Origin of the sequence: Hymenobacter cyanobacteriorum (genome assembly GCF_022631375.1) — a bacterium.
Classification (GTDB): domain Bacteria; phylum Bacteroidota; class Bacteroidia; order Cytophagales; family Hymenobacteraceae; genus Hymenobacter; species Hymenobacter cyanobacteriorum.
This window is the reverse complement of record NZ_JALBGC010000001.1, coordinates 1,207,670-1,248,444: the sequence shown is the minus strand read 5'-3', so window position 1 is coordinate 1,248,444 and position 40,775 is coordinate 1,207,670. Positions and strand designations below refer to the sequence as shown.

Genomic DNA, 40,775 nt, shown 5'->3' with positions numbered 1-40,775 from the left:
TCGCGCCCGCGGCCCCCGCTCGTACCTTCCCGGCCCGGCAACAGCGGCGCCAAGCGCGCCCATTGTGCGTCGGTGAGCATTGTTTCCATTACCCAAGCTAACAATCACTGTTAACACTTCCTAGTTGCCTGTCATCCTGAGCGCAGCGAAGGACCTTATCACGGTTGAGCAATTCGTTCAATCGTGATAAGGTCCTTCGCTGCGCTCAGGATGACAGACGATTATTGAGAACCGTCACTTTAAGCGTGAAAATTCAGCCCGTGGATGGTGGCCACTACCACGCCGGTTCGCACCACGAAGTCACCGAAACCCTCGCCGAGTTGGCGCTTGGCGGCGTAGGCGGCCAACAGCGGGGCGAGCTCACGCAGGATGCCATCCTCGTCCAGCATTTTGCGGTAGAGCTTGTTGAGGCGCTCGCCGGCGTGGTTGGCTCCGAGGTAGAGGTTGTAGCGGCCGGGAGCCTTGCCTACCAGCGCGATTTCGCCCAGGTAGGGCCGGGCGCAGCCATTAGGGCAGCCCGTCATCCGAATCAGAATACCCGCCTCGGCCAGCCCGTAGGCGCGAATCACGGCATCGAGCTTATCGAGCAGCTGGGGCAGGTACCGCTCGGCTTCGGCGAAGGCCTGCGAGCAGGTGGGCAGGGCCACGCAGGCCAGCGCGTTGCGGCGCAGGGCGGTGAACTGCTCGGCTTGCGGGGCCGCGCCGTAGCTTTCGAGGATGGCCTGAATGCGGACGCGGTGCGCCGGCTCGATGTTGGCCAGAATCAGGTTCTGGTTGCCGGTGAGGCGGAATTCGCCGGTGTGGAAGGCGCTGATTTCGCGTAGCGCGGTTTTGAGGCGGTAGCCGGGCCGGTCGAGGACGCGGCCGCCTTCCACGAACAAAACCAAGTGGGCCAGACCGTTGGAGGCAATGCTCCAGCCAAAGGCGTCGCTGGAGCTGTGGAACTGGTAGGGACGGGTTTCGGCCAGCTCGTAGCCCAGGCGCTGGTGCAGCTCGGCCACGAAGGCAGGTAAGCCAGCGCGGTCGATGGTGTACTTGAGGCGCGAGAGCTTGCGGTTTTCGCGGTTGCCCCAGTCGCGCTGGATGGTCACGATTTTCTCGCACACGTCCACCACGTTTTCGGTGGGTACGAAGCCGATGAGGTCGGCGAGGCGAGGGTAGGTCTCGGGCAGGCCGAAAGTCATGCCCAGGCCGCCGCCCACGGCTACGTTGAAGCCCAGCAACTGGCCGTTTTCCTCGATGGCGATGAGGCCGATGTCGTTCGAGAAAATGTCCGAATCGTTGTAGGGCGGCAGCGCCAGGGCGATTTTGAACTTGCGCGGTAGGTAGGTTTTGCCGTAGACGGGCTCTGCGTCGTCGGTGGCTTCGGTGGTGTTTTGCAACTCACCGTCGAGCCAGATTTCGTGGTAGGCCGTGGTGCGCGGTGTGAGGTGGGCGCTGATATTGGCGGCTACGGCCTGCACCTCGCTGTGCACCACCGACTCGTGCGGGTTCACATTGCACATCACGTTGCGGTTCACGTCGCCGCAGCCCGCGATGCTGTCCAGCAGGGCATCGTTGAAGCCCTGGATGGTGGGGCGCAGGTCGCGCTTCAGCACGCCGTGGAGCTGGAAGGTCTGGCGGGTGGTGAGCTTGAGCGTGCCGTTGCCGTAGGCGTCGGCCAAGGCATCCATGCGCTGCCATTGGGCGGCGCTGGCCACGCCGCCCGGCACCCGCACCCGAATCATGAAGGAAAACAGCGGTTCCAGCTTCTGCCGCTTGCGCTCAGAATCGAGGTCGCGGTCGGTTTGCTGGTAGGAGCCGTGGAACTTGATGAGGTGGGTGTCGTCGTGGTTCAGCGCGCCAGTGAGGCGGTTGTTGAGACTTTCGACAATGGTGCCGCGTAGGTAGCGGCTGGCGGTTTTGACGTGCTCAACTTCGGAGAGGTTGGGAGTTTGGGACATTGTTCTGGCGTTGGGCCTCACCCCCGGCCCCTCTCCGGTGGAGAGGGGATCCACGGCGGCGTGGACGTTACTTGTAGCACATGCTTTAGCTTGTGCGGCGTTGGGTTTGATTTCTTGAAATCAGGTAGCTGTCTTAGTGCTTGCACCGGCTGAGGCATGCACTATAATTAGATTGGCTCCCCTCTCCACCGGAGAGGGGCCGGGGGTGAGGCGAACGTTAATGCAGCACCGTGGCGTCGAAAACCACGCTCACGTAGTACAGCGCCCCAATCGTGGGGCCGGCGGCGTATTGGAAGTAGCGCTTATTCAGAATGTCCGTGCCGCCGAGCTTAATGGTGGATTTCAGCGTGGGCACGCGCAGGTTCACCTGGGCATCCAAAGTAGAATAGGCGGGCACCTGGCCGTTGGCTAGCGGGCTTTCCCAATAGAATGTGTCCTGCCAGCGCCAGTTCACGTTAAAACCGAAGTTTTTCACGATTTCGCGGTTGCCGACGGACACGTTGGTGGCCCATTTCGGGGTGTTGAAGCCGGTCACGAATACATCGGCTTGGTCATTCTTGGACAGGGCGTTGTAGTTCACGTTGCCAGCCACGGTGAACTTCTGGTAGAAGTTGTAGGTGAGGCCCAGCGTGGAGCCGTAGCTGTGGTAGTCCTGACGCGAGTTGGTGTAGACGCGGTAGCGGTCCTGGCGGGCGTCGCGGTTGGCGCGCAAGGCGGCCAGGGCGGCGGCATCGGAGCCCACAGACACCTGCTGGCCGTTGGCGTCCTTGGGCACGCTCACTTCCACCTGCCCCAGGAAGCCGGAGTAGACGTTGTAATAAGCGTCGGCGTCGATGGCCAGACGGTTATCGAAGAGCACGCTGCGGTAGCCCACTTCGTAGGCGTTGATTTGCTCGGGCTGCTCGGTAGGCAGGTTGGCGACTTTCAGTAGGTCGCGGTTTTGGGGCAGCACGGCGGCCTGGGCGGCGGTGCTGCCGGCGTTGGCGGCCACGTAGGCATTCACAGCCGCATTGAACTGGTCGATGCTGGTTCGGGTGTAGGAGTTCTGCAGGTAGTTCAAGCCCTCGTTCACGCGGGCGAGGCCGCCCACGCGGCGCACGTTGCCGTTGTTTACGAAGGACAGAGCCTCAAACAGCGAGGGGAAACGCCAGCCGTTTTGGTACGAAGCGCGGAAGTTGTGCTTCTCGGCCACGGTGTACACGGCAGCTAGGCGCGGGTTCACCTTGGCGGTAAATTCGGGGTTGTAGTCAACGCGCAAAGAGCCAGTGAGCTTCAGTTTTTCATTAAACAAGAGCTTAGTGGCTTGGCCGAAAGCGCCGTATTTCTTGTAGTACACGAAGTCGCCGCCGGCCTGATTCCGCTCGGCCAGGGGCAGGCTGAAATCCACGAAATTGTTGCCGTCAGGGATAATCTGGTACACGCGGGCATCGGCGCCGACCAGCAAATCCACGAATTTCACGCGCGGGCCCAGATTCCAGACGCCTTCGGTGTGGTAGGTTCGGCTATGCTGCGAAAGCGCCGCGCCGCCGGGCGTGGGTGCGCCGGCCACGTTCACGCCGCTGTCCCAGTTGTTGGTGGCTACAATTTGCGCTTTCAGCGCATCGAAAGCGAGCGTGCCGGGCTCGGCGCGGCCGGCATCGGCGGCGGCGCGAGCGGCAGCCATGGCGGGCGCGAGGGCGGTGCCGGCGGCCAACTGGTTCTGCAGCGCGGTTTTGAATTTGTTGCCCCACACGGTATTCGAGCCGTTTTGCAGGTCCAGATTCAGGGCCAGGGGGTTGAGGTTGTAGGAGTCGCCGGTGTTTTCGAGCAGAGTGTAGGCGCGCACCACGAAGTCCGCGCCTTTCAGCTCCAGCTTGTGGTTCTGCACGGTCACGCCATCGAGCTGAATCTTGTTGCCGCGCTGAAACACGCCGTCCATCAGCCCGAAGCGGTAGCCGTAGCTCAGCTCCAGCTTCTCGGTCAGCTTGTAGTGCAGGCTGGCATCGGCCTTGATGTTGCGCACGATGGGGTTCACCAAATCCTTCTCGTAGTAGCCGGTGCGCGTGACAGTAAACGCCTGGTTTTTGCCCTGGTAGGGGATGGTTACGGTCAGCGAGGAGTTGGTGTCATCGCCATAGCGGTTCCAGCGGTCGGCGGCCGGGTTGGCCGCGCCGGCCAGCTCGGGGAAGGCGGGGTTGGACGTACTAAGGCCCTGGGGGTTCTGGTCGGTCTGGTTGTTGGCCAGCCAGTCGGTGCCGCGCAGGTAGTCTACGTTCACCTTGTAGGCCCAGCGGCTGCCCAGTGCCTGGGCGTAGCGGATGGCGGTTTCGGTGAGGGCGCTGGTATTGCGGTCGGCGGCGCTGCCCACGTGGTTCACGCCCACTTTCTGGTACACGCTCAGGCCCTGGTAGGTGAAGGGGCTTTTGGTGGTGAGGTTGGCCATGCCGTTGATGGCGTTCATGCCGTAGAGGGCCGAGGCCGCGCCGGGCGTTACCTCCACGCTGGCAATGTCGAGCTCGGTGGGCCCAATGGCGTTGCCGAGCGGCACGCCCAGCGTGGCCGCCTGCATGTCGACGCCATCCACCAGCTGCATGAAACGGAAGTTGTTGGGGATGTTAAAGCCCCTCGTATTCGGCACCTTGAAGGTGAGGCTGCTGGTGAGCATCTGCACGCCTTTCACGTTTTCCAGCGCGTCGTAGAAGCTGGGTGCGGGCGTCTCCTTGATGGCGCGGATATCGAGCTTTTCAATGGCCACCGGCGATTTCAACCGGCTTTCCTCCACCCGCGAGGCCGATACCACGACCTCATTGGTAAGCACGCCCTTGGCTTCGAGCGTTACATTCAGCGGCTGGCTGCTGCTCAGGATTTCCAGCTCCACCGCTTCGTGGCCCAGCGCGTTGAACACGAGCGTAAACGGATAAGTCAGCTTGGCCTTGAGGGCGAATTTGCCGTCGCCGTCGCTCTGGGTGCCGGTGCTGGCGCCTTTCACGCTAATGCTCACGCCGGGCAGCGCTTCGTTGGTGCCCTTCTCGTGCACCACGCCGCTGATGGCGATAAGTTGCGTTTGGGCAAAAGCGGCGCTGAGGCTAGCCAGAAACAGGAGGAGGAAAAGGAGAAACGAGGGGTAATAGGATTTCATGAATCGGGGAGGTTGAAGTCAAAAATGAGTAGCTCGTAAGCGGGCGCATTCGACAACAACAGGGGGAACTAGTGGTGGAAGAGGTTTTCATAGATGGTTGGGGTGAGGGAAAAAAGGCGTCATGCTGAGCGTAGTCGAAGCATCTCGCGTGTGATAGTAATCCAATCGTCTGGGATTAGTGGTGGCACGCGAGATACTTCACTGCGCTCTGCATGACGGGCTTTTAGATTTTTGGCAGCGTTCTAATACACATCCTCCAAGTAGCGGCGCTGCTTGCGCAGGTGCTTCACGTAAGCCACCGCGTCCTCAGCCGACAGCCTGGCTTCCTGCTGCACCACCTGCGTGAGGGCTGCCTGCACCGCACTACCCAGGCGGTTTTTATCGCCGCACACGTAGAATTGCGCGCCATTCTCCAGCCAGCTGAACACCTCACGGCTATTCTCCAGCAGCCGGTCCTGCACGTAGATTTTCTCGGCTTGGTCGCGGGAGAAAGCCACATCAAGCTTCGCTAAGCCACCTTTTTTCAGGTGCTGCTGCCACTCGGCTTGGTACAGGAAATCGGTGGTGAAGTGCGGGTTGCCGAACAGCAGCCAGTTGCGGCCCGTAGCGCCCAGCTCCACCCGCTCTTCCACGAAGGCGCGGAAGGGCGCGATGCCGGTGCCCGCGCCCACCATGATGATGTCGGTAGCCGAATTTTGCGGCAGCTTGAAGTATTCGTTGGGCTCCACAAACACGCGCGCCTCGTCGCCCACGGCCACGCGGTCGGCCAGGAACGACGAGCACACGCCGTGCTTGCGGCGGCCGTGGGCCTCGTAGCGCACGGCACCCACGGTGAGGTGCACTTCGTCGGGGTGAGCCAGTAAGCTGCTGGCGATGGAATAGGCACGGCTGGGCAGCGGGCGCAGCGTGTCGGCCAGCAGCTGGGCAGTGAGCTGGTCGGTGGGAAAATCGGTGAGCAAGTCGGCCACATCGCGGCCGTAGAGGTAGGGCTGGAGGCGCGTGGTGTCGGCCAGCAGGCCATGCAGTTCGGCGTGCGGGGCCAAGGCGGCGTAGCGTTCCAGCACGTCGCGGGTGAGCACGGTAAGCTCGCGACGGCTGGCCAGGGCGGCGGCCAGCGGCAGGCTTTCGGCTCCCAGCTGCACCGGCGCGGAGTCGGAAAGACGGGCGGCGCGCAACACTTCTTCCACCAGCGGGTCGTGGTTGCGGGGGCGCACGGCCAGCGCATCGCCGGGCGCAAAGCGCAGGCCCGAGCCGGCCAAATCCAACTCTAGGTGGTACGTCTCCTTATCCGAGCCGCGCCCGTTCAGCTGGATGCTTTCCAGCACCCGCGCCGGCCAGGGGTTTTCGCGGGTGAACTGGTGGATGGCTGAATGGGTGGATGGCTGGATTATTGGATTGGTGGATGAGGCGGCGGAAACAGCCACAGTATCTACAGCAGCTACAGTGCCTGCAGATGCAACGACTGTGGCTGTTGCTCCCGCAATTTTCCCCAGAGCCGCCTCAATCCACTGGTCAGCGGCAACCTGGTAATCCACGTCCGCATCCACGCGGTTGAGCAGCCGAGTACCACCCAAGTCAGCCAAGCGCTGGTCGAAATCCTTGCCCGTCTGACAGAAGTGCAGGTAGCTGGTATCGCCCAGCGCCAGCACGGCGAAGCGCAGGTTCGGCAGCTTGGGCGCGCGCGGGCCGTGCAGGAACTGGTGCAATTCCTCGGCTGAAATCGGCGGCTCGCCTTCGCCGTGCGTGCTCACGATGACGAGCATATTTTGCTCCTGCGCCAGCTGCCGGGTAGGGTAGTCGTTCATGTCGCGCACCTCGGCGGTGAGGCCGCGCTGCCGCGCTGCCTCGGCGGCTTGCTGGGCCACTTTCTTGCCATTGCCGGTGTGCGAGCCGTAGAGGATAGTCAGCTTTTCGGCCGGGGCCGCCGCCACGGTGGGGACAGGCGCGACAGCTGCAACTGCCGCGCCGCCGCTGGTGGCTTGGCCGTAGAAATAGCCACTCAGCCACACCAGCTGCTGCGCCGATAAACCGGTACTAAGCTGCTGAAGCTGCGCCTCGTCGAGGTAAGGTGGAAGAATGGGGAGCGTGGACATAATCAGTTCAGATACAATCAGGTGGAGGCGACAGGTGGAAAGACTTATGCTCTAAGCCACTTTCGCGTAAGTCAGCAATTCTGGTAGCAGCTCAGTGCCTCTGGCATCTACTGCGGCGGACTGCTTCATCAGCCGCACCACGTCGCCCAACACAATCACGGCCGGCGCGCCCAGCCCGGCGCTGCTAGCCCGCGTGGCAATGTCGGCCACGGTGCCGGCCACCACGCGGGCAGTGGGTAGCGTGCCATTCTGGATGATGGCGGCCGGAACGTCGGCCCCGCCGTAGCGGGCAAACAGCGCCGCGATTTCCGCCAGCCGGCTCATACCCATCAGGATAATCGTGGTCACGCCGGGCGTCTGGGCCGCTTCGAGTAGCGCTGTCGAAAGCTGCTCATCGGCCGTGGTGGCCGTCAGCACCCGAAAGCCTTCACTCAAGCCCCGGTGCGTGGCCGGAATGCCCACGCTGCCCGCCGCCGCCACCGCGCTGCTGATGCCTGGCACGTAGTCGGTAGCCAGCCCGTGGGCTTCGGCGTACAGCATTTCCTCGCGCCCCCGCCCAAACACGAACGGGTCGCCGCCCTTCAGCCGCACCACGTGGCCGTGGCGGTAGGCCTGCTGCACAATCAGGTCGTTGATACCCTCCTGGGTGTAAGCCTTAAAGCCACTGCGCTTGCCCACGAAAATCAGCGGCACGCCGGGCCGGACGTGCGCCAGCAGCGCATCATTGGCCAGCGCATCGTAAAGCACCACATCGGCGGCGGCCAGGGCTTTGGCACCTTTCAGCGTCAGCAAATCAGGGTCGCCGGGGCCCGCGCCCACCACCGTCAGGCGGGGCAAAAAGAGTGGGGAATCAGCCATGATATTCAACAAATACTAGATGGAAAACACCGCTTCGGCGGGCACTTCCTCGGTGAAATACTCGGGGTCGGTGGCAGCGATAAGGCCAGCGGCCAGCGTGGCCCCGGTTTGCTCATCCACCAGGATGAAGGCGCCGGTCACGCGGTTCTGGCGGTACTCATCGGCCACCAGCGGCAGGGCAGTTTTCAGGCGCACCCGCACGATGTCGTTGAGCCGGGCCTCGTCGGTGCCCTGGCTTTCGAAAGTTTCGATGTTGGTTTTTTGGAGGATGGTGGTCACCGCCGCTTTCACCGTGGCAGCGTGGTGCTGCACCAGTAGCTTGCGGCCGGCACGCAAGGGCCGCTCGTCCATCCAGCACAGGGTGGCTTCCAACTCGCGCACCACGGCCGGGTGGGCGCTCACGGGCACAATGGTTGCGCCCCGGCTCACGTCCACATCATCGCGCAGCCGCAGCACCACACCCTGCGGGGCACTGGCCGCTGCCACTTCCAATTGGTTGACCTCAATGGCCTCAATCACCGTTTCCAGACCCGAGGGCCAGATGCGCACCCGGTCGCCCGGGCGGTAGGTGCCGCTCTGAATCCGGCCGGCGTAGCCCCGGTAGTCGGGCAGTTCCTCCGTCTGCGGCCGAATCACATACTGCACCTGGAAGCGCGGCTCATTCGGGTTGGCATCAATGGTAGCCGGCACGCTTTCAAGGTGCTCCAGCAGGCTGGGGCCGTGGTACCAGGGCAGGAAAGTAGAACGGCGCACCACGTTGTCGCCATTGAGCGCGCTGAGCGGAATGGCCACCACGCTCGGCAGCTTCAACTGCTCGGCAATGGCCGCGTAATCGGCCACTATTTTCTGGAAAATCACTTCCTCGTGGCCCACCAAATCCATCTTGTTCACGGCCAGCACAAAGTGCTGAATGCCCAGCAGCGAGGCCAGCAGCGTATGCCGCCGCGTCTGCTCAATTACGCCCTGGCGGGCATCTACGAGCACAATGGCGAGGTCGGCGTTGCTCGTGCCGGTCACCATGTTGCGGGTGTATTGCACGTGGCCCGGCGCATCGGTGATGATGAATTTGCGGCGCGGCGTGGTGAAGTATTTGTGCGCCACGTCGATGGTAATGCCTTGCTCGCGCTCGGCCTTCAGGCCATCGGTGAGCAGGGCCAAATCGACGTCGCCGCCGGTGGTGGCGCGGCGCTTTTCCAGCGTCGCCAGCACATCGAGCGACACCGAGTCGCTGTCGTACAGCAGGCGGCCGATGAGCGTGCTCTTGCCGTCGTCAACGCTGCCGCAGGTGATAAATCGGAGAAGGTCCATGTATTGGGGACTTGGGGACTTAGGGTCTTGGGGGCTTGGTTTTTGTTCTTGCAGGCTATGGAGTACCTCGGGTAATTAATTGATAAGCAGGTAGGGTTTTAGATGGCTGGGTGGTGTTAAAACCAAGGCCCGAAGTCTCTAGACCCCAAGTCCCCATCTAAAAATACCCGTTGCGCTTCCGGTCTTCCATCCCCGTTTCCGAGAGGTTATCATCCAGGCGCGTAGCCCCGCGCTCACTCACTTTGGCCAGCAGCAGGTCTTGGATAATATCATGGACCGAAGCGGCGTCGCTTTCCACGGCGGCCGTGCAGGTCGAGTCGCCCACGGTGCGGAAGCGCACGCGGCGATTCACAATTTCGTCGGTGTCGTCCAGGTTCAGGTGTTCGCTGAAGCCCAGGAGCTGGCCGCTGGGCAGTACCACGCACTGGCGCTCGTGCGAGAAGTAAATACCTGGCAGCTTGATGTTTTCGCGCTGGATGTAATTCCACACATCCAGCTCCGTCCAGTTCGAGATGGGAAACACGCGCACGTTTTCCCCTTTCTGAATACGGCCGTTGTAGATGTTCCACAGTTCAGGGCGCTGGCGCTTGGGGTCCCACTGGCCAAAGTCGTCGCGCACCGAGAAGATGCGCTCTTTGGCCCGGGCCTTCTCCTCATCGCGCCGCGCCCCACCGATGCAGGCGTCAAACTCAAACTCCTCAATCACATCGAGCAGCGTGTAGGTTTGGAGCGGGTTGCGGCTGGGGTATTTGCCGCCCGGCTCGTGCAGGCCGCGCTCCCGAATGGTGTCTTCCACGCGGCGCACAATCAGCTTTTCGCCCAAATGCGCCGCTAGCTCGTCGCGGTAATTGATGATTTCCTCGAAGTTGTGGCCCGTATCGATGTGCACCAGCGGAAACGGAAACTTGCCCGGCCGGAAGGCTTTTTCGGCTAGTCGGGTCAGGGCAATCGAGTCTTTACCGCCGGAAAACAAAAGCGCGGGTCGCTCGAACTGGCCGGCCACTTCACGTAGGATATGAATAGCTTCGGCCTCCAAACGGTCGAGGTAATCGAGATAAGCAGCGGTTGGCATTGGCGTAGGAAGTCATGGCCCGAAAAAATCGGGCGAAATGGAAAAACCGGAAGAGGGAGGGTGGGATAAGGCCCGCACGCGGTGCCTTTGGGGAAGAAAGTAGCGCCAGCGGCCCGGCCGCCAGCGCAGCGGTTTGGGCCTAGCCCGGCATTCGCTCCACCACCGGGTCGAGGCCCTGGTGGGCGGTGGTGGTGTGCAGGCCGCACTCCTTGGCCGCCGCATCTTCCCACCACCAGCGGCCGGCGCGGAAATCCTCACCCGGCGCAATGGCCCGGGTGCACGGCGCGCAGCCGATACTCACGAAACCCTTCTGGTGCAACGGATTAACGGGGATGCCGTTGGCCTGCGCAAAGGCTTCGCACTCGGCCCAGGTCCAGTCGAAGAGCGGGTGCACTTTGATGAGATTGTGGCCCGCATCCCACTCGGCCGGGTGCATGGTCTGGCGGTTCGCCGACTGCTCGGCGCGGATGCCCGTCACCCACACCTGCTGGTCGGCCAGCGCCCGGGAAAGCGGCTCCACCTTGCGGATGTTGCAGCATTCCTTTCGATTTTCGATGCTCTCGTAGAAGCTGTTGGGCCCTTTTTGGCGGGTCAGCTCCTCGATGGCTGCGCTGTGGGGGGCGAATACTTCGATGGGCTTTTCGTAGCGCAGCAGGGTCTTGTTCCAGGTCGAATAGGTTTCCTGAAAATTGCGGCCCGTATCGAGGGTGAAAACCCGGATGGGCAGTTCGTTTTCGAAGATAAAATGCGTGATAATCTGGTCTTCGAGGCCGAAGGAAGTGGAGAAGGAGACGCGGCCGGGGAAATGGTCGGCCAGCAGGGCCAGGGTTTCCGGTACCGAGCACTCGGGCAGGTAGCGGCGCAGGGCAGCGACCTGGCTTTCAAGGGGTAATGCCATGATGGGAAGGGGAGTTTTTCTCCGCAGAAAAAACCAGAATGGGCCACGAAGGCCGCAAAAACCCGCTACGCGTCGCGCAATGAATCAATCACCACAAAAGGGAAGCGGGGTGGCCGTCGCAACAGCCGCCGGAAGAGAAGCCCTAGTTCAACAACCAGCAATCGTCCCCAGCATAGCGGCCAGGGAGCAGGGCATGCAACAACACATCCGGCGCGAAGCGGCGAGGGCGGTGGGTTGCAGGCGGAGATTGATGGAGTTGCGCACGGCGGTTTTTATATCTCAGGACTTGGCACCGTTCCAACTAGTGGGGGTTGCCGGCGTTTCGTCGAGCCTGTCTCTCCGCGCCTCTGTATAAAAAGTAATAGCGCCTCTAAACGAGGGTTGCTGGGGGCAAATGTAAAGGACGAAAATGCGAAATGCCAAAATTTTATTTCGCTGCCATGAAACTGCCTGCCCCGCCGAAGGTTTGGCGGCCGTGTTTTTGCCGCGTAATTTGCCGTGCAACCCCTGAACCCAACGCGTGGTCTATGGGTTGCTTAAGCACTTTTAAGACCTCGTTTTCTGCATGGAAGCCCAGTCCATTTCCGCCTACGTCGACATCAATGCCCCGCTCGTGGAGCGCTGCCGTCTCAACGACCGCCAGGCCCAGGCCGAGATTTACCGCCGCTATTCCAAGGCCATGTTTAACGCGGCCCTGCGCATCACCGGCGACTACGCTGAGGCCGAAGATGTGCTCCAAGAGTCGTTTCTGAGCGCCTTTCGGGAGCTGAGCGGCTACAAGGGCGACTCCTCGTTCGGGGCCTGGCTGAAGCGGATTGTGGTGAACAAAAGCATCAATTGCCTGCGGCAGCGGCGGCTGGCGCTGGTGCCGCTGGGCGAGCAGCACCACGACGAGCCGGCTGAGTCGGCGTCGTACTCAGCCGAAGACGAAGCCGATACCCACTACCGCGCCGACGTGCTGCGCCGCTGCATTCAGGAGCTGCCCGACGGCTACCGCGTGGTGCTGAGCCTGTACCTGCTCGAAGGCTACGACCACCTCGAAATTGCCGGTATCATGGGCATTTCCGAATCTACTTCCAAGTCGCAGTACAGCCGGGCCCGGGTGCGACTGCGCGAACTGGCCGCCCAGCGCGGCCTGAGCTAAAGTTTATCCGCTATAAATCATTATCTAACCGTTCAACTACCCTTCATCCTTTTTCGCCCGACTGCGGTTTTCGTATAGCCCCGCAGCCCGCCCTGAACCTGGACGAATCGTGCGTCTGCTACTCATTCATGGATACCCCAAAAACGAATTCTCTCGAAAACTTTGTCGAGCGGCACCGCGCCGATTTCGACACTCACGAGCCGCGCCCCGACCTGTGGGCCGCCCTGGAGCAGCAGCTAAATGCCACCGCGCCAGCCATGCGCCTGAGCGACGAGCCTGCCGAAGCTGCTGCCCCGGCAGTGGTTAAGGAATGGGCTGCCCCGGTGGCTGCCCCGGCTGCTTCGGCAACGACTGCGGAAGCTGGCCGTGCCAATTGGTTTCAGCGCTACGGCGTGGCGGCGGCGCTGGCGCTGCTGGTGTTTGCGGCCGGCGCCAGCGAAGTCTGGAAGGCCCGCGTGGCCGGGGGCGAAGTTGCGAAGGTGGTCGTGCCCGCCGCTACGCTGGGCAGTGTAGCCAGCGGTGCCGACGATGCCTTGTACCAGGGCGGCAACCCCACATCGCTGACGGCGGCCGAGCACACCACCGGGGCCGACAGCCAGCTGGTACGCGCCGTGCGCGGCATGGAAGCCTACTACACCAACCAGCTGGCCCGCCGCCAAGCGGAGCTGAGCCAGCTAAGCGGCCCCGGCATGGTGGCCATGAATGCCGACTGGCAGCACGAGCTGGCCTCGCTCGATTCGAGCTACCGCGTGCTGAAGCAGCAACTGCTGCAACACCCGCAGCCCGACGCCGTGCTCACGGCCATGAACCGCAACCTGCAGGTGCGCCTCGATATTCTCGACCGCCAGCTGAACCTGAGCAACACGCCCGCCGAAGCCGACCCCAACGCCGGGGCCTACGTGCTGGCCGATAGCCGCCGCGCCGAATGAGCCAATACACGGTTTTTCGCAAGGTGTGCGGGCTGAGCCTGGCCGGCTTGCTGGCTGGCTTCCTGGCCCAACCCGCTGCTCAAGCCCAGGCGCTGGCCGATGCTGCGCCCGCGGGCCGCTGGGTGGCCGTGGGGCCGGGCGTGGCCGTGCACATCATGTCGCCGGAAGCCCGCCGCGCCGCTGAGGCGTTGTTTGGCAGCACCGCGCCTGCCGAGCAGCAACCCGCCAGCCAGCAGGAGGGACCACAAAACCCCGCCACCGACCAGCCCGACGGCCCCGAAACTGCCGCCCAACTGCAGGTGGAGCAGCGCCGCCGCATCAGCCGCTCGTTTGCGGTGCCGAAGCAGGGGCGGGCTTTCTCGCTCGATACCCGCTACGGCCGGGTGCAGGTGAACACCTGGGGCAAATCCGAAATTAAAGTAGATGCCGAGCTGGTGGCCCGCGCCGAAACCGATGCCGGCGCCAAGCAGGTGCTGGAATCGCTGGGCGTGCAGTGGCTCGACTACGATGCCCGCACCGGCGGCGTGGCCGTGAGCACGCAGTTTGGTCCCGCCCTGCGCGGCCGGGCCGGGGGCTGCCGCTACCAGGTGAACTACACCGTGTGGCTGCCCCGCACCACCGCCCTGCGCCTCTACGACAGCTTTGGCGATGTGACGCTGAACAACGACCTGCGCGGCAACACCGAACTGGCCGTAGAATACGGCACTCTGCGCACGGCCCGCCTCGAAGGCCCGCGCAACCTCATTCGCATTGGCAACGGCGACTGCCGCATTGCCTTCGCCGGCCGCGCCAGCATCGATGCCAGTTACGCCCAGCTGCGCCTCGATGAAGGCACCACGGTGGACCTGCGCAACAACTATTCCGACGTGGACATCGGCACGGTGCAGGACCTGACGGTGCACAGCAAGTACGGCGACGTGGCCCTGGGCACGGTGCGCAACCTGCGCGGCTCGTCGGGCTACTCGCGCTTCACCATCGATAAGCTGAGCGAGGGCCTGGACATGGCCGTGCGCTACTGCCCCGATTTTGTAGTGCGCGACATGGGCGCCAACTTCCGCCAAATCAACCTCGACGGCGGTTTCAGCACCATTCGCCTGGGCTTTGCCGATGCGCCAGCCTTCCGCTTCGACGTGAGCACCGAGCAGGGCCAGCTGCTGGTTGATAAAAACCTGGTGCGCGTGCTTTCGCAGGAAAATGGCCCCCAGACCAGCGACGTGCTGGGGGTGTTCGGGTCGGTGCTGCCGGCCCAGCGGGCGGGCAACGTCAACATCAAAGTGCGTTACGGCACGGTGCGGTTCAGCAAGTAGTCGACGTATTGACGGTTTGGATACGCCTGTCATCCTGAGCGCAGCGAAGGACCTTATCACGTTCGAATTAATTGTTCAAGCGTAATAAGGTCCTTCGCTGCGCTCAGCGCTCAGCGCTCAGGATGACAGGCGTATGACGTTCTTTGGGTCAATGACTACCCGTCTCGCATTCTCGTTATTTCTGCTGGCTGCGCCCGCGCTGGCCCAAACCCCAGCTGCCGTGCCCGCTGCCCAATCCTCCACTCTGAAAACCTACGCCCTGCGCCTGAAGCCGGGCGATGACCTGCGCCAGCAGCTCACCGCCTTTGTGCAGCAACATCACATTGCGGCCGGCACCATGCTCACCTGCGTGGGCAGCCTCACGGTGGCCACGTTGCGGCTGGCCAATCAGGAGGGGCCCACGGTTTATAAAGGGCATTTCGAGATTGTGTCGCTGGTGGGCACGCTTTCCGTCAACGGCTCGCACCTGCACCTGGCGATTTCCGACAGCACCGGGCGCACCATTGGCGGCCACCTGCTCGATGGCTGCCGGGTGTACACCACGGCCGAAATCGTGCTGGGTGAGCTGCCGCAGCTGGATTTCCGGCGCGAAACCGATGCCACATTTGGCTACCAGGAGCTGGTAGTGCGGCCGGCGGCGAAACCGATTGCTGCCCCGCCGGCCGCGCCGAAACGGAAAAAATAGCCGTTGGTCAGGAAAAGATGAGCAGCGGGCGAAATCAATCGTTTCGGCTGCTTATCATTGTGGTAACGTGGGTGCCATTCCGCCGGCCCGAAGCCGGGAAACTGCCTGCTCTGCCTCCTGATTTTTTGTTTTATGTCGACTGCGATTTGTGGCGCTGCGCTGGCGCTGCTGGCGGGCCCGCGCCTGGGTGCGGCCCAACAAGCCCCCATTGCGTGGCTCCGGCCCGGCCAACTGGTGAAAGCGGGTATAGCTCTGCACAGACGGGAATCTTATTTCAAGGTCATTGCCAAGCACTAGGCCGGTCTGCCCGACGGTCTGCCGTATGCTAGCGCCTGGTGGAACGAACTGACCGTGTTGTGAAAGTGTGATGGAAAGTGCGCCGAAGCAACTGCCGCCGCACGCCGCGCCCTGACGCTGCAGCTCACCGATGGGTATTGCATAGGGGACAATAATGGGTAGCTGGAGGGACGTTGAGCAAATATTGAGCACATGGAAAAACGTGATGCAGAACGCCGCGAAACATCTTTACTACGTCACTCAGCCCCTCCGAATAAATGCGATAGTGACGGGCTGCATGCTTCGTTGGGCTTTGCATTCCGGTCATGGTGGCAACTAATCGCAGCCAGTACCAAATACCGCGACTATCCCCTAACTTTAAGTCGATTACGCTATACTCTTTCCTTATTTCATGAGCAAATACTCTCTACTACTCCCCGCGCTGCTACTGGCTGGTGGGGCCCGCGCCCAGGCGCCGGCCAGCCAGCTCCTCACGCAGATGCGCCAGCAATACCCCGGCGAAAAAGCCGTGTACCTGGAAATGCGCCAGGACCTGACCGTGGAAATCCGCAACGACTCGGTGCAGGTCGTTGACCGCCACCATGCCGACATGCTGCACCTGGCCGAACAGTCGGCCATGTACGCCAACGACCGGGTGTATAGCTCGCACTTCAACCGGTTGCAAAAGCTGGAGGCCCGCACGCTGGTGCCCAACGGCGAGAAGTTCAAAACGGTGAAAGTGACGGATTTCAAGGACAAGTTTGAAATTCAGTCGGGAGTATTTTTTGACGACACGCGCTCCGTTTCGTTCACGTTTCCGGCCGTGTCGCCGGGCGCGCGCACCGAAACCGATTACACCGTGCGCCACGTCGATGCCCGGTTTGTGATGCCGTTTTTCGTAGGCTCCTACGTGCCCGTGCGCCACGCCGAGCTCACCATCACGGCCCCAAAGGGCGTAATGATTGGCTACAAAACTTTCCACGCCGAAAACACGCCCATCAAGTACTCCAAAGAGGAAAAGGGCAGCCAGGTGGTGTACCGCTGGACAGCCGACAACCTGCCCAGCCCGCCCCGCGAGGAAGACAGCCCGGAAAGCAGCTACTACCTGCCGCACATCGTGTTTTTCGTGCAGGAGGCACCCGTGAACGGTCAGAGTCGCAAGCTGTTGTCGGGCGTGCCGGAGCTGTATAACATGTACGCCGACTTCGTGCGCCGCATCGACCGGCAGCCCAGCCCGGCATTGCAGCACCGCGTCGATTCGCTGGTGGCTGGCGCTGCGACCGAAGAGGAGAAAGTGCGCCGCGTGTACTACTGGGTGCAGGACAACGTGAAGTACATCGCCTTCGAGCAGGGATTGCGGGGCTTCATTCCGCACGATGCCGGGCTGGTGTACGCCCGCCGCTACGGCGACTGCAAGGACATGGCCAACCTCACCAACGAAATGCTGCACCTGGCCGGTGTGAAAACCGCTTACCTGACCTGGGTGGGCACCCGCGACCTGCCCTACAAATACGGCGAGCTGGCCACGCCCGGCGTTGATAACCACATGATTGCCACCTACGAGCCCACGCCGGGCAAGTATGTGTTTCTCGATGCCACCAGCAAGCACACGCCCTACGGCATGCCCTCGGCCATGATTCAGGGCAAGGAAGGCCTGCTGGGCCTCGACCCCAAAAACAGCCGCGTGGTGGACATTCCGGCCATGGATAAGGGCCGCAGCGGCGTCGACGATGCGTCGGTGCTGACCCTGGACGGCACCATGCTGCGCGGTACCGGCAAGCTGAGCCTAGCCGGCTATTCTAAAGTAAACCAGAGCTACGGCCTCGATGGGCTGGACCGCACCGATGAGCCCAAGTACATCAAGGCGCTGCTGGAGCGCGGCAACAACAAGTTCTTCGTCGACAAATACAGCATTGCCAACCTCGACACCCGCGACCAGCCGTTGAGCATCAGCTACGACTACCGCCTGCAGGACTACGTGCAGCAGGTGGATGACGAAGTATACATCAACCTGAGCCTGGAGCGGCCGTACGCCACCGACCGCATCGACTCGACCACTCGCAAGCTGCCGCGCTACAACGAATTCGCCCACACCGACCACACCCGCACCGAGCTGGTGGTGCCGGCCGGCTACGAGGTGAGCTACCTGCCGCCCACGGTGCAGGCGCAGGGCGATGCCCTCGGCTTCAAGGTGAGCTACGAGCAAATGGGCAACAAAATCGTCCAGGACCGCGAGGTGTACGTGAACTACCTGCTGCTTCAGCCCAAGCAGTTTGGCAACTGGAATTCGGTGGTGAGCAAACTCGGCAGTGCCTACCGCGAAGTGGTGATTTTGAAGAAAAAGAAAATTTAACGGTCATTCCGAACCTTCTCTGTCATCCTGAGCGCAGCGAAGGACCTTATCACGCTTGAACAATTAATTCGAACGTGATAAGGTCCTTCGCTGCGCTCAGGATGACAGGAGATAAACTACCTCCCCAACTCATGCGCCTTCCTTTCCTCGCCGTTTTCCTGCTGACTTCGGCCTCGCTTTCGGCCCAAACCCTGCCGCCCGACCTCATTCACGCCGGCTACAACTGGGACACCAAGCGCCATCAGCGCCTGCCCGTTTCGGCGGCCGAAGCAGAGCTGCCGGCCGTTGTGCTCCGCGATTTCACCAGCCTAGAGTATTACTACGATAAGGCTGCCAAAGACGTGCGCCTGTTCGCCACCGAGCACCGCATTGTGCGCGTGAACTCGTCCGACGGCATCGAGAACTACAACAAGATTGTGGTGCCTGTGCTGGCCTCGGGCGCGCCCGTCGACATCAAGGCCCGCACCATTGGCCCGCGCGGCGAGGTGCACGAGGTAAAGGCTGCCGACATGAAGGAGCTGAAGGACCAGGAAGGCGGCCGCGGTTTCCGCGTGTTTGCCGTGGATGGCGTAGAGAAGGGCTCCGAAATCGAATATTTCTACACCCGCGAGCGCCGCGTAAACCACTTCGGCAGCGAGATTTTGCAGAGCGACACGCCGGCCCACGACGTAACCTTCGAGTTGATTTCGCCCAAATCCCTCACCTTCGAAGCGCGGGTATACCACGGCCCGGCCATGACGCCCGACACCACCATGGCCGAACGTCGGGCCTTGCACCTGCACCTCGACAACGTATCCGGCCTGCGCGACGAGGCTTTTGCCAACGTGAAGGCCCAGCGCATGCGCGCCGAGTACAAACTGGCTTACATGGCCAGCAAGGGCCAGGTGCGTCAGTTCACTTGGGCCGATGCCAGCCAGTACGTGTACCGCAGCGTGAACAGCCTGACCAAGGACGAGGCCAAAGCCGTCACCAAAGTGCTGGAAGCAAGCAAGCTGGTCACAATACCCGTGCGCGTATTGCCGCTGCCCGACCGCATCCGGGCCGTGGAAAATTACGTGAAGCTGAATTTTAACCTCGAAGAAGGAGCCAGCGGCAACCTTGAGCAGATAGTAGCAACCCATAACGCGCCCGAAACCGGCTTCAGCCACCTAATGGCCGCCATTTACCGCGCCATGGGCATCGACTTCGAGGTGGTAGTGACCAGCAGCCGCGAAGCTGTGCCTTTTGATGGCACGTTCGATACCTGGAACTACCTCGACCACTTTGCTTTCTATTTTCCGGCCACCGGCGAGTACCTGGCTCCGAGCCGGCCCGACTACCGCTACGGCATGCTGCCAGCCGACTGGACGGGCGGCACCGGTCTGTTTATCAAGGGCGTGAAGCTGGGCAATGTGGAGTCGGCCGTGGGCAAGGTGAAGGATATTCCGGCCCTCGGAGCTGACCAAAGCTCGCAGGACATCGACGCCACCGTGACCTTCGCGCCCGACCTGAGCAACAGCACCATTCGCCTGCGCCAGACGCTGGGCGGCTACCCGGCGGCCGAAATCCAACCCTTCTGGACGATGATTCCGGAAGCCAAGCGCACCGAGATTCTGCAGGGCCTGCAGAAGTCGGTGGTGCCCGACGCGAGCAACTTCCAGATGCTGGAGGTGCGCAACACGGAGCGCGACATCAGCCCGCTCGACAAGCCCTTTATCGTGGAAGGCCAGATGGAATCGGCGGCGCTGCTCGACAAAGCCGGGCCGCGCTACCTGTTCAAAATCGGCACGCTGCTGGGCCCGCAAACCGAGTTGTACCAGAAGGAGGAGCGGCAGTTCGACGTGGAAAATGACAACAACCACCGCTACCTGCGCACCATCCGCTTCGACGTGCCGGCCGGCTACGCTGTGCGCAACCTCAACGACCTGAACGTGGACGTAAAAGCCGGCTCCGATGCCGCCAAGCCCGATTTCGACTTCCGCTCATCCTACGTGCAGAATGGCCAGACCATCACCGTCACCGTGGCCGAAAACTACCGCCAGCTCCGCTGGCCCAAAGCCGATTTCGAAGCCTTCCGCGCCGTGGTGAATGCCGCCGCGAACTGGAACAAGGTGGTGCTGGTGCTGGATAAGAAGAGCTAGTTGCGGCTACTTTAAAGACGAAAAAGAACGTCATGCTGAGCGCAGCCGAAGCATCTCTACTGCAGCAGTAATCCTGTTGATTGGATTGCGTTGCGCGGTAGAGATGCTTCGGCAAGCTCAGCATGACGTTCTTTACGGGTGCTTTATAGCAGCATTTCCAAATTGCCAGCCATGACCCCGACCACCACCGACACCCCGCAAGCCGCCGCCTTCCGCCGTCAGGTGCTGAACCCGCTGAAGCTGCGACTTTTCATGCTGCAAAAGCTGCCGATGGCCTGGCTGGCGGGCCTGCGCCTCACCCAGCTCACGCCGGAAATGGCAGCGGTGACCATTCGCTACAAATACCTCACGCAAAACCCGTTTCGCAGCCTCTACTTCGCCTGCCTGGCCATGGCGGCCGAGCTGGCTAGTGGCATTCAGGCCATGATGCACGTGCAGACGGGCGGGCCGGTTTCGATGCTGGTAACCGGCATTCAGGGCGACTTCACGAAAAAAGCCGTGGGCCTCATCACCTTCACCTGCCCCGATGGCGCGGCCATTGCCCGGGCCGTGGCCGAGAGCCGCGCTACCGGCGAGGGCCGCACTGTGGTATGCACCAGCACCGGCGTGGATGAAGCGGGCGACGTAGTGGCAGTGTTTCGGCTCACATGGTCGTTTCGGGCGAAACGGTAGGTGAATAGCACGCCGGGTTATCTGGTCAGAAAATAGAGCAGAGTAGCCAGCGCCAGCAAGCCGGCCAGCCCGATAATTCCCTTCAGGGTATCGAGGTGGCGCAAACGACGGCGGTGGGCCTTGGCGTCGGCTACCGGCAGGAAGTACCCGCGCCACGCATTATCGGGCGGCGAGAGGGCCCAGACTTCGGTGCAGGCTGCACAGCGATAGGCAACGTCCGGCTCGTAGAAATCGGCTGCGGTGGCGGGCTGCACCGCCACGCGGTGCAACTGCTGCCACGACAGTTTCTGGTGCAGCTCAGCTTCAAAAGCCTCGAATTTCCGATAGGATGGGAAGTTCGTGAATCCTGAAGAAAAGCAGTTCGGACACATAAAGAGCAGGGGGTTTTATTCCCGCACCGAAGTCAACACGTCCACCATGCCGTCTTCGCTCACCACCACGGCCAGGCAGGGGTAGGCCGAGCTTTCGATGTAGCGCAGGGCCGAGTTGTAGCGGGCCCCGCGGGTGCCATCGCCCCGGCCCGAGGCGCGACCGTCCAGAATCACGCCGATGGAGTAGCAGTAACCGTCGGGGTCGAGCAGCACGGCCCCGTCGATGCTGGTGACGAGGCGGGTGATGAGCGGCGTGAGCGGTACCGGCTCGATGAGCGTGCACTGCAGCTTGAGGCGGTCGGCTTCGGCCAGTGCTTCGGTGGTGATGACGAGGAGCGTGCCGTGCTTCTGGCGGCTGGCTTCGAGCACCACGTCCCAGAGGCGCTCCACTTTGGGCGCGTCGGCGAGCGAGAAGGTGCGCTTAAGGGCTTTGCGGAAGGCGGTGCGACTCAGGCGCGGGCGCGGCAGGCCGGGCAGGCCGTAGTGCGAGCGCATCAGCACGTGGCTGGCGTGCTGCAGCTCCCAGGCGTAGTGCGTCACGAAGTTGATGACGAACAAATCTTCGCGCACGGCATCGTAGTGGCCCACCTGGCGGCCCAGGGCGTACACGTTTTCACCATCCGAGAGCAGGTGCACGTCGGGCGTGGCCATTTCCAGCAGCTTGCGCACAGCGCGGTAGTCGGTGAGCTCGGTGGGGCAGGTGAGGGCGAAAATTTCCTCGATGTTGGGGTGGCCGCGGCGGGCCAGCAGCAGCTTGCCCACACCCTCGGCCCCTTCGTAGCGTAGGCTGCTGATGGTGTTGCAGGTGGCAAACAGCTTGGTGGTGGCCGGGTCGAGCCCCAGCGCCTGGGCGGGCGTATCGAGGAAGGTTTTGCCGGCGGCGCGCAGCAGTTCTTCGCTCTCGCGGGGCCGCACGAAAATGCTGGCCCCCGGCTCGGGCTCGCTCAGCGCTTTTACGCCTTCCTCGTTGAAGCGGTACATGGCGGCCAGCAGCAGCGACGGGGCCAGCGGCTTGCCATCGGTGTAGTAGCGGGCGGGCTGCAGCGAAGGGTAGGCCTTCAGCGGCTTGCGCAGCAGGCGCAGCACCGTCACCACAAAGTAGCCGTTGATTTCGACCGGCCAGCCGGCAAAGTGCACGTAGTTGCCCTGCTGCTCGTCCAGCGCATCGAGGGTTTCCTGCACGGCATCGCGAATGCCAATGCCCTGGTGCTTGCGCCGGATGGCGGCGGCGGGCACGTCGTCGCGGTCGCGGAAGGGCCAGGGCGTGGTCAGCTGCTTCACGCGGCCCCGGGCCACGGCGTCGGAGAAGGCTGCGCCGGGGAGGCTGGTATCGGTGGGCTCGATGCAGCGGGCGGGGTGCGAGTCGTCGGCGGGCAGGGCCAGCAGCAGCACGAAGGGCTTCAGGTCGTCGTCAAGCGCATCGAACAAATCCACCGCCAGGGCCTGTGCACCTTCTCGGTAGCGCGTCTGGTGAGGCCAGATTTGGGCGGGCGGAGAAAGGGTGACAGCGGACTTTTTGGGGGCAACGATGGAGCAGGCGGAGAGCATGGGCGGGGTGGGAGTGGAGGGGCGAAGAAACTACCCTCCTTACCAAGGAGGGGTTGTTCGAGCCGCAGGCTCGGACGGGGGTGGTGGCACCGCAGGGTGGCATTGAACGACTGGCGCGTATAATGTTTGGAGGGCATGCAGCCGCTGTTTTGCAACGCCTACAACCACCCCAATTTCAGCTGCGCTGAAATGTCCCCTCCTTGGTAAGGAGGGGAGTGTCGTTCTACAATTGAAACAGAACCGGCAACACCATCTTTTGCTTTATCGGCTTGCCCTGAAACATGGCCGGCTCCCACTTGGGCGCGGCTTTGATGAGGCGCAGGGCTTCTTCATCGAGGCCCGAGCCCAGGCGTTTTACGATGCGCGCATCGGTGAGGCTGCCGTCGGCCTGCACCACAAATTCCATGATGACTTTGCCCTGAATCTTGCGCTGGCGGGCCAGCAGGGGGTATTTCTGGTTCTTCTCAATCCAGTCGAAGAAAGCCTGGTTGCCGCCCACGGGCTGGGTGGGGCGGTCGGGGGCCACCACGGCGGGCCGGTTGGGGTTGGCCGAAGCCGCAATGTCGGCGGCCGGGGTGGTAATGGGCTGGTCCTTGCCGGCGCGCATTACCACCGTCGAGCCCGGCGACATCACGAACGACACGGGCACCACCACGCGCTGGCGCACCACCTGGCCGTGGTTTTTGGCCGGCGTCCACTTCGGGCCGCTCTTGATGAGGCGAATGGCCTCGGCGTCAAGCTCCGGCGCAACGGGGCTTTCCACCTTCACCTCGTTCACGGTGCCGGTTTTTTCTACCACGAAGCTCACCTTCACGGTGCCCTGCGCGCCGCGCTGCATGGCGGCGGCCGGATACTTCTGGTGGTCGGCCAGGAACTGGGCGTATTTCTCGGTGCCGCCCAGCGGCACGGCTGGCTGACCCACCGAGTCGTACACCTCGGTAGCCGAGGGCTTAGGGGGCATCTTGCGTTTCTGGGCCTGGGCCGAAAAGCTGACGCTGAAGAAACTAAGGCCGCCGAGCAGCAGGAGGGACGAGGATTTCATGGGGGTGTAGAAGGGGAGGTGGAGTGAGGGGGAGGACGTGATGGTGATAGAACGTCATGCAGAGCGCAGCATCTTGCCCGCAGTCACTAATCAATAATGATTGAATTGCATTGCGCGGGCAAGATGCTTCGCTGCGCTCTGCATGACTGTTCTGTAGTTTGTTCATTAAACGAAAACCAAGCCCGGCCTGGCCAAAACAATGCCGCGCCGGCCTGCAAATAACGACACCCCGCCGGCCCGATAAATTCACCTCTCGCCGGGATGACGTTATTTGACGCCGAATACTGTAAGCTCAACCCTAAAAAACACCGCCATGACCACCGAAAGCCGCGCCCCCGAGCCCGTTGGGGCCTACCCGTATACCCGCCGCGCGGGCAACCTGCTGTTCCTGTCGGGCGTGGGGCCGCGCCAGCGCGGGCAGCCGGCCATTCCCGGTGTGGAGCTCGATGCCGACGGCGGCGTGGTGCGCTACGACTTCGAAAGCCAGTGCCGGGCCGTGTTCCAGAACGTGCGCTACATTTTGGAGGAAGCCGGCGCGGAGTGGGACGACCTGGTCGACGTCACCGTATTCCTCACCAACATGAAGGACGACTTCCCGACCTATAATCGCCTCTACGCCGAGCATTTTGCCACGGCCCAGCCCTGCCGTACCACGCTCGAAATCAACTGCCTGCCCACGCCCATCGCCATCGAGCTCAAGTGCATTGCCGTGCTGAAAAGCTGAGGGCAGCCGGGGGTAATTAACGTCGTTTTAATGGCCGCGGCGCAACTCACGAGTGCCGCGACCGGTTTCAGGCACCTATGTACGTTCGTAAAAACCTGCGCTGGGGCGTGGTGTGGCGCCTCACGCGCCGCAGCCTCCTCGTTTTCCTTATCTATAACACGTTGGTGTGCCTGCTCTACGGGCCGCTCAACGTGCACGTGCTCGATATTCCGTGGCAGCCGGTGGCGCTGCTCGGTACGGCCGTGGCTTTTTATATCGGCTTCAAAAGCAACGGCTCCTACGACCGGTTTTGGGAAGGCCGGCAGCTATGGGGCAGCATCGTAAACACCAGCCGCGTGTGGGCCATCCGGGCTTTCGATTTTGTGCAGATGCCGACGGGCACCGCCGGGCTGGGACCGGTCGAGCTGGCCGAAACGCACCGTCGCTTATTGTATCGCCAGGTGGCCTGGTGCAATGCCTTACGCCTGCACCTGCGCCGCCAGACGGCCGAGCTCTGGGATACCGAAGTGGCGCCGTTCCTGCCCGCTGCCGAAGCCGCCGAGGCCAAGTTCCTCAGCAACCCGCCCACCCACCTGCTGCGCCGCCAGAGCGTGGAGCTGCGCGAGCTGGAACAGCGCGGCCAGATTACCGAGTTTCGGCAGGTGGCCATGATGCAGACGATTCAGGATTTGCTGAACGCGCAGGGCGGCTGCGAGCGCATCAAAAACACGCCGTTTCCGCGGCAGTTCGCGTTTTTTAGCTTCGTGTTTGTGTGGGTGTTTGCCGCCATTCTGCCGCTGGGCCTGGTAGAGGAGTTCGACAGCCGCGCCGCCCTGGGCCAGTACCATGTGTGGCTGATGGTGCCGTTTTCGGTACTGGTGTCGTGGGTGTTCAACGTGATTGAAATCGTGGGCCACACCAGCGAAAATCCCTTCGAAAACGACATCTACGACGTGCCGATGACGTCCATCTGCCGCAACATCGAAATCGACATCCGCGAGCTGCTGCAGGAAACCGAGTTGCCGCCCAAGGTGGAGGCAGTGCACGATATTATGTATTAGCGCGAGCGGATGGAATAAAACAAGTAGAACATCATGCAGAGCGCAGCGAAGCATCTTGCCAGCCACCGGTAAACTTACCGATTGAATTGCGTTGAGCAGGCCAGATGCTTCGCTGCGCTCTGCATGACGCTCGGAACTGCCCGTGCGGTTCTCCGTAGTTTTGGGACGATGAAACCTTCCTCACTTGCCCGGATAAGCCGCCTGAGCCTGCTGGCCGCTGCCCTAGTGGTGGTCCTGCCCGCGTGCCAGCCCGGGCAGGCGCGCCTCGCGCAGCTCGAAGCCGCCCAGCAGCAGCAGGCCCGTGAAATTGCGGCCCTGAAGCAGCAGCTAGCCGAAAGGGAGGAGGAAGTAGCCCAGCTCGAAACTTGCGTTGATGACCTGGAAAACACCGTGTATGAAGATGAGGATTCGGTGGCGTATGACGAGGAGCGGCCCGCCGGCCCGGTGGCTTTGTAGCCGCGTGGCCCAACCCCGCCGGGCCTTTCATGCGTTAACCAGGCCGTTACCCATCTTCGTTGCATGAACCAGCACTCGCGTCAGCTCCGCTACTTTTTCTCCGGCCAGAATTTCACCGATGGCGTGCGCATCACGGTGTCGATTCTGCTGCCGGCGGTGCTGCTGGGGCAGTGGGGGCACTTCGCCGAGGGCCTTACCATCTCGACCGGGGCCGTGTGCGTGAGCGTGACCGACACGCCCGGCCCGGCCGCCCACCGCCGCAACGGCATGCTGGCCGCGCTGGCCGTGGTGGCCCTCACGGCCGTGCTCACCAGCGTGGCCGCCCTCAATATCTGGACGCTGGCGCTGGAAATCGGAGCCCTGGCTTTCGCCCTCACCATGCTATTGGTGTGGGGCGCGCGCGCCGGGGCCGTGGGCACCGCCGGCCTGCTGAACGTGGTGCTGCTGCTGGCCCACCCGCCCACCCTGGCCGCTGCGCCGCTGCACGCGGGCCTGCTGCTGCTGGGCGGCCTCTGGTATGCGGGGCTGGCGCTGGTGGCCTACCAGGTGCGGCCCTACCGCCCGGCTCAGCAGGCGCTGGGCGAGAGCATTCATGCCCTGGCCCGCTTTCTGGAGCTGAAAGCCCGTTTCTACGAACCCCGCACCGACCTCGACGACGACTACCGCCAGCTCGTAGCCCAGCAGGTGGTGGTGAACGAGAAGCAGGAAGCCGCCCGCGACTTCCTCTTTCGCACCCGCCAGATTGTGAACGAAACCACCAGCACCGGCCGCCGCTTGGTGCTCACGTTCGTCGAAACCGTCGATTTGTACGAGCGCATCACCGTGGGTTACTACGACTACTCGGCGGTGCGCGAGGAGTTTGCCCGCACCGGCGTGCTGGCCGACGTGGCCCGCCTCATCCGGCACGTGGCCACCGAGCTCGACCACCTTGGCGTGGCCATTCAGGCCAACCACGCCTACCACGGCACCGGGCCCGAGCTCACCGCCGAGTGGGAGCGCCTGCAGGCCCGCATCAGCACGTTGGAAGCCGGGGCCGAACTGGGCACCAATACCCGGGTGCTCAAAAAAATTCTGGTGAACCTGCGCGACATCATCCGGCGCGTGGGCAACATTCGCCGCTACTTCGATGAGGCCCTGACGGCCGCTGCGCCCGCCGCCAGCCGCGCCGCTGAGCACCACCGCTTCGTGGCCCACCAGGAAATCGAGCTGCGCACCTTCGCCCAGAACCTGACCATGAGTTCGGCGGTATTTCGCCACGCCGTGCGGATGACGATGGCCTGCCTCGTGGCCTTCATCGTGGCCGAAACCCTCTGGCACGGCCAGCACAACTACTGGATTCTGATGACCGTGACCATCATGCTCAAGCCCGGCTTCAGCCTCACGCGTCAGCGCAACACCGAGCGCATCGTGGGCACGCTGGCGGGCGGCGCGCTGGGTGGGGCCGTGCTGTGGGCCGTGCCCTGGCCCGATGCGCGCTTCGCCATTCTGGTGGTGTTTATGATAGTGGCCTACAGCTTCCAGCGTACCAAATGCCTGGTTACGGTGGTGTTTCTCACGGCCTACCTGCTCATTATGTTTCGGTTTCTGGGGCTGGGCTTTCTGGGCGTGGCGCAGGAGCGCATCGTGGATACGCTGGTGGGCTGCGGCATTGCCTTCGGGGCGGGCTACCTGCTCTTTCCGAGTTGGGAATCGGAGCAGCTGACCGACTACATGGCCGCCGCCCTGCGCGCCAACCTGGCCTACCTGCGCCAGCTCGCCGACCGCCTCGCGGGCCGCCCCCTGCCGCCCCACGAGTACCGCCTGCTGCGCAAAAACGTGTACGTGAGCGGCGCCAACCTCGCGGCGGCCTTCCAGCGCATGCTGACGGAGCCCAAAAGCAAGCAGCACCACCCCGAAGAAACCCACGAATTCGTGGTGCTCAACCACATTCTGTCCTCCAACATTGCCGCCCTCACCGGCACCCTGCGCGAGGCCGCGCCCGCCGTACCACCCTTCCCGCCCGAAAGCCGCCGCGCCCTTACCAGCGCCGTGGCGGCGCTGGGCAAAAGCCTGGGCCGCATCGCGCCCGCCCCCGAGCCGCTGCCCGAGCTCGGCCCCGCCGAACTCAACGTGCCCGTGCTTACCGACGACAAGTCGTTGCTGGAGCAACTCACGTTTTTGCAGAAAGTCAGCACCGACATTGGCAAGGTGACGGAAGTGCTGGCGCGCTAACGTATAACCCGAGCCTACAGCAAATAGTCACGGGCGAACTGCGTGAGGGCCGCCACATTATGCAGCTCCAGCTTGTGCAGAATGTTGCGCCGGTGCGTGCCCACCGTGAACTCCGACAGCGAGAGCTGCGCGGCCATGTCGCGGGTGGTGAGGCCCTCGCAAATCAGGCCAATGATTTCCCGCTCGCGAGGCGACAGGCGCTGCACCCGGAGCAGGGCTTCCGAGTCGGGGCTGGGCGTGGGCGCGGCGCTGGGCAGCCGGCGCGGGAAGGTTTTCTCGCCCCGGCACACTGCCCGAATGGCCGCCAGCAACTGCCCGGCGTCGGCCGACTTGGGCACAAAGCCCCAGGCCCCGGCGGCTTCCACGCGGGCCAGCACCTCGGGCGTGGCCAGGGTGCTGAACACCACCACGCGCAGGCCGGGCCACTGCTGGCGAAGCAGCGGCAGCAGGGCGAACCCATCGGGCGGCGGCAGGTGCAGGTCGAGCAGCAGCACGTCGGCCGGAGCTGCGGTGGGCGGGGTGGGCAGCCAGGCTAAAAGCGCTGCACCCGAAGCCAGCTGGCCCACCACGCGCAGGTCGGCCTCGGTAGCCAGCAGGGCGGCCAGGCTCTGGGTCAGCATCTGGTGGTCGTCAACAATCAGCAGGCGGCATTGGGAAGGCATAAGGATGCGGAAAAGCAGCGAATGGGAAGGATAGGGCGCCGGCAGCGCTAGCAGGGCAGATGCACCACCACGCTGGTGCCCCGGGGCGAGGTATCGACGTGCATCTGGCCGTGCAGGTAATCGGCGCGGGCCTGCACGCCGCGCAGGCCAATGCCGTTGCGGGGCTCGTGAGGACCGTCGAAACCCCGGCCGTTGTCTTCAACCATGATTTCGAGGCTGCCGGGGCGGTGCAGTACCTGCACCCGCACCTCGGTGGCGTGGGCGTGGCGCACGGCATTGTTGAGCAGTTCGGCTGCGATGCGGTAGGTGGTTTGCTGCAGCGCGGTGGGCAGCTGGTCGATGCCTGGGTCGCAATCCGTTGTCACGACGGGATTTCCGTACAAATTGATGAGCTGGCCCAGTGCCTGAATGGACTCGCTGAGCGCCCCCAGGCCCGGCTCGGCCGGCAGCAGGGCGTGGCTGAAGGTGCGCACCTCGTCGCGCAGGTGGCGCAGCAGCAGCTCGGCCTGCTGGCCGGCGGCGGCGGCTTCGGGCGAGGTAGCCAGGGCCTTGCGCACGGCCGGCCCCTGCCAGGCCAGGTGCAGCGCCATCAGGTTGGGCCCCAGGGCATCGTGCAGCTCACGGGCCAGCTGCTCGCGCTCATCTTCCTGCGCCGCGATGAGGCGGGCGCTCTGCCGGTTGCGCAGGTTCAGCTGCCGCACGCGGAGCTGCGCATTCTGGCGCAGGGTGTTGCGGAAGCGGCCCGTGAGCAGCGCGCTCAGCACCAGCAGCTCCAAAAACAGGCCCCAGGCCAGCGTGTTGGGGTAAATGGGGGTGAAAGTCGTCAGGCCCAGGTGATTGAGCCAGAACGTGATGTAGCCCACAAAAAAGAAAAAGTACGTGAGAGCATAGTAGGCCGTGAAGCGCCGCCGCCGCCGCGTGAGCAGGCCCAGCAGCAGCACCACCCAGCCGTACACAAAAGTGCCCAGCATCAGCACCTCGCGCCCGGCGTTGAGGGCGTGCACCAGCGCCAGGCTATGCTGCACGGCCCACGGAAACAGCCCCGCATACACTACCACGAACCCCACCGACCCGCCCGCCAGCCAGTTGCCGGCCCGGTACAGCCCGCGCCGCCCGCTGCGCAGCCGCAAAAACAGCTGCATAATGCGAATGCCCACGGCCGTGGCCAGCAGCACGAAGTTGAACTGCCCCACCGTCCAGATAGCCCGATACAACCCCGCCGGCAGCACCCACGCATCCAGCCCGTCCTCCATCATCAAAAACAGCGTGACGCACACCACATAGGCCAGGTACCAGAGGTGAATGCGGTCGCGCAAGTAGAAATACAGCACCAGGTTAAATAAAGCACTGCTCAGGTAAAAACCCAGCAGCCACACCCAGTACCGCTCAAACGGAAAGCCCATTTCCCAAGCCAGGAAATGCTCGGTTGTTTCAATATAGGTGGGCAGGTAGATGCCGCCCGAGTGCAGGTCGATGCGCAGCAGCAGCACCGCTCCCTCGCCGGGGGCGAGGGCAAAGGGAAAGCTGAGCGAGCGGGCCGGGTAGGGGCGGTCATCGGCGGGCACCCACGAGGTGGCAGCTCCCAGCCGCGTAAACGTGGTTTCGCCCCGGCGGCGGCAGTACAGCGCCGCACTGTCGGTGAAGTTGAAGATGCTCCAGAAAAAGCGCAGCCGCAGCGAGTCGGCGTTGCGCACGGGCAGGCGTATCCACACGCGCTGGTGCATCAGGCCCAGGTTCAGGGTTCTGTGCCAGGGGCCGGGCCGGAAGCGGCCGGCGCGCCACTGCGCTTCTACCTGCTCAGGGTCGGCGGCTACGCCAAACGGCTCGGTGTAGTAGCGGTAGGCTTCGGAAATGTGCGGCCCTTTGGGGTCTTTCAGCGGCAGCGTATCGCGCAGTACGTGTGGGGCGGGGGCCAGCGTTTGCGCGGCCGCGCTCACGCACCAGCCCAGCAGGCACAGCACAAACAGACAAAACCGCATAAGCAAGTAGATGAATATTGCTGAAGCGGCAAATAACTATTAATTCACTGAATGTTCATCTGTGCGGGGAAAATAATTGGACTGGTTTGGTGGCTAGCCCGTCGGTTTGCTAGGCCCTGGCCCGCGCCGTTTGCAGCGTTTGCGATAGCCGCTGCAGCTTCTCTTCCAGCTCGGCGGCAGCCAGCTCGCACACGGCTTCAATCTTCAGAAACAGGCGGTGCACTTCGGCCAGGTTGTCGGCAGTAGCGCCGGTTTCATCCGCAATCAGGATGCCCGCCAGCGCCTGCAGGGCCTTGGCGTTGTCCTCAAACCGCGGGTTGATGCCCATGGTGGCAAACGTAGGAATGATGGAGTGCGTGGCCGATTTCAGCGCGTTCCACTCGTTTTCGGCAATGGCCTTTTTCATGGTTTGCACCAGCGGCGGAATCTCCTGCAGGTACAGGTAAATCATCTCGGCCATGCGCGCGTCGCTCTTCGTGATGCGGCGCAGGTAGTCGAAATTGACGCAGGTGAGCGGCGCGGCCGGCTCGTCCTCCACTACTTCGGCGGCCGTTTCCTTCTCGTAGCCCGAGCTTTTCAGGTACTTGATGATTTTACTGTAGAGCAGCTTGTCGTCGATGGGTTTCGAGATGTAGTCGTTCATGCCCACGGCCTTGCATTTCTCCACGTCCACGGTCGTCACGTCGGCCGTGAGGGCAATGATGGGCACGTTGGAATGCAGCTGCGTGCGGATGTACTCGGTGGCTTCGAATCCGTTCATCACCGGCATCTGCAGGTCCATCAGCACGATGTCGAAGTGCGTGGTGGCCATTTTTTCGATGGCAATCTGGCCGTTGCCGGCCACTTCCATCACGAAGCCAAAGTCCTCCAGCAGGGTCTTCATCAGCAGTTGGTTGAGAGCAATGTCCTCCACCACCAGAATTTTCACGTCCTGGAAACCGGTTTCGAGCTCCACGTTCAGGTTGATGTCGGCCCCGGCTTTTTCCAGGGTTTTGGCAAAGCTCAGCACGAAGCTGAACGTGGAGCCCGCGCCCACCCGGCTTTTCACATGAATGGCGCCGCCCTGCGGTTCCACCAGGTTTTTCACGATGGCCAGACCCAGGCCGGTGCCGCCATACAGCCGGCTGGTGCCGCTGGTGGCCTGCTGGAAGTTGTCGAACACCGAGCCCAGCTTGGCCTGCTCGATGCCGATGCCGGTATCCGTCACGGCAAATTCCAGAATGACCTTTTCCGCGTCCTGCACCAGCAGCCGCACGCCCACCGTAATGCTGCCTTCGCTGGTGAATTTCACGGCGTTGCTCACCAGGTTCAGGATAATCTGGTGCAGGCGCACGGGGTCGCCCACCAGCACCTCCGGAATCCGGTCGTCGTACTCCATCACCAGTTCCAGGTTTTTCTCCTGGATTTTGGTTTCGAACAAGTGCACCATCGCCGATACGGAGGCCGAGAGCTTGAACGGAATCTGCTCGAACGTCATGCGCCCCGCGTCGACCTTAGCCAGGTCCAGAATGTCGTTTATCAGCACAATCAGCGTGTCGCCGCTTAGCTTGATGGCCGTGAGATACTCCTGCTGCTTATCAGTCAGCTCCGTTTTCAGCACCACCTTCGTGAAGCCGATAATGGCATTCATCGGGGTGCGAATTTCGTGGCTCATGTTGCTCAGAAACTGCTGCTTGGCTTTTACGGCATCTTCGGCCAGGCCGGTGGCGCTTTCGGCTTTGGCCTGGGCTTCCTCGGCCAGCACGGTGGCGCGCTCGGCGGCGATTTTGGCCTCCGTCAGTTCCGTGGCGATGCGCTTCTGGTCGGTCACGTCGCGGGCCACAATCACCACCCCCAGCACGTGGCCCTCATCGTTCTTATACACCGAGCCGTTGAATAGCACATCGGTCAGCTTGCCGTCTTTGTGCCGCAGCGTCAGAGGCGAGTCGGCCACGGTGCCCTTGGCAAACACCTCCTGGTACACCTCGCGCGCCATCTGCGGCTCGGTGAAGTAAGTGAAGAAATCGGACCCTAAAAGCTGCTCACGCTCGATGCCGGTGATGTACACCGTGGCCGAATTCATGTCCGTAATCTTGCCCTCGGGGCTGATGGTCACGAGCGGGTCGCGGCTGGCCTCAATCAGGCTGCGGGCGTAGTTGGCAATGCGTAGCTCGGCTGCCCGCTTCACCTTCTCATCGTTCTGAAACGCCAGCTCCTTGTTGGCAATTACCAGCTCGGCCGCCCGCTTCTCCTTCTCATCGTTCTGGAAAGCCAGCTCAATGTTGGCAATGCCCAGCTCGGCTGCGCGCTTCTCCTTCTCGTCGTTCTGAAACGCCAGCTCGGTGTTGGCCACGCTCAATTCCTGCGCTCGCTTCTCCTTCTCATCGTTCTGAAACGCCAACTCCTTATTCGCCACGCTCAGCTCCTGCGCCCGCTTTTCCTTTTCATCATTTTGAAAGGCCAGCTCAGTATTAGCAATGCTGAGCTCCTGCGCCCGCTTCTCCTTCTCGTCGTTCTGAAAGGCCAGTTCGGTGTTGGCGATGCTCAACTCTTGAGCGCGCTTCTCCTTTTCGTCGTTTTGGAAAGCCAGTTCGGTATTGGCAATGCTTAATTCCTGCGCCCGTTTCTCCTTTTCGTTGTTCTGAAACGCCAGCTCCTCATTAGCCACACTCAATTCCTGGGCGCGCTTCTCCTTCTCATCGTTCTGAAACGCCAGTTCCTCGTTGGCAATGCCGAGCTCAGCCGCCCGCTTCTCCTTTTCGTCGTTCTGGAAAGCCAGCTCCGTGTTGGCCACGCCCAATTCCTGGGCGCGTTTTTCCTTCTCATCGTTCTGGAAAGCCAGCTCCTTGTTGGCAATCACCAACTCAGCGGCGCGCTTCTCCTTCTCGTCGTTCTGGAAGGCCAACTCTTCGTTGGCGATGCTCAGTTCGTCGGCGCGCTTTTCCTTTTCGTTGTGCTGGAAAGCCAGCTCCTTATTGGCAATGCCCAGCTCGGTGGCCCAGTTTTTTTCGGCCACTTCGCGGGCCACCAGCACGGCGCCCAGCACCTGGCCGTGGTCGTCCTTGTTCACCGTGCCATCAAATAGCACTTCCGTGAGGGTGCCGCTGGCGTGGCGCAGGGTGCAGGGCGCGTTGGTCACGGCCTCGTGGGCCATCACTTCGCCATATAGCGCCCGCACCGCCGCCGGCTCGGTGAAATAGCCGAAGAAATCGGAGCCGATGAGCGCCTCGCGGTCCACGCCGGTCAGCTTCACGGCGGCTTCGTTGGTGTCGATGATGTGGCCCTGCAAATCGACGGTCACCAGCAAATCCTGGCTGGCTTCAATCAGCCGGCGGTAACGCTTCTCGCTTTCCTTCATGGGGTGGTTTGGACTGGCCCGGAAGGCGAGTTTTTCGGTTGGTTGGTGTTGCCGGAGTTCGCCCGATGGCCGCAGCTGCTGCTACATCCGCCCGAAAAAGCCTGGAGTTTATTCGCTAAATGCTATCGAAGCCTAATTATTTCTTTTTCAGAAAAATGACTCTCATGTAAGGTACAGCTTTCCTAACGGGGAAACGCTCGCGGCGGACGCACTAGCGTCTAATTGATTCGGCTACCGGCAGGAGAGCAGGGTGTATAAGGCTTGGCAACAGGCCGTCATGCAGAGCGCAGCGAAGCATCTCGCGTGCTTTAAGTAAACTGTTTTTCTACGATTGAATACTGCTGCACGCGAGATGCTTCGCTGCGCTCTGCATGACGTTCTTATTGTTTTACTACAGCCGCATATAAAAAGCCCATCCGGACCGTCCAGATGGGCTTTTTGCAGTTGGTGGCCGGCTTATTTTGCCGCCTGTCCGTCCGGCTTCAGCGTGCGGCCCAGCCAGTCGAAAAATACCCGCTGCCACAGAATGGCGTTCTGCGGTTTCAACACCCAGTGGCCCTCGTTGGGCAAATACAGGAAGCGGCTCGGAATGCCGCGCAATTGGGCTGTGCCAAAAGCCTCCATCGCCTGGCCCTCGGGCACCCGGAAATCTTTGCCGCCGGTGATGACCAGAATGGGCGTGTCCCATTTGCCAACGAACTGCTGCGGGTTGAATTCCTGGTAGGATTTGTTGGGCGCAGCATCCCAGGGCGCGCCGCCCATGTCGTGCTTGGCGAAGAACATTTCCTCGGTGCTGGGGTACCAACTGGTGAGGTTGAAGAGGCCGTCATGGGCAATAAAGGTCTTGAAACGGCCTTCGTGGTGGCCGGCCAGGTAGTACACCGAGTAGCCGCCGTAGCTGGCGCCCACGCAGCCGCGCCGGTCCTTGTCCACGTAGGCTTCCTGGCTCACAGCATCAATTGCCGAGAGGTAATCCCGAATCGGCTGGCCGCCCCAGTCGCCCGAAATGGCGTCGTTCCATTCCCGCCCGAAGCCGGGCAGGCCGCGCCGGTTGGGCGCCACCACGATGTAGCCGTTGGCCGCCATCAGCTGAAAATTCCAGCGGTAGCTCTGGCTTTGGGTGATGGGCGACTGCGGCCCGCCCTGGCAGTAGAGCAGCGTGGGGTACTTCTTGGCGGGGTCGAAATCGGGTGGGTAAATCACGTACACCTGCATCTGCTTGCCGTCGGTGGTCGTCACGCGGCGGTCTTCTACCTTGCCCATTTTGATGCCGGCCAGCTCCTGTTGGTTGATGGTGGTGAGCGGGGTTTCCCGGCCGGTTTTCAGGTCGAGCCGCACAATGTCGGCGAAGGCCGACAGCGTGGTGCGGTTGGCCACGGCCTGGTCTTTCCCGACTAATTCAAAGGCATTGTAGTTCTGCGCGCCGTTGGTAATCTGGCGGATTTTACCGCCCTTGCTGGGAACCGCAAACAGCTGCTCGGCACCCGTGACGACGGACAGAAAATAGATAGTTTTGCCATCGGCGCTCCAGCGCACGTTGGCCGCGCTCAGCTCCGAGCCTTTGGTGATGTCGACGCGCTTTTTGCTGACGAAATCGTACACCACAATGCCGTTGCGGTCCGACTCGAAGCCGGGCGTGGCCATGCTCAGCCAGGCCACCTGCTTGCCGTCGGGCGAGAAGGCGGGCTCGGTGTCGTAGCCGCCCAGGCCCTCGCTTAGGTTCACGGTTTTCTGGTCGTGGATGTCGTAGAGGTAGATGTCGGAGTTGGTGCTTTCGGCCTCGGCCTTGCCCGTGAGCTTGCGGCTGGTGTAGGCGATGCGGTAGCCGTCGGGCGAGAAGGCCAGTTGCTCGCTGCCGCCATCCGGCATCAGCGGTGAGTCGAATTTCTCGCCGGGCATCAGGTCCTTGCCGTAGCCTTCGGGCTTGCCGTCGGCGTTCAGCGGCTGGAAAAACACGTGGCTGGCGAGGTGGTCGTCCCACACGTTCCAGTGGCGGTAGTTCAGGTCGTCGATGATTTTGGCATCGGCCTTGGGCAGGTCCGGAAACATATCGAGCGTGGTCGGGCTCGATTTCACGTCCTGCGTGTAGAGGATGAAATTGGCCTTCGGTGCGTATTTCAGGTTGCTCAGGCCTTGGTCGGGGAAGTCGCTCAGCTTGGCTTTGCCGCTGCCGTCGGCAGCCATTACGTACAGCTGGTCGGTGCCGCTTTCGCCCGAAATAAACGTGAGCTTGCCATCGGGCCGCCAGTTCAGGGTGTTTTCCGAGCCGGGCGTGTCGGTGAGCTTCTTCGGTGTGCCGCCGGCCACGGGCACGGTCCAGATGTCGGCGTTGCCCTTATTGTCGGCAATGCTGTATTTGGTGACGGTGTAGGCCACAGTTTTGCCGTCGGGCGACACCTGCATTTCGCCCAGGCGGCCCAGCTGCCAGAGCTTTTCGGGCGTAAGGCCCGATGATGGGGAAGGGGTTTGGGCGGCCACCACGAGTGGGAGCAAGGCCAGCGCGCCAAGAAAGAGCTTGTTCATGGGCGAAAATTACGCTTCACCCACCAACATTTCCCTAGTCATTCGCAAGGCCACACCTGAGGGGCGATACAAAAAAAGCCTCCCACAATCGTTTGCGGGAAGCTCTTTTTTGCGGGGTGACAGCCACTCGGGACGTTAGCAACGAACCAAGAAATTATTTATCGGCCTTCTTACGGCCCGAGCCGCCGGGGAGTTTTCCGCCGCCGTCATTTTTATTCACCGTGGCCCAGGCGCGGGCTTCGGCTTCCTCTTCCGGCACGCCTTTTTTCTCGTAGCTCTCCTCGATGTGTTCGGCCTGGCGCTTCTGTTTGTCGGTGTATTTCGACTTATCTCCCTGAGACATGGCAATAGGATTGAAGTGGAAAGAAACAGCCCGTGGTGGCGGACCACGCCGGTTTTTACGCAGGCGGCGGGGCCGGAGTTAGGTCGAGCTTAGTACCTTCGGGACCGGTTTCGGCCATTTTCCCATTCCCTATGCGCCACGTCGCCGACATTCCTCATCCCGCCGTCAAAATCACGCTCCTGGCCTGGAACGGCAAGTTTCTGCTGAAGCTGGAGCAGGGCAATCTCGAACAAACCTATAAGGTAGCCGAGCTCGACCTGCTCACCGGCTCCGATGCCGAGGTGCGCGAGCTGCTCGATGAGGAGTTTCTGGCCGCCGCCATTGCCCGCTTCCAAACCATGCGCGACGATTTGCAGGCCGCTTTCGACCGCCAGGAGCTGCGGTAGAGACGCATACTTGCGTCTCGTCGTTGGAGGATGCAAAAAGAAAATGAGGGGGCCAAACGGTGCGGACGACAAGACGCAATTATACGTTTCTACCCCCAGCCGGCCCAGCGTAGACCACCAGCGGCTGTCCGGTGAGCGGATTAAGAATTACCCGCAAATCAACTTCGAACACCTCGCCCAGCAACTCATCCGTCAGCGCGGCCGGCTGCTCGAGGATGCGGTGAATGCGCCCGTTTTTCAGCAGCACCAGCCGGTCGGCGTAGGCCAGGGCCAGGTTAATATCGTGCAGAATGGTGACGACCACGGCCTGCTCGCGGGCCAGCTGCCGCGCCACTTGCAGCAGCTGGTGCTGGTACTGAATATCGAGGCTGGCCACGGGCTCATCGAGCAGCAGCACGCGGCTGCCGGCCGCCGGCGGCTCCCAGATTTGGGCCAGCACGCGCGCCATTTGCACCTTTTGGGCCTCGCCGCCGCTGAGCGTGCCGTAGTCGCGGCCGGCAAAGCTGGTCAGGCCCAGCGTGGCCAGCGCCTGTTGGGCAATGCGCTGGTCGTGGGCCGGGGTGCTGCGGCCGTGGTGCGGGTAGCGGCCCATCAGCACCACGTCCTCCACCGTCATTGGGAAAGCCAGGTGGATTTCCTGCGACAGCACGGCCCGCGCCCGCGCCAGCGTGCCGCGGTCGAGGCGGTGCAGGTCGTGCCCATCGAGCTGCACCTGGCCCGTGGTGGGGGCGTATAGGCCGGCCAGCAGGCGCAGCAGCGTGGTTTTGCCCGCGCCGTTGGGCCCGAGCAGCACCGTTACCTCGCCCGGCCGGCAAGCCAGCGTGGCCTCGTGAAGCAGCGTTTTGCCCTGAACGCCGAAGGAAGCATGGTCGAGGCTAAGCACGGTTTGGGGAATGAGTTATTGGAGATAAAGAAGCAGAACGTCCAACGTCGAACGCCAATCTAGCGTCCGCGCAGTCGAAGCATCTCTACTGCAGCAGTAATTGATTACTTGCGCGGTAGAGATGCTTCGACTGCGCTCAGCATGACCGTTCAATAATGTCGCTAGCCGAGGCCCGCAATGCGGTGTTTCGACAGCAGCCACAGGAAAACAGGCGCGCCCACCACCGCCGTGAGCACGCCAATGGGCAGTTCGGCCGGCGCAATAATGGTGCGCGCTACGGTATCGGATATCACCAGCAGTACCGCTCCCAGCAGCCCCGAGCCCAGCAGCAGCGTGCGGTTGTCCGTCAGGCGCAACAGGCGTAGCAGGTGCGGCACCACCAGCCCCACAAACCCGATAACGCCCACCGTAGCCGTTGCCACCGCCACCAGCAGCGTGTTCAGCAGCAGCACCCGGTTTTGCAGCCGGCGCACGTCGATGCCCAGGTATTCAGCCTCATTTTCGCCCAGCTGCAGGGCGTTGAGGGCGTTGGCGTAGCGCAGGGCCACCAGCCCACCCACAGCGGTAACGGTGCCCACGAGGTACAGCGAGGGCCAGTCGGCGCTCGAAAAGCTGCCCAGGCTCCAGAAGGTGATGGAGCGGGCCTGCGGGTCGCGGGCAATGTAGGAGAGGAAGCCGGTGCCGCCGGCCGCCAGCGCGTTCACGGCAATGCCGGCCAGCAGCATCGACGTTACCGGCACGCGCCCCCGTCCGGCCGTGGCCGACAGCCGGTACACCAGCCCCGTGGCCGCCAGCGCGCCCACAAACGCCGCCGCCGGCAGCACCAGCGCCCCGAGTATCGGCACGTTGGCCCAGCTCAGCGAGTTGCCCAGCACGAATATCACGGCCGCGCCCAGCGCCGCGCCGGCCGAAGTGCCAATGAGGCCCGGCTCCACAATGGGGTTGCGGAAGAGGGCCTGCATCAGCGTGCCCGACATGGCCAGCGCCGCGCCCACGGCCGCGCACAGCAGCACCCGCGGCAGCCGAATCTGGAAGAATACGGCCCGGTGCAGCTCGGCGGTAGGGTCGATGGAGCCGGTGCTTCTACTCAGAAAACCGCCGATTTCCGCAAACGTGAGGGCCACCGCGCCCAGCCGCGCCGAGAGCACCAGCGCCACAAGCAGGGCCACGGCCAGGATGCTGAAATAGAGGCGGACGCGGCGGGGAGAGGGTTTCACTATGATGCGTGAGGATAAAAGATTAGAACGTCATGCTGAGCTTGCCGAAGCATCTCTACCGCAGTAGTAGATAATTGATTGCGCGGTAGAGATGCTTCGGCAAGCTCAGCATGACGCGCCTTATTCATCGTCTTTCAACTACTTCTTCTGATGAATCAGCTCCTGCAGCCGCAGCACGTTCTGGCCGGTGCGCGGGCCGAGGTACACCATGTCGTGCTCCTCGACGCGGTAGATGCGGTTGTTTTTGGCGGCGGGCGTGAGGGCCACGCCGGGCAACTGCTTGAATTTCTCCAGGCCGCCCTGCCGGTCGTAGCCGAAATCGGTGGCCAGAATCACGTCGGGCTGGGCTTCGGCAATCAGCTCGGGGCTGATGGGCTTCATGCCCTCGCTGGCGTTCAGCGAGTTCACGCCGCCGGCCCAGGCCACCATCTGGGTGCCCGTGCTTTTCTGGCCCATCGCCAGGTAAATGTTCTTCTGCAGGCCGTAGTGGATGATAACCACCTTCGGATGCTCGGGATATTGCTTGGCTTTGTCGGCGGCCAGCTGCATGTCGGCCGTCAGCTGGCGGGCCAGCGAGTCGGCCCGGGGCCGCTTGCCAAACAGGTCGCCGAGCTGCTGCAGCAGCTGGCAGGTTTCGGGAATGGTTTTGCTGGGCGCGAATTCCTTAACCGGGATGCCCACGCCGCGCACCTGCGTCATTACCGCTTCCGGGGCTATGTTACCATCGGAGAACACCACAGTCGGCTTCAGCGAAATAATGCCCTCAGCATTCAGCAGGCGGTGGTAGCCCACGGTGGGCAGGTTTTTGGCGGCAGCCGGATAGGTGCTCGACAAATCGACGCCGACGAGCTTATCGCCCGCGCCCAGCGCGAAAATCATTTCCGTCAGCTGCTTCGACACGGAAACGATGCGCTCGGCCCCGGGCGGGGTGCGGGCGGTTTCTTCGTTTTTGAAGCGGTTGCAAGCTACTGCGGCCAGCAGGAGAGTAGCGTAAAGGAGTTTTTTCATGAGATGGAATGGGAGGCATGGCATGGGAAAAGGACCGGAAAACGGCTGTCATGCAGAGCGTAGCGAAGCATCTTTACCGCGCAACTAAATATTGGCGCTTGAATTACTATTGAGGTAAAGATGCTTCGCTGCGCTCTGCATGACGAACTGCTGCATGACGTTCCAGAAACCTACCTAAAAGGTGTAATTCAGATTCGCGCCGGCGTACCAGTTGCGGGGCATGCCGGGGTTGTAGAAAGTGGGCTTGCCCGCGGGCGTGGCCTGGTTCA

At 62.5% G+C, this 40,775-nt stretch carries 31 protein-coding genes and 1 riboswitch (1 of these 32 cut by a window edge); of the genes, 12 read left to right on the top strand and 19 right to left on the bottom strand.

The genetic code is table 11. From position 1 onward, the window contains the following. Positions 1-239: 239 nt before the first annotated feature. From MON38_RS05230 to MON38_RS05200, 7 genes are all read right to left on the bottom strand, one after another. Positions 240-1,943, bottom strand: coding sequence for an NADPH-dependent assimilatory sulfite reductase hemoprotein subunit (locus tag MON38_RS05230; RefSeq protein ID WP_241935078.1), 1,704 nt, complete (start codon positions 1,941-1,943; stop codon positions 240-242). A gap of 217 nt (positions 1,944-2,160) precedes the next feature. After that, positions 2,161-5,061, bottom strand: a complete 2,901-nt coding sequence (locus tag MON38_RS05225) for a TonB-dependent receptor (protein WP_241935077.1) — start codon at positions 5,059-5,061, stop codon at positions 2,161-2,163. Between the two features lie 242 nt (positions 5,062-5,303). Next, entirely contained in the window at positions 5,304-7,154 is a 1,851-nt protein-coding gene (locus tag MON38_RS05220; RefSeq protein ID WP_241935076.1) for an assimilatory sulfite reductase (NADPH) flavoprotein subunit, read from the bottom strand. Positions 7,155-7,205: 51 nt separating this feature from the next. Continuing rightward, positions 7,206-8,012 (bottom strand): uroporphyrinogen-III C-methyltransferase, encoded by an 807-nt coding sequence (gene cobA / locus MON38_RS05215; RefSeq protein ID WP_241935075.1) that lies wholly within the window; start codon positions 8,010-8,012, stop codon positions 7,206-7,208. Positions 8,013-8,027: 15 nt separating this feature from the next. After that, a complete protein-coding gene (locus MON38_RS05210; RefSeq protein WP_241935074.1) occupies positions 8,028-9,320 on the bottom strand; it encodes a sulfate adenylyltransferase subunit 1 in 1,293 nt (430 codons plus the stop codon). A 157-nt stretch (positions 9,321-9,477) separates the two neighbouring features. Further along, positions 9,478-10,392, bottom strand: coding sequence for a sulfate adenylyltransferase subunit CysD (gene cysD, locus MON38_RS05205; protein ID WP_241935073.1), 915 nt, complete (start codon positions 10,390-10,392; stop codon positions 9,478-9,480). 139 nt (positions 10,393-10,531) lie between these two features. Then, positions 10,532-11,290: a phosphoadenylyl-sulfate reductase gene (locus tag MON38_RS05200; protein ID WP_241935072.1), complete on the bottom strand. Its 759-nt coding sequence runs from the start codon at positions 11,288-11,290 to the stop codon at positions 10,532-10,534. A gap of 269 nt (positions 11,291-11,559) precedes the next feature. After that, positions 11,560-11,648, bottom strand: a riboswitch (SAM riboswitch). 207 nt (positions 11,649-11,855) lie between these two features. On the opposite strand from MON38_RS05200, the gene MON38_RS05195 reads away from it, so the two are divergent. From MON38_RS05195 to MON38_RS05165, 7 genes are all read left to right on the top strand, one after another. Continuing rightward, positions 11,856-12,434: an RNA polymerase sigma factor gene (locus tag MON38_RS05195; protein WP_241935071.1), complete on the top strand. Its 579-nt coding sequence runs from the start codon at positions 11,856-11,858 to the stop codon at positions 12,432-12,434. 128 nt (positions 12,435-12,562) lie between these two features. Then, complete coding sequence (locus tag MON38_RS05190; protein ID WP_241935070.1) at positions 12,563-13,363, top strand: hypothetical protein; 801 nt, start codon at positions 12,563-12,565, stop codon at positions 13,361-13,363. Continuing rightward, the gene (locus MON38_RS05185) at positions 13,360-14,670 is read left to right on the top strand and encodes a hypothetical protein (RefSeq protein ID WP_241935069.1); all 1,311 of its coding nucleotides are present in this window, start codon (positions 13,360-13,362) and stop codon (positions 14,668-14,670) included. Before MON38_RS05190 ends, MON38_RS05185 begins: the two co-directional genes overlap by 4 nt. A 151-nt stretch (positions 14,671-14,821) precedes the next feature. Further along, positions 14,822-15,355, top strand: a complete 534-nt coding sequence (locus tag MON38_RS05180; RefSeq protein ID WP_241935068.1) for a PPC domain-containing DNA-binding protein — start codon at positions 14,822-14,824, stop codon at positions 15,353-15,355. Between the two features lie 688 nt (positions 15,356-16,043). Beyond that, on the top strand, positions 16,044-17,984 hold the full coding sequence (locus MON38_RS05175; protein ID WP_241935067.1) for a DUF3857 domain-containing protein: 1,941 nt from the start codon (positions 16,044-16,046) through the stop codon (positions 17,982-17,984). Positions 17,985-18,115: 131 nt separating this feature from the next. Further along, the gene (locus MON38_RS05170) at positions 18,116-20,104 is read left to right on the top strand and encodes a DUF3857 domain-containing protein (RefSeq protein WP_241935066.1); all 1,989 of its coding nucleotides are present in this window, start codon (positions 18,116-18,118) and stop codon (positions 20,102-20,104) included. A gap of 171 nt (positions 20,105-20,275) precedes the next feature. Further along, the gene (locus MON38_RS05165; protein ID WP_241935065.1) at positions 20,276-20,776 is read left to right on the top strand and encodes a PaaI family thioesterase; all 501 of its coding nucleotides are present in this window, start codon (positions 20,276-20,278) and stop codon (positions 20,774-20,776) included. Between the two features lie 17 nt (positions 20,777-20,793). Here MON38_RS05165 and MON38_RS05160 read toward each other — a convergent pair whose 3' ends face one another. The 3 genes from MON38_RS05160 to MON38_RS05150 form a co-directional block, all read right to left on the bottom strand. Further along, a complete protein-coding gene (locus tag MON38_RS05160) occupies positions 20,794-21,147 on the bottom strand; it encodes a hypothetical protein (RefSeq protein ID WP_241935064.1) in 354 nt (117 codons plus the stop codon). A 15-nt stretch (positions 21,148-21,162) separates the two neighbouring features. Next, positions 21,163-22,695: a DNA integrity scanning protein DisA nucleotide-binding domain protein gene (locus tag MON38_RS05155; RefSeq protein ID WP_241935063.1), complete on the bottom strand. Its 1,533-nt coding sequence runs from the start codon at positions 22,693-22,695 to the stop codon at positions 21,163-21,165. 223 nt (positions 22,696-22,918) lie between these two features. Beyond that, on the bottom strand, positions 22,919-23,737 hold the full coding sequence (locus MON38_RS05150) for an energy transducer TonB (RefSeq protein ID WP_241935062.1): 819 nt from the start codon (positions 23,735-23,737) through the stop codon (positions 22,919-22,921). A 313-nt stretch (positions 23,738-24,050) separates the two neighbouring features. On the opposite strand from MON38_RS05150, the gene MON38_RS05145 reads away from it, so the two are divergent. The 4 genes from MON38_RS05145 to MON38_RS05130 all read left to right on the top strand — a co-directional run bounded on the left by MON38_RS05145 (position 24,051) and on the right by MON38_RS05130 (position 28,168). Then, positions 24,051-24,461, top strand: a complete 411-nt coding sequence (locus MON38_RS05145; protein ID WP_241935061.1) for a RidA family protein — start codon at positions 24,051-24,053, stop codon at positions 24,459-24,461. Between the two features lie 77 nt (positions 24,462-24,538). Beyond that, entirely contained in the window at positions 24,539-25,501 is a 963-nt protein-coding gene (locus MON38_RS05140; RefSeq protein WP_241935060.1) for a bestrophin family protein, read from the top strand. Between the two features lie 168 nt (positions 25,502-25,669). After that, a complete protein-coding gene (locus MON38_RS05135; protein WP_241935059.1) occupies positions 25,670-25,957 on the top strand; it encodes a hypothetical protein in 288 nt (95 codons plus the stop codon). A gap of 63 nt (positions 25,958-26,020) precedes the next feature. Beyond that, positions 26,021-28,168: an FUSC family protein gene (locus tag MON38_RS05130; RefSeq protein ID WP_241935058.1), complete on the top strand. Its 2,148-nt coding sequence runs from the start codon at positions 26,021-26,023 to the stop codon at positions 28,166-28,168. Positions 28,169-28,182: 14 nt separating this feature from the next. On the opposite strand, the gene MON38_RS05125 is transcribed toward MON38_RS05130, so the two are convergent. The 5 genes from MON38_RS05125 to MON38_RS05105 all read right to left on the bottom strand — a co-directional run bounded on the left by MON38_RS05125 (position 28,183) and on the right by MON38_RS05105 (position 37,012). Then, positions 28,183-28,830: a response regulator gene (locus MON38_RS05125; RefSeq protein WP_241935057.1), complete on the bottom strand. Its 648-nt coding sequence runs from the start codon at positions 28,828-28,830 to the stop codon at positions 28,183-28,185. Between the two features lie 47 nt (positions 28,831-28,877). Beyond that, complete coding sequence (locus tag MON38_RS05120) at positions 28,878-30,809, bottom strand: sensor histidine kinase (protein ID WP_241935056.1); 1,932 nt, start codon at positions 30,807-30,809, stop codon at positions 28,878-28,880. A gap of 109 nt (positions 30,810-30,918) precedes the next feature. Then, positions 30,919-34,146, bottom strand: coding sequence for a PAS domain S-box protein (locus MON38_RS05115; RefSeq protein WP_241935055.1), 3,228 nt, complete (start codon positions 34,144-34,146; stop codon positions 30,919-30,921). Positions 34,147-34,602: 456 nt separating this feature from the next. After that, positions 34,603-36,669 carry a S9 family peptidase gene (locus tag MON38_RS05110; RefSeq protein ID WP_241935054.1) on the bottom strand — a complete coding sequence of 689 codons (2,067 nt, stop codon included), beginning with the start codon at positions 36,667-36,669 and terminating at the stop codon, positions 34,603-34,605. 154 nt (positions 36,670-36,823) lie between these two features. Continuing rightward, a complete protein-coding gene (locus tag MON38_RS05105; RefSeq protein ID WP_241935053.1) occupies positions 36,824-37,012 on the bottom strand; it encodes a hypothetical protein in 189 nt (62 codons plus the stop codon). A 131-nt stretch (positions 37,013-37,143) separates the two neighbouring features. On the opposite strand from MON38_RS05105, the gene MON38_RS05100 reads away from it, so the two are divergent. Next, positions 37,144-37,398, top strand: a complete 255-nt coding sequence (locus tag MON38_RS05100; RefSeq protein WP_241935052.1) for a hypothetical protein — start codon at positions 37,144-37,146, stop codon at positions 37,396-37,398. A gap of 79 nt (positions 37,399-37,477) precedes the next feature. On the opposite strand, the gene MON38_RS05095 is transcribed toward MON38_RS05100, so the two are convergent. The 4 genes from MON38_RS05095 to MON38_RS05080 form a co-directional block, all read right to left on the bottom strand. Beyond that, the gene (locus tag MON38_RS05095) at positions 37,478-38,281 is read right to left on the bottom strand and encodes a heme ABC transporter ATP-binding protein (RefSeq protein WP_241935051.1); all 804 of its coding nucleotides are present in this window, start codon (positions 38,279-38,281) and stop codon (positions 37,478-37,480) included. Positions 38,282-38,442: 161 nt separating this feature from the next. Continuing rightward, positions 38,443-39,498, bottom strand: coding sequence for a FecCD family ABC transporter permease (locus MON38_RS05090; protein WP_241935050.1), 1,056 nt, complete (start codon positions 39,496-39,498; stop codon positions 38,443-38,445). A 138-nt stretch (positions 39,499-39,636) separates the two neighbouring features. Further along, entirely contained in the window at positions 39,637-40,506 is an 870-nt protein-coding gene (locus MON38_RS05085) for a heme/hemin ABC transporter substrate-binding protein (protein WP_241935049.1), read from the bottom strand. Positions 40,507-40,680: 174 nt separating this feature from the next. After that, positions 40,681-40,775, bottom strand: the end of a protein-coding gene (locus MON38_RS05080) for a TonB-dependent receptor (RefSeq protein ID WP_241935048.1). 2,224 nt of this gene lie beyond the right edge of the window; the window shows 95 of its 2,319 coding nt (coding positions 2,225-2,319); the start codon falls outside the window, past its right edge; it ends in the stop codon at positions 40,681-40,683.

Bases quoted from the DNA above. Each gene is read 5' to 3' on its own strand.
- MON38_RS05230 (WP_241935078.1), bottom strand. From the start codon at position 1,943: ATGTCCCAAACTCCCAACCTCTCCGAAGTTGAGCACGTCAAAACCGCC.
- MON38_RS05225 (WP_241935077.1), bottom strand. From the start codon at position 5,061: ATGAAATCCTATTACCCCTCGTTTCTCCTTTTCCTCCTCCTGTTTCTG.
- MON38_RS05220 (WP_241935076.1), bottom strand. From the start codon at position 7,154: ATGTCCACGCTCCCCATTCTTCCACCTTACCTCGACGAGGCGCAGCTT.
- cobA (WP_241935075.1), bottom strand. From the start codon at position 8,012: ATGGCTGATTCCCCACTCTTTTTGCCCCGCCTGACGGTGGTGGGCGCG.
- MON38_RS05210 (WP_241935074.1), bottom strand. From the start codon at position 9,320: ATGGACCTTCTCCGATTTATCACCTGCGGCAGCGTTGACGACGGCAAG.
- cysD (WP_241935073.1), bottom strand. From the start codon at position 10,392: ATGCCAACCGCTGCTTATCTCGATTACCTCGACCGTTTGGAGGCCGAA.
- MON38_RS05200 (WP_241935072.1), bottom strand. From the start codon at position 11,290: ATGGCATTACCCCTTGAAAGCCAGGTCGCTGCCCTGCGCCGCTACCTG.
- MON38_RS05195 (WP_241935071.1), top strand. From the start codon at position 11,856: ATGGAAGCCCAGTCCATTTCCGCCTACGTCGACATCAATGCCCCGCTC.
- MON38_RS05190 (WP_241935070.1), top strand. From the start codon at position 12,563: ATGGATACCCCAAAAACGAATTCTCTCGAAAACTTTGTCGAGCGGCAC.
- MON38_RS05185 (WP_241935069.1), top strand. From the start codon at position 13,360: ATGAGCCAATACACGGTTTTTCGCAAGGTGTGCGGGCTGAGCCTGGCC.
- MON38_RS05180 (WP_241935068.1), top strand. From the start codon at position 14,822: ATGACTACCCGTCTCGCATTCTCGTTATTTCTGCTGGCTGCGCCCGCG.
- MON38_RS05175 (WP_241935067.1), top strand. From the start codon at position 16,044: ATGAGCAAATACTCTCTACTACTCCCCGCGCTGCTACTGGCTGGTGGG.
- MON38_RS05170 (WP_241935066.1), top strand. From the start codon at position 18,116: ATGCGCCTTCCTTTCCTCGCCGTTTTCCTGCTGACTTCGGCCTCGCTT.
- MON38_RS05165 (WP_241935065.1), top strand. From the start codon at position 20,276: ATGACCCCGACCACCACCGACACCCCGCAAGCCGCCGCCTTCCGCCGT.
- MON38_RS05160 (WP_241935064.1), bottom strand. From the start codon at position 21,147: ATGTGTCCGAACTGCTTTTCTTCAGGATTCACGAACTTCCCATCCTAT.
- MON38_RS05155 (WP_241935063.1), bottom strand. From the start codon at position 22,695: ATGCTCTCCGCCTGCTCCATCGTTGCCCCCAAAAAGTCCGCTGTCACC.
- MON38_RS05150 (WP_241935062.1), bottom strand. From the start codon at position 23,737: ATGAAATCCTCGTCCCTCCTGCTGCTCGGCGGCCTTAGTTTCTTCAGC.
- MON38_RS05145 (WP_241935061.1), top strand. From the start codon at position 24,051: ATGACCACCGAAAGCCGCGCCCCCGAGCCCGTTGGGGCCTACCCGTAT.
- MON38_RS05140 (WP_241935060.1), top strand. From the start codon at position 24,539: ATGTACGTTCGTAAAAACCTGCGCTGGGGCGTGGTGTGGCGCCTCACG.
- MON38_RS05135 (WP_241935059.1), top strand. From the start codon at position 25,670: ATGAAACCTTCCTCACTTGCCCGGATAAGCCGCCTGAGCCTGCTGGCC.
- MON38_RS05130 (WP_241935058.1), top strand. From the start codon at position 26,021: ATGAACCAGCACTCGCGTCAGCTCCGCTACTTTTTCTCCGGCCAGAAT.
- MON38_RS05125 (WP_241935057.1), bottom strand. From the start codon at position 28,830: ATGCCTTCCCAATGCCGCCTGCTGATTGTTGACGACCACCAGATGCTG.
- MON38_RS05120 (WP_241935056.1), bottom strand. From the start codon at position 30,809: ATGCGGTTTTGTCTGTTTGTGCTGTGCCTGCTGGGCTGGTGCGTGAGC.
- MON38_RS05115 (WP_241935055.1), bottom strand. From the start codon at position 34,146: ATGAAGGAAAGCGAGAAGCGTTACCGCCGGCTGATTGAAGCCAGCCAG.
- MON38_RS05110 (WP_241935054.1), bottom strand. From the start codon at position 36,669: ATGAACAAGCTCTTTCTTGGCGCGCTGGCCTTGCTCCCACTCGTGGTG.
- MON38_RS05105 (WP_241935053.1), bottom strand. From the start codon at position 37,012: ATGTCTCAGGGAGATAAGTCGAAATACACCGACAAACAGAAGCGCCAG.
- MON38_RS05100 (WP_241935052.1), top strand. From the start codon at position 37,144: ATGCGCCACGTCGCCGACATTCCTCATCCCGCCGTCAAAATCACGCTC.
- MON38_RS05085 (WP_241935049.1), bottom strand. From the start codon at position 40,506: ATGAAAAAACTCCTTTACGCTACTCTCCTGCTGGCCGCAGTAGCTTGC.